32 protein-coding genes and 5 pseudogenes are annotated in these 43,585 nt (G+C 72.8%); 21 read left to right on the top strand and 16 right to left on the bottom strand.

Translation table 11 applies throughout. The annotated features are described in order from the left end of the window. Positions 1-111 precede the first annotated feature (111 nt). Complete coding sequence (locus BM536_RS15800; protein WP_245873560.1) at positions 112-2,076, bottom strand: HelD family protein; 1,965 nt, start codon at positions 2,074-2,076, stop codon at positions 112-114. A 418-nt stretch (positions 2,077-2,494) separates the two neighbouring features. On the opposite strand from BM536_RS15800, the gene BM536_RS15795 reads away from it, so the two are divergent. Next, positions 2,495-2,680 (top strand): hypothetical protein, encoded by a 186-nt coding sequence (locus tag BM536_RS15795; RefSeq protein ID WP_073497972.1) that lies wholly within the window; start codon positions 2,495-2,497, stop codon positions 2,678-2,680. Between the two features lie 85 nt (positions 2,681-2,765). Next, a complete protein-coding gene (locus BM536_RS15790; protein ID WP_143650918.1) occupies positions 2,766-3,245 on the top strand; it encodes a hypothetical protein in 480 nt (159 codons plus the stop codon). Positions 3,246-3,303: 58 nt separating this feature from the next. On the opposite strand, the gene BM536_RS15785 is transcribed toward BM536_RS15790, so the two are convergent. After that, positions 3,304-4,950: a DNA repair helicase XPB gene (locus BM536_RS15785; protein ID WP_073497969.1), complete on the bottom strand. Its 1,647-nt coding sequence runs from the start codon at positions 4,948-4,950 to the stop codon at positions 3,304-3,306. A 96-nt stretch (positions 4,951-5,046) separates the two neighbouring features. On the opposite strand from BM536_RS15785, the gene BM536_RS15780 reads away from it, so the two are divergent. Then, positions 5,047-5,562 carry an NUDIX hydrolase gene (locus tag BM536_RS15780; RefSeq protein ID WP_170109902.1) on the top strand — a complete coding sequence of 172 codons (516 nt, stop codon included), beginning with the start codon at positions 5,047-5,049 and terminating at the stop codon, positions 5,560-5,562. Here BM536_RS15780 and BM536_RS15775 read toward each other — a convergent pair. Next, positions 5,559-8,120 (bottom strand): helicase C-terminal domain-containing protein, encoded by a 2,562-nt coding sequence (locus tag BM536_RS15775; protein WP_094103051.1) that lies wholly within the window; start codon positions 8,118-8,120, stop codon positions 5,559-5,561. The genes BM536_RS15780 and BM536_RS15775 overlap by 4 nt on opposite strands. A gap of 220 nt (positions 8,121-8,340) precedes the next feature. Between BM536_RS15775 and BM536_RS15770 the strand changes: the two genes are divergently transcribed. The 3 genes from BM536_RS15770 (at position 8,341) to BM536_RS15760 (ending at position 11,775) form a co-directional block, all read left to right on the top strand. Further along, positions 8,341-9,993: a substrate-binding domain-containing protein gene (locus BM536_RS15770; RefSeq protein ID WP_073497965.1), complete on the top strand. Its 1,653-nt coding sequence runs from the start codon at positions 8,341-8,343 to the stop codon at positions 9,991-9,993. Between the two features lie 76 nt (positions 9,994-10,069). Further along, a complete protein-coding gene (locus BM536_RS15765; protein ID WP_094103050.1) occupies positions 10,070-11,044 on the top strand; it encodes a hypothetical protein in 975 nt (324 codons plus the stop codon). 95 nt (positions 11,045-11,139) lie between these two features. After that, positions 11,140-11,775 (top strand): HAD family hydrolase, encoded by a 636-nt coding sequence (locus BM536_RS15760; RefSeq protein WP_094103049.1) that lies wholly within the window; start codon positions 11,140-11,142, stop codon positions 11,773-11,775. 21 nt (positions 11,776-11,796) lie between these two features. Here BM536_RS15760 and BM536_RS15755 read toward each other — a convergent pair whose 3' ends face one another. Next, positions 11,797-12,045, bottom strand: a complete 249-nt coding sequence (locus BM536_RS15755; RefSeq protein ID WP_073497963.1) for a hypothetical protein — start codon at positions 12,043-12,045, stop codon at positions 11,797-11,799. A 164-nt stretch (positions 12,046-12,209) separates the two neighbouring features. On the opposite strand from BM536_RS15755, the gene BM536_RS43980 reads away from it, so the two are divergent. Beyond that, the gene (locus BM536_RS43980; protein ID WP_073497962.1) at positions 12,210-12,593 is read left to right on the top strand and encodes a cold-shock protein; all 384 of its coding nucleotides are present in this window, start codon (positions 12,210-12,212) and stop codon (positions 12,591-12,593) included. A gap of 20 nt (positions 12,594-12,613) precedes the next feature. On the opposite strand, the gene BM536_RS15745 is transcribed toward BM536_RS43980, so the two are convergent. From BM536_RS15745 to BM536_RS15725, 4 genes are all read right to left on the bottom strand, one after another. Then, entirely contained in the window at positions 12,614-13,465 is an 852-nt protein-coding gene (locus BM536_RS15745) for a 1,4-dihydroxy-6-naphtoate synthase (protein WP_073497976.1), read from the bottom strand. Beyond that, complete coding sequence (locus BM536_RS15740; protein ID WP_073497960.1) at positions 13,455-14,216, bottom strand: futalosine hydrolase; 762 nt, start codon at positions 14,214-14,216, stop codon at positions 13,455-13,457. Before BM536_RS15740 ends, BM536_RS15745 begins: the two co-directional genes overlap by 11 nt. Further along, on the bottom strand, positions 14,186-14,665 hold the full coding sequence (locus BM536_RS15735; protein WP_386709860.1) for a DUF2771 domain-containing protein: 480 nt from the start codon (positions 14,663-14,665) through the stop codon (positions 14,186-14,188). The genes BM536_RS15740 and BM536_RS15735 overlap by 31 nt, the downstream gene beginning before the upstream one ends. Positions 14,666-15,156: 491 nt before the next feature. Next, positions 15,157-16,590 (bottom strand): MFS transporter, encoded by a 1,434-nt coding sequence (locus BM536_RS15725; protein ID WP_073494852.1) that lies wholly within the window; start codon positions 16,588-16,590, stop codon positions 15,157-15,159. Positions 16,591-16,953: 363 nt separating this feature from the next. On the opposite strand from BM536_RS15725, the gene BM536_RS15720 reads away from it, so the two are divergent. The 3 genes and pseudogenes from BM536_RS15720 to BM536_RS15710 all read left to right on the top strand — a co-directional run bounded on the left by BM536_RS15720 (position 16,954) and on the right by BM536_RS15710 (position 22,449). Next, positions 16,954-17,880: a DUF3027 domain-containing protein gene (locus BM536_RS15720; RefSeq protein ID WP_073494854.1), complete on the top strand. Its 927-nt coding sequence runs from the start codon at positions 16,954-16,956 to the stop codon at positions 17,878-17,880. 251 nt (positions 17,881-18,131) lie between these two features. Continuing rightward, positions 18,132-21,274, top strand: a pseudogene (locus BM536_RS15715) (sacsin N-terminal ATP-binding-like domain-containing protein). A gap of 266 nt (positions 21,275-21,540) precedes the next feature. After that, a complete protein-coding gene (locus BM536_RS15710) occupies positions 21,541-22,449 on the top strand; it encodes a hypothetical protein (RefSeq protein ID WP_094103047.1) in 909 nt (302 codons plus the stop codon). Between the two features lie 106 nt (positions 22,450-22,555). On the opposite strand, the gene BM536_RS15705 is transcribed toward BM536_RS15710, so the two are convergent. Beyond that, on the bottom strand, positions 22,556-24,928 hold the full coding sequence (locus BM536_RS15705) for an HAD-IC family P-type ATPase (protein ID WP_073494860.1): 2,373 nt from the start codon (positions 24,926-24,928) through the stop codon (positions 22,556-22,558). 99 nt (positions 24,929-25,027) lie between these two features. Beyond that, positions 25,028-25,282, bottom strand: coding sequence for a DUF2530 domain-containing protein (locus BM536_RS15700; protein WP_073494862.1), 255 nt, complete (start codon positions 25,280-25,282; stop codon positions 25,028-25,030). Positions 25,283-25,433: 151 nt separating this feature from the next. Here BM536_RS15700 and BM536_RS15695 point away from each other — a divergent pair, with 151 nt between their 5' ends. Then, positions 25,434-26,885 (top strand): NCS2 family permease, encoded by a 1,452-nt coding sequence (locus BM536_RS15695; RefSeq protein ID WP_073494882.1) that lies wholly within the window; start codon positions 25,434-25,436, stop codon positions 26,883-26,885. A 36-nt stretch (positions 26,886-26,921) separates the two neighbouring features. On the opposite strand, the gene BM536_RS15690 is transcribed toward BM536_RS15695, so the two are convergent. Beyond that, positions 26,922-27,104, bottom strand: a complete 183-nt coding sequence (locus BM536_RS15690; protein WP_073494864.1) for a ribbon-helix-helix protein, CopG family — start codon at positions 27,102-27,104, stop codon at positions 26,922-26,924. 164 nt (positions 27,105-27,268) lie between these two features. On the opposite strand from BM536_RS15690, the gene BM536_RS15685 reads away from it, so the two are divergent. The 3 genes and pseudogenes from BM536_RS15685 to thpR all read left to right on the top strand — a co-directional run bounded on the left by BM536_RS15685 (position 27,269) and on the right by thpR (position 29,705). Further along, the gene (locus BM536_RS15685; protein ID WP_073494866.1) at positions 27,269-27,706 is read left to right on the top strand and encodes a MarR family winged helix-turn-helix transcriptional regulator; all 438 of its coding nucleotides are present in this window, start codon (positions 27,269-27,271) and stop codon (positions 27,704-27,706) included. Positions 27,707-27,730: 24 nt separating this feature from the next. Next, the gene (locus BM536_RS15680; protein ID WP_094103046.1) at positions 27,731-29,095 is read left to right on the top strand and encodes an MFS transporter; all 1,365 of its coding nucleotides are present in this window, start codon (positions 27,731-27,733) and stop codon (positions 29,093-29,095) included. Between the two features lie 39 nt (positions 29,096-29,134). After that, positions 29,135-29,705, top strand: a pseudogene (gene thpR / locus BM536_RS15675) (RNA 2',3'-cyclic phosphodiesterase). Between the two features lie 150 nt (positions 29,706-29,855). Here thpR and BM536_RS15670 read toward each other — a convergent pair. Then, a complete protein-coding gene (locus tag BM536_RS15670; RefSeq protein WP_073494868.1) occupies positions 29,856-30,848 on the bottom strand; it encodes an aldo/keto reductase in 993 nt (330 codons plus the stop codon). A 194-nt stretch (positions 30,849-31,042) separates the two neighbouring features. Further along, entirely contained in the window at positions 31,043-31,717 is a 675-nt protein-coding gene (locus BM536_RS15665; RefSeq protein WP_073494870.1) for an SGNH/GDSL hydrolase family protein, read from the bottom strand. Positions 31,718-31,805: 88 nt separating this feature from the next. Here BM536_RS15665 and BM536_RS15660 point away from each other — a divergent pair, with 88 nt between their 5' ends. Next, on the top strand, positions 31,806-32,780 hold the full coding sequence (locus tag BM536_RS15660) for a TolB-like translocation protein (RefSeq protein WP_094103045.1): 975 nt from the start codon (positions 31,806-31,808) through the stop codon (positions 32,778-32,780). A 30-nt stretch (positions 32,781-32,810) separates the two neighbouring features. Here the strand turns inward: BM536_RS15660 and BM536_RS15655 are convergent. Next, a pseudogene (locus BM536_RS15655) lies at positions 32,811-33,568 on the bottom strand (TetR/AcrR family transcriptional regulator). An 84-nt stretch (positions 33,569-33,652) separates the two neighbouring features. On the opposite strand from BM536_RS15655, the gene BM536_RS15650 reads away from it, so the two are divergent. Beyond that, a complete protein-coding gene (locus tag BM536_RS15650; protein WP_094103044.1) occupies positions 33,653-34,654 on the top strand; it encodes an ATP-binding cassette domain-containing protein in 1,002 nt (333 codons plus the stop codon). Then, the gene (locus BM536_RS15645; protein ID WP_073494874.1) at positions 34,651-35,484 is read left to right on the top strand and encodes an ABC transporter permease; all 834 of its coding nucleotides are present in this window, start codon (positions 34,651-34,653) and stop codon (positions 35,482-35,484) included. The genes BM536_RS15650 and BM536_RS15645 overlap by 4 nt, the downstream gene beginning before the upstream one ends. Positions 35,485-35,585: 101 nt before the next feature. On the opposite strand, the gene BM536_RS15640 is transcribed toward BM536_RS15645, so the two are convergent. Next, positions 35,586-35,891, bottom strand: a complete 306-nt coding sequence (locus BM536_RS15640; protein WP_073494876.1) for a hypothetical protein — start codon at positions 35,889-35,891, stop codon at positions 35,586-35,588. Positions 35,892-36,260: 369 nt separating this feature from the next. On the opposite strand from BM536_RS15640, the pseudogene BM536_RS15630 reads away from it, so the two are divergent. Further along, positions 36,261-36,919: pseudogene (locus tag BM536_RS15630) on the top strand (class I SAM-dependent methyltransferase). Positions 36,920-36,996: 77 nt separating this feature from the next. On the opposite strand, the gene serC reads toward BM536_RS15630, so the two are convergent. Next, positions 36,997-38,115, bottom strand: a complete 1,119-nt coding sequence (gene serC / locus BM536_RS15625; RefSeq protein ID WP_073494878.1) for a phosphoserine transaminase — start codon at positions 38,113-38,115, stop codon at positions 36,997-36,999. 139 nt (positions 38,116-38,254) lie between these two features. Between serC and BM536_RS15620 the strand changes: the two genes are divergently transcribed. The 3 genes and pseudogenes from BM536_RS15620 to BM536_RS15610 form a co-directional block, all read left to right on the top strand. Next, entirely contained in the window at positions 38,255-41,158 is a 2,904-nt protein-coding gene (locus tag BM536_RS15620; RefSeq protein WP_094103043.1) for an FAD-binding and (Fe-S)-binding domain-containing protein, read from the top strand. A gap of 117 nt (positions 41,159-41,275) precedes the next feature. Beyond that, positions 41,276-42,400, top strand: a complete 1,125-nt coding sequence (locus BM536_RS15615; protein ID WP_094103042.1) for a lipid II:glycine glycyltransferase FemX — start codon at positions 41,276-41,278, stop codon at positions 42,398-42,400. Positions 42,401-42,631: 231 nt separating this feature from the next. Then, positions 42,632-43,585, top strand: a pseudogene (locus BM536_RS15610) (EamA family transporter); the annotation flags it as partial.

The raw sequence follows: 43,585 nt of genomic DNA, 5'->3' as shown, positions 1-43,585 counted from the left end.
CGGCGGGTGTTGGACGGGGGGTGACGGGTGGGCCGCGGCGTGGGGTGGGGCGCGCGGCCCGGCGGTGAGGGGGGTGCCGCCCCGTCCCTCCCATCGCCCCGGGCGGCTGGGTCAGGTCAGTTGGGGCGGCAGGCCGGTGGCGTGTGTCACCACCAGCCCCGACACCGCACGCGTCAGCGCCACGTACAGCCGTCGCAGCCCGGTCCGTTCGTCGGGCTCCGCGTCCACCACCGCGCTCGGCTCGTCCAGGACCACGTAGTCGTACTCCAGGCCCTTGGCCAGGGAGGCGGGGACCAGGGTCAGGCGGGTTTCCCGGGTGGTCTCCTCGCCGGGGGCCAGGAAGGCGATCCCCGCCGCCGTGAGCGCCCCGGCGAGGACGGGCACACGGGCGTCGGCCGCGATGAGGCCCGTCGACCCCTCGTTGTGCAGCAACTCCTCGCAGGCGGAGATGACGTCGGCGTCCTCCGACACCGCGCGGACCTCGAAGAAGCCGGGGTTCTCGCGGACCGAGGCGACCGGTGTCAGGCCCGGTGCGATGTGGGGCAGCAGCCGGGAGGCGTAGGTGATCACGTCCGTCGGGACGCGGAAACCGGCCGTGAGTTCCTCGATCACCGCGTCGGCCTTGCCGAGGTGTGCGAGGGCCTCCTGCCAACTCCGCGTCGCCCAGGGCGTGGTGCCCTGCGCCAGGTCGCCCAGGACGGTCGCGCTGCCGGTGCTGCAGCGGCGGCCGACCGCCCGGTACTGCATGGGAGACAGATCCTGCGCCTCGTCCAGGACCACATGGCCCAGGGAGTGCGTGCGCTCCACGAGGTCGGTCGCCTCGTCGATCAGCACCGCGTCCGCGGCGGACCACCTGGCGGATTTCACCGACCGTGCCGGCCTGGCCCACAGGATCGTCTTCTGCTCGTCCCCGGTGAGGATGCCCTCCGCGTGCTCCGCGAGGAACTCCGGGTCCGTGAGCAGCCGCAGCACCAGCTTCGCCGGATCGACGGGCGGCCAGACCGCCTTCACGGCCGCCTTGACGGCGCTGTTGCGCGCCACCGCGTCCTGCACCCGGTCGTCGGGCGCCTCCCCGGCCCGCTCCATCTGCACCAGCACGGCATGCGCGACGCGCTGCGGGAGGGCGTCGCGGGCGGCGCCGTAGCGGATGTCGCGGGCGAGCAACTCGCGCACGAGACCCTCCAGTTCGTACGCCGGGACCCGCCAGCGGCGTGATCCGCGCACGACGACGACCGGCTCGGTCGGCAGGGTGACGTGGGAGTACAGCGCCCGCCGCAGCACCTCGGCCATCCGCGCGTCGCCCTTGACGACCGCCGCGGGGGCCTCGTCCGTGCCCCGCACCTCGACCTGCGCGACGAGGTCGTCGACGGTGGCCTGGCGGACCGCCAACTCGCCGAGCGCGGGCAGCACCTGCTCGATGTAGTGGAGGAAGGACCGGTTCGGCCCGATGACCAGCGTGCCGGTGCGGGCGAGCCGCTCGCGGTGGGCGTACAGCAGATACGCCACCCGGTGCAGACCGACGGCCGTCTTCCCGGTGCCGGGGCCGCCCTGGACGCACACCGAGCCGCTCAGCCCGCTGCGGACGATCTCGTCCTGCTCGGGCTGGATGGTGGCGACGATGTCCCGCATCGGGCCGACACGCGGCCGCTCGATCTCCCGCTGGAGCAGCTTGCTGGTGGTGGCCGCCTCGGCCGGGTCGGAGAGGTGCTCGTCCTCGTACGCGGTGAGGTCACCGCCGGTGTACCCGAAGCGGCGCCGGAGGCCCACGTCCATCGGGTCCTTCTTCGAGGCCCGGTAGAACGGCTGCGAGACCGGCGCGCGCCAGTCGATGACCATCGGGTCGCCGTCCTGGTCGTGGACGTGCCGGCGCCCGATGTAGAAGCGTTCCCCTTCCGCGCCCTCGGCCCGGTCGGCGCCGGGCGCGTGGAGGTAGTCCAGCCGGCCGAAGAACAGCGGGGTGTGGCTGAGGTCGGCGAGCGCCTTGATGCGGTCCCCGATCTGGCGTTCCAGGATCTGCGCGTTGACCCAGTTCGCGGTGACGTCCCTGATGTCGAGGGACTGGACGTCCTCGCGCATGGCGCGCAGCGCGGCACGGGAGGAGGCGAGGTGGGAGCGCTCACGGGAGAGCGGGTCGTCAGCGGACACGGGCGTGGACAAGGGGGTGCCTCCGGGCCTGCGGAAAGGGGTGACTGCGGGAAGCCGACCGGTTTCCGTCCGGGCGGCGGCGCTCCATGCGGAGGCGGGCAAGAGCGGAGATTCTAGAACCAGGGGGCGCCGGGAGGCCAACGGGTTTTCCCGTCCCTCGTCCTCGTTCCGCCCTCCCGCTCCTCGCTCCGTCCTCCCCTCCGGACCGCTGCCGTCCCCTAGGGGACGAGCCCCCCTGTGCCCCCCTGTCCCCGGAGGAACCGCTCCCTCTGCGGGAGGACACCCGGACCACCCGAACTGGCTCCTGAGACCGATGCCACCCTTATGTCCCCTATCGCACCATGGAGTCATGAGCGCAGCGACCTTCACCCCAGCCCCCGCCCCGGGCCGTCCGTCCGGCGCGACCTCCGTCTCCGGCACCCACCACCACCGCCTCGGCGACGCCCTGCACGCGATACGCGTCTATCTGGGCGCTGCCTTCGACGTGGTCGTCCTCGGCGAGTACGGCGAGGAGATGGGCGTCCGCCGCAGGTAGCCCACCTCGCCGACTCCCCGGCGCCCGGCCGTCCCTGCTGGGCGACCCGCCGGTCCCGCCGCGTCTGAGTACGCGCGGCGCCCGGATGAGTACCCGCGCCGATGCCCGCCCGCGCCGCCCGGCGGTTCACTCGGGGTATGACGACGCCGCGGCACGGGCCGTACTCCCAGCCGAGCCGGCCGACCCGGCCGGGCCCGCCGTACTACGGCACGCCCCCTACCCGATGCCCGGTCCCGACGACCACGACCACCGGACCTCGACCGCCCCGCTGGTCGCCACGGTGCTGCTGGCGGTCCTCGGACCCGCCGCCCTCTTCCTCGGCGGACTGTCCGTGATGGCCACCGACAGCTGCGGCACCGACTGCCCGACGGCGCTCACGACCTGGCTGTACCTGATCTACGGCACGATCGTCTTCGGCGGCGTGCTCTCGCTCGCCGCGCTCGTCACCGCCTGGTCGCTGCCCCGCAAGGTCCGTCACCGGAACCTGCGCCGCTGGGCCGCCATCGCCACCGTCGCCCCGCCGGTGCTGGTGATCGCCCTGGTGTGCACGATCCCCTCACCGTGACGGACACCTCACCGTGACGGATGACCCCCTCACGTGACGGACCCCCTCACGTGACGGGTCAGGCCTCCTCCGCCAGCAGTTCGGTCGCGTCCATGATCCGGTAGGCGTAGCCCTGTTCGGCGAGGAAGCGCTGCCGGTGGGCGGCGAAGTCCTGGTCCAGCGTGTCGCGGGCGACGACCGAGTAGAAGTGGGCCTGGTGGCCGTCCGCCTTCGGCCGCAGCACCCGTCCCAGCCGCTGGGCCTCCTCCTGGCGCGAGCCGAAGGTGCCCGAGACCTGGATGGCGACCGTCGCCTCCGGCAGGTCGATCGAGAAGTTCGCGACCTTCGACACCACCAGCACGCTGATCTCGCCCTGCCGGAACGACTCGAACAGCTTCTCCCGCTGGGCGTTGGACGTCTCGCCCTTGATGACCGGCGCGTTCAGATGCTCCCCCAGCTCGTCGAGCTGGTCGATGTACTGCCCGATGACGAGGATCTGCTGTCCGGCGAACCGGCGCACGATCGCCTCCGTCACCTTCCGCTTGGTCTCGGTGGTGGCGCAGAAGCGGTACTTCTCCTCGGCCTCGGCGGTCGCGTAGGCGAGGCGCTCGGCGTCCGTGAGGTTGACGCGGACCTCGACACAGTCCGCGGGCGCGATGTAGCCCTGCGCCTCGATCTCCTTCCACGGGGCGTCGAACCGCTTGGGCCCGATGAGGGAGAAGACGTCCGACTCGCGGCCGTCCTCGCGCACCAGCGTGGCCGTGAGACCCAGCCGCCGCCGCGCCTGGAGGTCGGCCGTGAACTTGAAGACCGGCGCCGGCAGCAGGTGCACCTCGTCGTAGACGATCAGCCCCCAGTCGCGGGAGTCGAACAGCTCCAGGTGCGGGTAGACGCCCTTCCGCCTGGTCGTCAGCACCTGGTAGGTGGCGATGGTGACGGGCCGGATCTCCTTCCGCGTCCCGCTGTACTCGCCGATCTCCTCCTCGGTCAGCGACGTCCGCTTGATCAGCTCGTGCTTCCACTGCCGGGCGGAGACGGTGTTGGTGACGAGGATCAGCGTGGTCGCCTTGGCCTGCGCCATCGACCCGGCCCCGACCAGCGTCTTCCCGGCGCCGCAGGGCAGGACCACGACCCCGGACCCGCCGTGCCAGAAGTTCTCCACGGCCTGCCTCTGGTACGGCCGCAGCGCCCAGCCGTCCTCGGCCAGCTCGATGGGATGCGCCTCGCCGTCGACGTACCCCGCGAGGTCCTCGGCCGGCCAGCCCAGCTTCAGCAGGGTCTGCTTGATCTGCCCGCGCTCGGAGGGGTGCACGGCGACCGTGTCGGGGTCGATCCGGGTCCCGACCAGCGGGGCGACCCGCTTGGACCGCAGGATCTCCTCCAGCACCGGCCGGTCCGTGGTGGTCAGCACGAGACCGTGCGCGGGATGCTTGCTGAGCGTCAGCCGTCCGTAGCGGTCCATCGTCTCGGCGATGTCCACCAGCAGCGCGTGCGGCACCGGATACCGGCTGAACTCCACCAGCGCGTCCACCACCTGCTCGGCGTCGTGACCGGCGGCGCGCGCGTTCCACAGGCCCAGCGGGGTCAGCCGGTAGGTGTGGATGTGCTCGGGCGCCCGCTCCAGTTCCGCGAACGGCGCGATGGCCCGGCGGCACGCGTCGGCCCGCTCGTGGTCGACCTCCAAGAGCAGGGTCTTGTCGGACTGGACGATGAGTGGACCATTCACGCGGGGCACCCTTTCCCTCACGGCCGTGGAACGCGGCCAAACGTCCAGTGTGCCCTACCGGCCACGACGGGGGCGGGGGTGCGCGGGGTGGCCTTCATGACAGCCACGGGTGAGCGGGTGGACCGGGTCGACGAGCGGGACCGGGCGATCGGGGTGGTGGACCGCGGTGAGGCCGTCAGCAACGGCCGGCCGCACCGCGTCGCGACCACCGTCCGCCGGGACGCGGACGGCCGGATCCTGGCGCACCGGCGGCCGGAGACCGTGTCCCGGTTCCCCCGGCCGGAGACCGTTCCCGGTTCCCCCGGCCGGTACAACCGGCTGCTCGGCGGAGGCGCCGAGGCCGGCGAGTCCTACGAGCGGGCCGCCGCCCGTGAGCCGGCCGAGGACTCGGCGCGCGGGCACCGGCGGTCCGGTTCGCGTTCACGTTCCTGCGCCGGGGAGCGATCGGCCCCGACTGGCTCTGCGTCCACGAAGCGGTCGTCACCGGCGACCTCGCCCCCGACCCGGCGGAGATCGACTGGCACGCCCGGGTCACCGGGAGCGAGCCACACCGCACTCGGCGGCCGGCCACCGATCAACCGTGTGAACAACGCTGCGGGTCAATACACCTAGGCCTCGTCGTCCGCCAGTTCCGCCACTCCCGTGATCCGGTGCAGCGGATACGTCCTGACCTCGTCCGCCGTGTGGTCGTACGCCGTCACGAAGCCGCCCTCCACCCGGACCGGGGCGATGACGCGCTGGCTGGCGGACCCCTCGGCGTTGACGTAGCCGATCCACACGGCCTCGCCGGTGAGGACGGCCGCCTGCACGGTGGCGAGGGTGTCCGCGGGGGAGGTGCGCGGGAGTGCGCCGGGCGCCTGAACCGCGCCGTCGTCGGCCGGTTTGCGGGGGGCCGTGGACGCCAGGTCACCGGCGCGGATCGCCCGGATCGCGGCCGTGAGGAGAGTGCCGTCGGGGACGGGCGGACCCTCCGGGACGGGTTCCGGGGCCGTGCGGGGCGGGCTGCGGTGGGCGTCGGCGCGGGTGATCAGGACATCGCCCTCGGCGGACTCGGCGGCCGGCGCGAACCCCATCGCGCGCAGCCCGTCGAGCAGGGCCGCCGGGTCGGCCTGGGCCGCCAGCACGGTCGGCGCGAGGCGGCGCAGCCGCAGGGCGTCGGCACGCTTGTCGGCGAGGATCTCGTTCAGCATCGCGTCGTCGTCGCAGCGGACGTACGCCGAGGCCGCGCCCACCCGGAGGTGCCCGTGCCGGCGGGCCACGTCGTCGATCAGGTACGTCAGCGGCTGCGGCACCGGCGTACGGGAGTGCTCCGCGAGGAAGGCGTGCAGGTCGGAGGCGGTACGGCCGGCGTCCAGAGCACGGCGTACGGAACCGGGTGTGAAGCGGTAGACGGTCGCCCCGCCCTTCGACTCGACGTCGGCGAGCACACCCAGTACGTCGGCGAGCGGCCGGTGCAGCGGGCCGGGCGCCACCGCCGTCAGGTCCGCCTGGAGCAGCACATGGTCCAGCGGCTCGGGCAGCAACGGCGCGAGAAGGCGTACGGCGGAGGCGGAGGCGACGGCCTGCTCGGCGGGGGAGAGCGGGCCGGGGGCGTGCGCGGGCGCGGTGTGGTGATGGAAGGGCAGCTTGTCGCCGGGGCCCTGCGGGGAGCCGGTGCCCCGGTCGGTGACCGGGCCGTGCGGGTGTGCCGCCGCGCCGATGAGGGCCCGGGCCTGGGACGACAGGGCGCCCCTGCCCGTGATGCCGAGCAGCTCCGCCTCCGACAGGGTCCAGCGGGCGAGCCGGGAGCGGAGGTCGTCGTCGCGCTGCGGGCCGCGCAGCGGGCGTTCCCAGGCCAGCCGGGCGAGCACCGACTCGGCGGTCGGCGCGGTGCCCTCCGGGAGTCCCGCCAGCAGCGCCAGCACCCGGCGGCGTACCTCCGGGGCGGCCGAGCGGTCCAGGCCCGGCCCGAGCGCGGACAGGGTCCGCTCCTTCGCGTCCCGCCCGCCGATCAGCCCCGGTGTCCGGGTCCCCGCCAGCCAGGCCTCCGCCAGCCGGACCCACTGTTCGGCGGCGGGGCGCTCCAGCCACTCGTCGAAGAACGGGGTGGCCGCGTACCGCTCGTCGGCCTCGCCGTCCGAGGCGATCAGCCCGGCGGCGTACGCCAGCTCCACCCAGAACGCGGCCATCGGCTCCGACACGTCGAGGGCGACGGCCGTCCGCTTCAGGTCCCGCTGGCTCAGCCCGCCCGCGCGCAGTACCGCGGGACCGCCCTCGTCCCAGTCCTTCAGCAGTTCCTCCACGGTCGCCAGCGCGGTGTACGCCTGCCCGGCCGCCGCCGCGTCCACGACCTGGGGCGGGCGGGTCGCGGCCGCCTCCACGGCGGGCGGCACCGGCTCGGGCGCGCGATGGGCGTGGCCGCCCCGCAGATGCAGGGCGACCTCGCGCGGCATCACGACCGTGCCGGGCGCGGTGGGCAGCAGCAGCCCCCGGTCCAGCAGCCAGCGCAGCCGGGCCGCCGGATCCGCGGTCACCTGCCCGTACGGCGGCCCCCACACCAGCCGGTCCAGGACCTCCAGGGACTCGGCGGGGGCCTCGGCGAGCAGCGCGCCCATCCTCCGCCGGTCGCCGAACAGTGAGGCCAGCGCGGTGACCGCCGAGACCGCGTCATGGGTGGACGGCAGTCCGGCCGCCGTCACGATCTCCTGGATCCGGCCCGGCGACATGCCCGCCGTGGCCTCCCGCACGGACGGGCCCAGTCCGGTCGGCGAGGGGTGCTGCGGTGACGGGGCGAGCAGCTCGCGGGCGGTGCGGACCAGCCGCAGCCGGTCGTCGTCGCCCCAGACCAGCGCCTGCTCGCGCAGCACGGCCACGGCCCCGGGGAGGGCGGCGACGACGGCCGCGTCCCGCGCGTCCCCGGCCATCAGCCCCAGCAACTCCTCGTACGCCGCCGGTTCCGCCGCCACGGCCAGCGCCTCCGCCGTCTGGAGCGTGAACCGGTCCAGGTGCTCCAGGGCGCGCACCACCGACGCCCGCGTCCCCGCACGGGTGGCGAGCTGGGTGAGGTCGGTGGGGACCGGGGTGACGAGGTCGGGGCGGGCGCGCAGGAGCGCGGCCAGGGACGCGTCGTCCCGGGCACGGAGCGCCTCCGCGAGGGAACGCGGGGCCGAGGGCTTCTCGTCGCTGCTCATCCGCTCAACGGTAGCGGGTGGCGGGCCCGGCGAGGGGCCGCCGCCGGGACCGGGAACCCGCGTGCCAGGTGCACGGCAGGCGAACGGGACGTTTCCCCGGTGACCTCGGAATGAACTTCCTCCGGCGGAACGCCGCAGCCCTGGCAGCACTCCGCCCGCACTCGTCACCCTTGGCTCCCTGTCAACCACATGGCGGCACAAGGGGATCGGGGGATCCTGGGTGGACCTGGACTTCAACGAGTGGGTCGCTGTCCTCAGCATCGCGATCCCCTCCCTCGGCTTCCTGTGGGAGTTCGCCGTCGTCGGCCGCAAACGGCTCGGCTACCGGGTGCAGATGGACACGCTGGCCGAGCACGCGACCCAGTCGCCGTACGCCGGTGTGCTGCGGGACATGCAGCTGAACGGCCACCGGCTGAAGGACCCCTCCTTCGTGCTGCTGCGCATCGAGAACGCCGGCTCCGCCCTGATCGACGACATCGACTACCTGACCCCCAGCGACGACCCCTGCGGCATCCGGGTCACCTTCCGGCGCCGCCATGTCGCGGGCCTCGTCGTCACCGAACTCAGCCAGGACGACCTGCGCGAGTCCTTCGTCCGCGAGCGCCAGGACGCGCCCGGCTTCGTCGCCGTGCCCGGCTTCGGCTTCGACAACAACGCCGAGTCCCTCACCGGCGTCATCCGGCTGCCGAAGGTCAAACTGCCCCTGCGCGCCGAGTACAAGGTGCTGGTCGTCCTCGAACGCTGGAGCGAGGACCACACCGGCGAGCCCTTCCCCCGGCCCGTCTTCCGCGGCGCCGTCGGCGCCCACCGCCGCTGGTACGACCCGCTGGCCCGGTTCGTCAGACTCTCGGTGGCCAAGACCGAGAGCCATGTCTTCGCCTCCCGCCCCGCCTGGATAGGCATCGGCCTGCTGGCGGCGGCCGTCGTCGTGCAGGGCGCCATCACCCTGCTCCTGCCCTCGGACCGGGCACCCCTGGACTGCGTCGGCGGCACCCTCCACCTCAACGGCTCCACCGCCTTCGCGCCCGCCGTCCGCGAGGCCGCCGCCCGCTACGAGGAGGCCTGCGCCGGCAAGGACGTCAGCATCCCCGTCGGCGAGGGCACCTTCGACGGCAGCGGAGCCGGACTCGCCGACCTGGAGAAGGCCGGCCAGGAGGCGGGCGTCGAGGTCGGCGAGGGCCTCGGCGACCACATCACGTTCACCGACGGCGTCGCCTCCGGCAAACACCCCCGCGCCCTCTACCGGACCGTCGCCTACTCGGTGTTCGCCCTCGTCGTCAACCGGGACGCGGGCGTCGAGAACCTCACCGTCGGCCAGATCCGCGACCTCTACGCCGGGAAGATCACCAACTGGTCGCAGCTCAACGGCGCCGACGTGCCCGTCCACCTCGTCAACCGGCACGTCGGCTCCGGCACCCGCAGCGCCCTCGTCCAGCGCGTCCTGTCCGCGAAGGAGGGCGACGACAGCCGGCCGCCACGGGCCACCGTCGACGACTGCACCGCCCTCGACGACGACACGTACGGCGTCTGCGAGGTCGGCGGCACCGAAAGCATGCTGGAGACCGTGTCCGGGACCGCCGGCGGCCTCGGCTACAGCGAGGTCACCCACGCCGAGAAGCGGGCCGAGGACGACGAGAACCTCGTCCAGATCACCATCGCCGGCCAGCAGGCCTCCCTCGACGGCGTCGAGAACGGCGACTACCCCTACTGGCAGACCGAGTTGGCCTACACCTACGGCGAACCCCCCGCCGGCTCCATCGCCGCCGCCTTCCTGACCTACCTCACCGAGCAGGGCGGCAGGGACGTCCTGCGCGAATACGGCAACCGACTCTGCTCGGAGGTGGAGAACCCCCGCGTGTGCGAGCCGTCGTGAACGCCGGGGCGGGGGCCCACCCTGCGCTAACGTCGTATCGCGGGGTATCCAAGGCACCGGCCCCGGAGGGGACTTCGTGGGTATCGAAAGCGATCAGGTCGTCTACGAGTATCTGAGCCGCGTCGGCGACGTGGCGCAGCAACGGCAGCTGTCGTCGGCCACACGCATGCGGCTCGTGTCCGAACTGCGCAACGAGATCGACCGGCGCCGTGCCAAGGCGCCCATCGACAGCCCGGCCGCCGTCCGCCGCATCCTCGACCGGCTCGGCAGCCCCGACGACATCGTCGCGGCGGCGGGCGGCACCCGTGGCGCCCCCGCCCCGCAGGCCCCGCCCGCCGCGGTGCCCGTCCAGCGGAAGCAGGAGCCGCCGCCGGACGCCGGGCGCCGCCCCAAGGGGCTGCGGCGGGTCGTGCCCCGCCCCCGGCCGCGTCCCGACGCGCCCGCGGCCCCGGACATCCCGTCGCCGCCGCACCGCGCGGGCGCGCACGAACTGGGCGACGTCGGGGAGATCCCGGACTGGTGGGGCCGCGAGGCGAGCCCGTTCGGGGTGGGGGAGGAGGTGCCGGGGTTCGTCGGCGGCGTGGAGATCGCGGACATGCTGAGGCCGCCGAGGCCTCCGGCGGCGAAGACGGAGCCGGTGGAGCTGGTGCCGGAGTCCGACGCGGAGGGGCCCGCCGCCCGTCGGCGCCGCTTCCTTCCCCCGCTGCGCGGTGGCCGCTGGAGCAACCCGCTGCTGCTCCTGGCCGCCGCCTGCCTGGTCGCGGGCGCGGTGACCGGGACGTGGATCGCGCTGTTCGTCGGCTGGGCCATCGCCTACGTGTCGCGGCGGCTGTCCGAGGGGGAGAGGAAGTGGGCGGTCTTCGTCCTCCCCGGCCTCGCGGTCACCGGGGGCCTGGTCTGGCTGTGGGGCCGCACGGCCGGCCGCTGGGGCACCCCGATCCCCGAGGGCCACATGAACGAGGCACTGGCGCAGACCTGGCCGTGGGTGCTGCGGGGGGCGGCGGTGGCCTCGGCCCTGTTCCTGGTCTGGCGGTCCCAGCGGGACAGGTAGCGGGACAGGCAGCGGGACGGTGGGCACAGGTCGCGGGGACAGGGGGCGGGCCGGGGCGGGAACGCCGTCCTCCCCCGCCTCGGCACAATGGGGACATGCTCTCCGCGCGCTCCGCCGCCCCCGTCGTCGGCTTCGATCTCGACATGACCCTCATCGACTCCCGCCCCGGCATCCACGCCACCTACGTGGAACTGGCCGCCAGGAGCGGGACGTACATCGACGCCGATCTGGTGGTGACCAGGCTGGGGCCGCCGCTGGAGGACGAGATGGCGCGGTGGTTCCCGGCGGAGCGGGTCGCGGTGATGGCGGACCTGTACCGGGAGATCTACCCGGAGTACGCCGTCACCCGCACCGCCGCGATGTCCGGCGCCCGGGAGGCGATCGAGGCCGTACAGGCGGCCGGCGGCCGGGCGATCGTGGTCACCGCGAAGTGGGAACCGAACGCCGAGCTGCACCTGACGCATCTCGGCATCGAGGCGGACGCCGTCATCGGCAACCTGTGGGCGGAGCAGAAGGCGGTGGCGCTGCGCGAGCACGGTGCGAGTGTGTACGTGGGCGACCACGTCGGGGACGTCCGCGGCGCCCGCACCGCCGGCGCGCTGTCGGTGGCCGTGCCGACGGGCCCGTGCAGCGCGGACGACCTGCGCGCGGCCGGCGCGGACGTCGTGCTGGCGGACCTGACGCACTTCCCGGCCTGGCTCACGGAGCACGTGGCCGCCGGGGCGGCCTGACCGGCGGCCACCGCCCGGCGGCTACCGCTCGCCGCGCGCCTGCCGGCGTCCGGCCGCGACGGACTGCAACACCCCCGCGCCCGCGATCAGGAATCCGACGCCCATGAGCATGCTCAGGCCGAACATGTACGTCGGAAAGGGCGTCGCGTCGAGGAACAGCGGGGCCACGGTGACCAGTGTGGCCAGGGCGCCGATGAAGAACACGATGGCACCGGCACGGATCAGTCGGTCACCGGGCGCGGCGGAATTCGTTTGGGTTTTGTCACGCACCCGACCAGGGTAGTTCCCAGCGCACAGGAACAACCGGGGGACGTCTTGTCACCCGGGCGAAGACCATTAGCCTTGGTAGCGGCGGGTCGAGGTCGACCCGCCGCGGTGTTATCAAGACCCGTTTCCCCTGCAGTTTTCCGACGAGTACGAGGACGAGGACAGACGTGCCCACCGGCAAGGTCAAGTGGTTCAACAGTGAGAAGGGCTTCGGCTTTCTCTCCCGTGACGACGGCGGTGACGTCTTCGTCCATTCCTCGGTCCTCCCCGCCGGAGTCGAGACGCTCAAGCCCGGTCAGCGCGTGGAGTTCGGCGTCGTGGCCGGACAGCGCGGTGACCAGGCGCTCTCCGTCGTGGTCCTCGACCCGACGCCCTCGGTCGCGGCTGCCCAGCGCAAGAAGCCCGACGAACTGGCCTCGATCGTCCAGGATCTGACGACCCTCCTCGAGAACATCACGCCGATGCTGGAGAAGGGCCGTTACCCCGAGAAGACCTCCGGCAAGAAGATCGCGGGCCTGCTGCGCGCGGTCGCCGACCAGTTGGACGTCTGACGCGCGGGCGTCGACCCGGCTCACGGGAAATCGAGTGACCGCGGGCCGAGGGGCGGTACCAGTCCCTCGGCCGCCGCGCGCGTGAGCAGTCCGCGTACGGCCGCGTAGCCGTCCTCGCCGAGGTCGGCCGTGAACTCGTTGACGTACAGCCCGATGTGCTGGTCGGCGACGGCCGGGTCCATTTCCTGGGCGTGTTCCATGACGTACGGGCGGGAGACCTCGGGGGCCTCCCAGGCGGCGCGCACGGAGGCGCGGATGCGGTCGGCGAGGCCGGTCAGCACCGCCGTGCCGAGGGACCGCTTCGCGATGATCGCGCCGAGCGGGATCGGCAGCCCGGTCGTGGACTCCCAGTGCTCGCCCATGTCCGCCAGCCTGTGCAGCCCGTAGTTCCGGTACGTGAAGCGCGCCTCGTGGATGACCAGGCCCGCGTCCACCTTCCCGTCCCGCACGGCCGGCATGATCTCGTGGAACGGCATGACCACGATCTCGCCGACCCCGCCGGGGAGCGTGTCGGCCGCCCAGAGCCGGAACAGCAGGTACGCCGTGGACCGCTCGCTCGGCACGGCGACGGTACGGCCGGTGAGGTCGAGCCCGGCCTCCTTGGTCAGCACCAACGGCCCGCAGCCCCGCCCCAGCGCACCTCCGCAGGGCAGCAGCGCCCACTCGTCGAGGACGTACGGCAGCACGGCGTACGACACCTTCAGCACGTCGTGCTCGCCGCGCTCGGCCATGCCGTTGGTGATGTCGATGTCCGCGAACGTCACGTCGAGCGCGGGCGCGCCGGGGACGCGGCCGTGGGCCAGGGCGTCGAAGACGAAGGTGTCGTTCGGGCAGGGGGAGTAGGCGATCCGCAACGGCTGGTCACTGGTCATGTCGGTGCTCATGTCGGTTCCAACTCTCCAGTACGGGTGCGAGCTTCCCGAACGCCGTCGTCAGGGCCTCCAGGGCCTCCCCGATGCGCCAGGCGGCGCGGTCACGGGGGCCCACCGGGTTGGAGACCGCGCGGATCTCCAGCACGGGCACGCCGTGCGCGGCGGCGGCCTCGGCGACGCCGAAGCCCTCCATGGCCTCGGCGAGGGCCCGCGGGTGGCGGGCGCGCAGTTCGGCGGCCCGTGCGGCGGTGCCGGTGACCGTGGAGACGGTCAGGACGGCGCCGGCTCGGGCACCGGTGGCGGCCACGGCCTGCCGTACGAGGGACCGCGGTGGACGGTGGGTGACGGTGCCGAAGCCCAGCTCGGTGACCGGCAGGAAGCCGTCCGCGGTCTCCGCGCCCAGGTCGGCGGCGACGATCGTGTCGGCGAGGACCACGGCGCCGACGGGCGCTTCGGGAAGGAACCCGCCGCCGATACCGGCCGAGACGACGAGGCCGTACGGCGTGCCCTCCAGGGCGGCGGCGGTGAGGGCGGCGGAGACGGACGCGGCGGCGAGGGCGGGGCCGACGCCGGCGGCGAGGAGGTCGTACGCCGTGCCGGTGCGGTGCAGCGTCACTCCCGGCAGGGGCGTCGGGCGGCCCGGCTCCGGGAACGCCCGTGCCACCGCGTCCCGTTCGGCGGGGACCGCGGTGGCCACGAGGACGCGGGCGGAGGACGTGGTCAGTCGTCCTTCTTCAGCTGGAACGACCACAGGCCGGTCGCGGCCTGGCTGTCCTTCTTGCCGTCGCCCGCCTTGATGGTGACCAGGGTCGAGTCGCCCTGGGCGCCGTACTGGGCGTTGAAGAAGACGCTGCCCGGGATGGTGCGGTAGGTCTTGCTGCTGTCCTCGGTGAGCGGCTGGCCGTTCATCAGGATCGTCCAGCGCTGGTCGGCGACGTCCGGGTCGACACCGAAGCGGACGGTCTCGTCCGGGTCGACGCTGATGGACTTGACGTCCTTGTCGGCCAGGCACTTCGCCAGCTCGGCCTGCTCGAGGACGCCGTCCTCACCGCCGCAGGTGGCCTCGGAGCTGACCGAGGAGGAGCCGACGGTGATCGTGGACAGCGGAGTCGGCTTGTCGCACGCCGACAGGACGAGCAGTCCGGCGGAAACGGCGCCGGCGGCGGCGACGGCGCGGCGGCGTCGCACAACGGATCGCATCGAGGTCATGGGGCGAAGGCTATCGGGCACGGTCAGCGGTCCCTCTACGTGGGGTGCGGCGCGACCACGGGTTACGCCACGCGGGCTCCCGCCCACAGGGCCGGGCCACCCTCGCCAGGGGCGGGCCGGCGTGCCGGTCGGGGCCGGGCGGGCCACCGTCGTCCGGGGCGGCGCCTGTATCGGGGCGGCCCCGGGCGGACGTGTTCCGGCGGGGGCGGCCACTGTGTCGGGCCGGGCCGCTGGGGCCACCTCCGCCAGGGGCGGGCCGGCCGGCGGGCCGGCCGTGCGCGGACGACCGCGCACCGGGTGCCGACTGTGTTGGTGGGGCGGGGACGGGCCCCGGCCGGACACAGCGCCTCACCGCCCCCGCCCCGCCAGGCAGCAGCCGCCCCGAACCGAAAGCCACCGGCCCGGCCCCACGGGACACCGCAGCCACCCCGTGTGCACGGTCGCCCGCGCCCACCGACACCCCACCCGGAAGCCACCCTCGGTCAGGCGACCTTCGTCCGAGGGGAGCCGCCCTGCCGGGCGGAGCCGATCAGGCTCCGGGCGGTGGTCGCCCAGCCGGTGGCGATGACCACGGCGGCCACGGAGAGCCCGAGGGAGCCGTTCAGCGGCATCAGGATGCCGATCGCGCCCCCGACCACCCAGGACATCTGCAGCATCGTCTCCGAGCGGGCGAACGCCGAGGTGCGCACCAGCTCCGGCACGTCCCGCTGGATCAGCGCGTCCAGGGACAGCTTGGACAGTGCCTGCGAGAAGCCCGCGACGGCCGCCAGGCACGCCACCAGGAACGCCCCGAAGAAGATCGCCGCCGTGATCGCCGCGCCCAGGACCACCGCGACCACGGTCACGATGATCAGTTCCGGGGCGCGTGAGCGCAGGGCCGCGCCCACGGAGGTGCCCAGCGCGTTGCCGACGCCCGCCGAGACGGCCACGATGCCCAGCGACACCGCCGCGCTCTGCCCCGTCATCGGGTGCTCGCGCAGCAGGAACGCCAGGAAGAACGTCAGGAACCCGGACAGCCAGCGCAGCGACGCGTTGGCGCCCAGGGCGTGGATGACCGCACTGCCGACCGTCCGGAGGCCGGGACGCTTGACCGGGCGGATGTGCGGGCCGTGCAGATGCTGCTCGTCGGACGCGAGCAGGGCCCGGTCCTCGCCCTTGGAGGAGTCGACCTTGGGTGGCAGGGAGAAGGACAGGAACGTACCCGCCACGAAGATCACGAAGGCGCCGTAGAGCGGAAAGCGCGGGCCGAGGAGCTGGAGGCCACCGCCCACGGGCGCGGCCAGGCCGGTGGCCAGGAGGCCGCCCAGGGTGACCCGGGAGTTGGCCTTCACCAGTGAGAAGCGTGGTGGCAGCAGACGTGGCACGACGGCGCTTCTGACCACGCCGTACGCCTTCGACGCCACCAGGACGCCGAGTGCGGCCGGATACAGCTCGATGCTGCCGGTGACGACCGCGCCGGACAGCACCAGGGCGAGCAGCGCCCGCGCGGCCATGGCGCCCGCCATCGCCGCGCGGCGGCCGTGCGGCAGCTTGTCGAGGAGGGGGCCGATGACCGGGGCGAGGAGGGTGAAGGGGGCCATCGTGATGGCGAGGTAGAGGGCCACCCGGCCGCGGGCCTCGTCGGTGGGGACCGAGAAGAACACGGTCGACGCGAGCGCGATGGTGATCATCACGTCGCCCGCGCCGTTCACGGCGTGCAGCTCGATCAGTTTGCCGAGGCCGGACTCGCCCGCGCCGTGCGCGTGCGTCGCCTTGCGGATGCCACGGGCGGTTCCGGTGAAGGGCAGGTGAAGGGCACGGCCGACCGCGCGGACGGACCCGTTCATCCGGCCCGAACCGCTCACCCGGCCCCTCCCCTTGTCGCCCTTCGCCCCACCTGTCCCGGTGGCGCCCTGGGGTGTCCTCGCGGTTGCCACTCCGCCATAGTGCCCCGAGAAACCCGTATCTAGCGTGGATACCGCACGTATGGGCGTGCGCATTCGGCTCGTGGACGGCTCGGGGCGGCTCGGGGCGGCTCGTGGACCGCCCGGAGCCGGGGTCGGCAGGGGGGACGAGTGCGCGGAAACTCGGCGCGGAGTGCCGTAGAAGCACCGTCGGTGTGGGATGAGCGGCCGCGAACAGGTAGCGTGCGTATCTCAGCCATCCCCCACAATGGATGGCACAGGTGCGCCCGAGCGCGATCGGACGCTGACGTCGACGCGGCCCACTGGTCCGCTCCGTCCGCTCCGCCGCCGGTGGCAACCGCACCCGAGTGACGGCGTAGGAGAGAAGCGATACCTGTGAGCGCAGCGACCACGCGAAGCCGCACCCCCGACCGCCTGTGCGCCGAGGCCGTCGACCTCGCCCGCGCGGCGGCAGAGGAGGCCGCCGCGCCCGGCGTGGTCGGGGAGCACGTAGGCGTCCTGTCCGAGGGTGACCGGGTGGTGACGCACTTCTTCCAGTGCAGGGAACTGGGCTACCGGGGCTGGCGCTGGGCGGTGACCGTCGCGCGGGCCTCGCGGGCGAAAACCGTGACGCTGGACGAGGTGGTGCTGCTGCCCGGTCCGGACGCGGTGCTGGCCCCCGAATGGGTCCCGTGGAGCGAGCGCCTCCGGCCCGGCGACATGGGCCCCGGCGACCTCCTTCCCACGGAAGCCGACGACCTCCGTCTGGAGCCGGGCTACACCGGCGAGGAGGTCCCGCCGCCCAACTCGCCCTTCTCGGAGGAGATGGCCGAGCTGGTCGAGGCGGAGGACGCCGAGGTCACGGCCGCCCCGCCCGCGAAGCTGCCGGCCGTCCCGGCCCGCGGGTCCATCCCCGCGGTCGCGGAGGAGCTGGGGATGCGGCGGGCGCGCGTCCTGTCGCGGTACGGCCTGCACACCGCCGCGGACCGGTGGGACGAGGCGTTCGGGGCGAAGACCCCGATGGCCCAGGCGGCGCCGGCGTCCTGCGTCAGCTGTGGCTTCCTGACGCCGATCGGTGGTTCCCTGGGGCAGGCGTTCGGGGTCTGCGCCAACGAGTTCTCGCCGGCCGACGGGCGTGTGGTGTCGCTGGCGTACGGCTGTGGGGGGCACTCGGAGGCGGCGGTCATGCCCAAGCCGCCCCGGCCCGCGCAGCCGGTGATCGACGAGAACCGGGTGGACCCCTTCCCGCTGCGGCCGGCGCCGGACTCCGGGTCCGTTCCCGCGGTGCCGGACGAGGAGTCGGCGGAGCTGGGGCACTCGTAGGGGTCGGTGGGCACTCGTAGGGGGTTGTTCGCCCCCGCCGCCCCTTCCCGTCCCGACCCTGAGGGCTGCGCCCCCAGACCCCCGCTGTCGGCCTGAACGGCCTCGTCCTCAGGCGCCGGACGGGCTGAGCCACCCGGACGCGGGGGCCAGGGGGTGGGGCTGGAGGGGGCCGGCCCCTCGTGGTGCGGAACCGGCGGAGCCGGCCGCTCGCGGTACCTTCGAGCTCACGGCGATGAGGAGAGTGAACCGACGTGAGCAAGTTCGTGCGACCGGCGGCCGAGGGGGCCGATCCGTTCGGGACAGCCCGGTTGCGGCGCGGGGTGCTGGACGCCTGGGCCACGAGTCCCGCCCGTTTCCGGGAGGACGCGAACGCCGAGGAGGATCTGGTCCTCGGCGGCTACCGTGACCGCCTGGTCGTGGAGCTGGCGCAGAACGCCGCCGACGCCGCCGCCCGCGCGGGCGCGCCCGGCCGGCTGCGCCTGACCCTGCGTGAGGGGGTCCTGGTCGCCGCGAACACGGGCGCCCCGCTGGACGCCGCGGGCGTCGAGTCGCTCTCCACCCTCCGCGCCTCCGCGAAACGCGAGGCCACCCAGGCGGCCGCACAGTCGGCGATCGGCCGCTTCGGCGTCGGTTTCGCCGCCGTCCTCGCGGTGACCGACGAGCCCGCCGTCGTCGGTCGGCACGGCGGTGTCCGCTGGTCCCTCGCGGAGGCCCGCGTGCTGGCCTCGGAGACCGCCCGGCACAGTCCGGGCCTGGGTGACGAGGTCCGCCGCCGGGAGGGCCATGTGCCGCTGCTGCGGCTGCCCTTCGCCGCCGAGGGCACGGCCCCGGAGCCCTACGACACGGCCGTCATCCTGCCCCTGCGCGACGCCGCCGCCGCCGATCTCGCGGAACGGCTGCTCACCGCCGTGGACGACGCCCTCATCCTCGCCCTGCCGGGCCTGGAGGAGGTCGTGATCGAGGTCGGGGACGCGGCGCCCCGCACCCTGCGCCGGGAGACCGACGGCGCCCTCACGGTCGTGACGGACACGCGGGAGGGGACGACCCGGTGGCGGATCGCCGCCGCGCACGGGCCGCTCACCCCCGACCTGCTCGCGGACCGGCCGGTGGAGGAGCGGCTGCGGCCCCACTGGTCGGTGACCTGGGCCGTACCGGTCGACGCGGACGGGTCCCCGGTCCGGCCCCGCACCAGCCCCGTCGTGCACGCCCCCACGCCCAGCGACGAGCCCCTCGGGGTGCCCGCGCTGCTGATCGCCTCCTTCCCCCTCGACACGACCCGGCGGCACGCGGCGCCCGGCCCGCTCACCGACCATCTGGTGCAGCGGGCGGCGGACGCGTACGCCGGGCTGCTGGCGGGCTGGCGCCCGGTGACCGCCGGGATCATCGACCTGGTGCCGGGCCCGCTGGGCAAGGGGGAGCTGGACGGCGCGCTGCGGCAGGCGATCCTGGAGCGGCTGCCGCGCACGGCGTTCCTGCCGCCCGCCGCCGAGCCGGTGGAGGGCGAGGACGAGGACGCGCTGCCCGAGGCGCTGCGGCCCCGGGACGCCGAGGTCGTCGAGGGCGCGGGCGCGGACACCGTACGGGTGCTCGCCGAGGTGTTGCAGACGCTGTTGCCCGCCGGGCTGGAGCGCCGGGTGGAGCTGCGCACGCTCGGGGTGGCGCGGGTGCCGCTGGCCGACGCGGTCGACCGGCTGGCCGGGCTGGAGAAGGACCCGCAGTGGTGGTACCGGCTCTACGAGAGCCTCGCCGGGGTGGATCCCGAGCGGCTCTCCGGGCTGCCCGTGCCCCTGGCCGACGGCCGGACGACGATCGGCCCCCGGCAGGTGCTGCTGCCGACCTCGGACGCGGCCCGTCTCGACGCCGACGTCCTCGCCCGGCTGGGCCTGAAGGTGGCCCACCCGGACGCCGCGCATCCGCTGCTGGAGAAGCTGGGCGCCCTGCCCGCGACGCCGCGAGCGGTGCTGACGACCCCGCAGGTGCGGGCGGCCGTGGCCGCGTCCCTGGACGACGACGGCGGTGCCTGGGACGACCAGGGCACCCCGGACGCCGAGGAACTGGCCGACACCGTCCTCGCTCTCGTCCGCGACGCGGGGCTGGAACCCGGAGAGGAGCCCTGGCTGGGCGCCCTCGCCCTGCCCGACGAGGAGGGGGAGCCGACGCCGGCCGGTGAACTCGTCCTGCCCGGCAGCCCGTTCGCCCAGGTCGTCCGCGAGGGCGAACTCGCCCGCGTGGACTCCGAGCTGGCCGAGAAGTGGGGCGAACAGCCCCTCGCCGCCTGCGGCGTCCTCGCGGACTTCGCGCTCGTGCGCGCCACGGACGTCGTCCTGGATCCGGACGAACTGGAGCCCCGGGAGGGCGACTTCGCCGAACCGGACGACGCCGGACTGCTGGACGCCGTGGACGTGTGGGCCGAGGACATCCTCGACCGCTTCCCGGACACGCCCGTACCGCCGGTCGCCACCGAGCTGGTCGCCGTCCGCGACCTCGACCTCGTGGACGACGACCACTGGCCCCGGGCGCTCGCCCTGCTCGCCCGGCCGCCCCTGCGCGACGCCCTCACCCAGCCGGTCCGGATCCTCCTGCCGGACGGCACCCACGAGGTCGTACGTCCCTACACCGCCTGGTGGTTGCGCGGTCACCCCGTCCTCGACGGCCGCCGCCCCGCGGGCCTGCTGGCGGCGGGCGGCGACCCCCTCCTGCACGGCCTGTACGACCAGGCGACGCGGCCGGCTTCGACGACGAGCAGGTCCTGCGCGCCCTGGGCGTACGGACCTCGGTGGCCGCCCTGCTGGACGAGCCCGGCGGCGCCGCCGAACTCCTCGACCGCCTCGCGGATCCGGACCGCCCGGTGGGTGCCGGCCAACTGCACGGGCTGTACAGCGCGTTGGCCGAGCTGGACCCGGAACAGGTGACCCTGCCGGACGAGCTGCGGGCCGTCGTCGACGGCCGGGTCGAGGTCGTGGACGCGGCCGACGCGGTCGTCGTCGACTCCCCCGACCTGCTGCCCTTCACGGAGGGCGTCCCGCTGCTCCCCGTACGGCCGACGCGGGCCGCCGGGCTGGCCGAACTGTTCCAGGTCCGCCGGCTCAGCGAGTCCGTGACGGGCGAGATCCACTCCGAGGGCACCGAGCACGAGGTCCCCGGCCCGGTACGCGTCCTCCTCGGCCCGCGCACCCCCGTCACCTACGTCGAGCACGAGGAACTCGTCGTCGACGGCGTGGAGATCGACTGGCGCCTGACCGACGACGGCGTCCTGCACGCCTCCACCCTGGAGGGCGTCGCCGCCGGCCTGGCCTGGGCGGCCGGCCAGTGGCCCCGCCGCTTCGAGGTGGCGGCCCTGATGGAGGACCCGTCCAGGACGGACGAGCTGGCACGGGACCGCTGGTTCGACTGAGGCCACGTCGTGGCCCTTCGACGACGACGTGCCCTCCGACACGACGACGTGACCCTCACGGGCCCGGGCGCACCGGATTCACCGGGGCGCCCGGGAGAGGGCCGGACCAAACACGCGGGAAATTTCCCCGACTTCGTACAACCCTTCACATCCGTCGGGCATCTCATCACATGAGCCAACAGGCTCCGTGATCATTTGGCCCTGTGTGAAGACGAGCCGTAGGGAACGACGACCGTCAGGGCCCCTTTCTCCATCGAGGGGAATGCATGCGCATCCGTGCCACCGTGGCCGCCGTCTCCGGCGCCCTGGCCCTTTCCGCGCTGGCCGTGCCTGCCGCGAACGCCGCCGACGGCGCGCCGAGCAAGGCCGACCTCTTCCAGGCCGCGCACCGCGCCGCCGCAGGCAAGACCGCGTTCACCGGTTCCACCACCGCGGCCGCTCCCTACGCCCTGGACCTCAAGTTCTCCGGCGTGAGCGTCAACAACGGCAAGCCGATCGTCGTCGGGACCACCGGCAAGGTGACGGCCCCCGTGTCCTTCCGGGTCACCCACGCCGCGGACATCGACCTCAGCGCCGAGGACTTCGAGCTGGACGTCCTGCTGTACCGCGGGGCGCTCAGCAACCCCACCAACATCCTGTGGGGCGACGACTGGCCGACCTGCACCAACGTCTCCGCGACGGTGGCCAACTGCAAGAACACCATCGACATCCGTCCGGCCGACGGTGACCTGCTGAACTCCGACGCCACCAGCTTCAAGGCGCTCGGGTACGCGTACGACTGGAACGACCAGGACCCGTACAGCGACGACAGCATCGACTGGAGCAAGGTCGGTTACGCCGAGGGCGACGCCCTGACGCTCGCCAAGCTGCAGCGCGCCTCCAAGCTCACCGTCAACGCCGCCCCGGAGCCGGTGCGCAAGGGCGCCACCATCACCGTCACCGGCAAGCTGTCCCGCGCCAACTGGGAGGACAACCAGTACCACGGTTACTCCACCCAGCCGGTGAAGCTGCAGTTCCGCAAGAAGGGCAGCAGCACCTACACCACGGTCAAGACCATCAAGACCCTGAAGACGACCGTCAAGGCGACCGCGGACGGCTACTTCCGCTACAGCTTCGCGGGCACCTCGACCACCCCGGCGGCCAACGCCACGGGCGACTACATCGACGTGCGCTGACGAACGGCGGTGACCCGCGCCTCCAGGGGCGCGGGTCACCGCCCGACCGGCCACGACGCCCCGCGGCCGGCCGGGGGACCTCAGCCTCCCCGGTACCTGCCGAGCGCTAGGCGGCCACGCGGCGGTCGACCCTCCTCCACAGGAACTCCAGGACGGCCGCCGCGACCGCCGCGACGCCCACCGCGATCCACGGCATCGTCATCCCGATCAGCTTCAGCGCGAAGAAGTCCTGGAGCCACGGCACCGCCAGCACGACCACGAAGGCCGAGCCCATGGACGCCACCAGCAGGACCCGCCACCAGGTGTAGGGCCGGGCGATGATCGCCAGCACCCACATCGAGATCAGGAACAGGGTCAGCGTCGCCGCGCTCGTCTCGGCCTCCAACGCCCCCTCGCCCGTGTAGTGGTGACGTGCGATGAGGTACGTCGTGAAGGTCGCCACGGCGGCCAGCACCCCGCCCGGGATCGAGTACCGCATCACCCGCCGCACGAAGTGGGGCCGGGCGCGCTCCTTGTTGGGGGCGAGGGCGAGGAAGAACGCCGGGACGCCGATCGTCAGCGTCGACAGCAGGGTGAGGTGGCGGGGCAGGAACGGGTACTCCACCTGCCAGCACACCACCAGCAGCGCCAGCAGCACCGAGTACACCGTCTTCACCAGGAACAGCGTGGCCACCCGCGTGATGTTGCCGATGACGCGGCGGCCCTCCGCCACCACCGACGGCAGCGTGGCGAAGCTGTTGTTCAGCAGCACGATCTGCGCGACCGCCCGCGTCGCCTCCGAGCCCGAGCCCATCGCCACGCCGATGTCCGCGTCCTTCAGCGCGAGGACGTCGTTGACGCCGTCGCCGGTCATCGCGACGGTATGCCCGCGGGACTGGAGCGCGCCGACCATGTCCCGTTTCTGCTGCGGGGTGACCCGCCCGAACACCGTGCCCTCGTCGAGCGCCGCGCCCATCGCGTCCCGCTCGGCGGGCAGGGCGCGCGCGTCGACCGTACGGCCGTCCAGGCCCAGCTTGGCGGCCACGGCGCCCACGGACACCGCGTTGTCGCCGGAGATGACCTTGGCGTGGACGTCCTGCTCGGCGAAGTAGCGCAGCGTGTCGGCCGCGTCGGGGCGCAGCCGCTGCTCCAGGACGACCAGGGCGGTGGGGCGGGCGCCGCGGGCCACCTCGGGGTCGTCCAGGTCGCGGACGGTCCGGGCGAGCAGCAGCACCCGCAGGCCCTGTTCGTTGAGCCGCTCGGTCTGGGCGAGAGCGGGGTCGTCGGCGGCGAGGAGCACGTCGGGGGCGCCGAGCAGCCACGTACTGCTCTCGCCGTCGCCCTCGGTGAAGGCGGCGCCGCTGTACCTGCGGGCGGAGGAGAAGGGCAGGGCCTCGGTGCAGCGCCAGTCCTCGGTGTCCGGGTAGGCGTCGATGATCGCCCGGAGGGAGGTGTTGGGCCGCGGGTCGGACTCGCCGAGCGCGCCGAGCACCTTGTGCACGTACCCGGAGTCGCTGTCGTCGAGGGCGTGGACCTCGGTGACGTCCATGCCGCCCTCGGTGAGGGTGCCGGTCTTGTCCAGGCAGACGGTGTCGACGCGGGCGAGGCCCTCGATGGCCGGCAGTTCCTGGACGAGGCACTGCTTGCGGCCGAGCCGGATGACGCCGATCGCGAAGGCGACGGAGGTGAGCAGGACGAGGCCCTCCGGGACCATCGGCACGATCCCGCCGACGGTCCTCGCGATCGAGTCCTTGAGGTCGTTGTCCTTGACGAACAGCTGGGTGACGACCAGGCCGGTCGCGGCCGGGACCATCATCCACGTCACGTACTTGAGGATCGTGGAGATGCCGGTGCGCAGCTCGGAGTGGACGAGGGTGAAGCGGGACGCCTCCTCGGCGAGCTGGGCGGCGTACGCCTCGCGTCCGACCTTGGTGGCCCGGAAGGCGCCGCCGCCCGCCACCACGAAGCTGCCGGACATCACCTGGTCGCCGGGGCGTTTGACGACGGGGTCCGCCTCGCCGGTGAGCAGTGACTCGTCGATTTCCAGGCTGTCGGCCTCGACGCACACCCCGTCCACGACGATCTTGTCGCCGGGCCCGATCTCGATGACGTCGTCCAGGACGAGGGAGGAGGTGCCGACCGTGACGGCGGCCCCGTCGCGCCGGACGGTGGGGCGGGCCTCGCCGATGACCGCGAGGGAGTCGAGGGTCTTCTTCGCCCGCCACTCCTGGATGATGCCGATGCCGGTGTTGGCGAGGATGACGTACCCGAAGAGGCTGTCCTGGAACGGCGCGACGACCAGCATGATCACCCAGAGGACGCCGATGATCGCGTTGAACCGGGTGAAGACGTTCGCCCGGACGATCTCGCCGACCGAGCGGCTGCTGCGGACGGGTACGTCGTTGACCTGACCGCGCGCCACGCGCTCCGCGACCTCGGCGGTGGTGAGCCCGGTCGCCGTGGGGGCCGGGGCGGTGGCGGCGGCGTCGGTATGGGTCATGGAATCGACGGTACGTGCGGACGGGGGCGTTCACCCGCCGGAGGCCCGGAAGATCCGACCTGGGGAGGACGGCTGTCGTGCCCCGGTACTACGTGCCGTCTACTCCCCCTCGGCGGCACCCCTCTTGATCGCCGCGTCGCGCCTGCGGACGTACCAGATGCCGATGAATCCGAGAGCGCCGCCCGCGAGGCAGGTCCAGAGCCACCACAGGTGGCCGTGATCGTCGAACCAGCCGTAGAAGGGCAGCTGGACGAGGAAGAGGGCGAACCAGAGGATCGTGCCGCCGGTGATGGTGGCGACCACGGGGCCCTCCAGGGGCTCCGGCGCCTCGTGCTTGGGGATCCACTTCGCCATGGGGGACAGCCTACGAGGCGATCAGGTCTACGCGCGGAGATGGTGCTCCCCGATTTATGTGTTCATACTGAAACGGTTTGCCTTTGACCACTTTCATTCGTAGGAAGCACCAAAGCGGCATGGGGGATGTCCGCCGGTGATGAGGTTCCACATGTCCACCTCGGCCCCCGCCAAGGTTCCCGTGCCCGGCGAACCGGGCGGCACGCCCGCGCACGGCGCGCTCGACCGCTTCTTCCGCATCTCCGAGCGGGGCAGCACGCTGCCCCGGGAGATCAGGGGCGGCTTCGCCACCTTCTTCGCGATGGCCTACATCATCGTGCTGAACCCGATCATCCTGGGCAGCGCGAAGGACATGTACGGGCACCAGCTCGACAACGGCCAGCTCGTCACCGCCACCTGCGTCACGGCCGCGTTCACGACGCTGCTGATGGGCGTCATCGGCAACGTGCCGATCGCGCTGGCCGCCGGTCTGGGCGTGAACTCCGTCGTCGCGCTCCAGCTCGCCCCCCGGATGGCGTGGCCGGACGCGATGGGCATGGTCGTCCTCGCGGGCCTCGTGGTCATGCTGCTGGTGGCGACCGGTCTGCGCGAGCGCGTCATGAACGCCGTGCCCTTCGGCCTGCGCAAGGCCATCAGCATCGGTATCGGCCTGTTCATCATGCTGATCGGCCTCGTGGACTCCGGCTTCGTCACCCGTATCCCGGACGTCGCCCAGACCACCGTCCCGCTCCAGCTCGGCGGCGACGGTCACCTCAACGGCTGGCCGGTTCTCGTCTTCGTCCTCGGCGCGCTGCTGACGCTCGCCCTGATCGTCCGCAAGGTGCCCGGCGCGATCCTCATCTCGATCGTCGCGACGACCGTCCTCGCGCTGGTCATCAACGCCGTCGCCACCGTGCCGTCCTGGGGTCTGACCACCCCGGAGTGGCCCGGCAACCCCGTCGCCACCCCGGACTTCGGCCTCATCGGCGAGTTCAGCCTCTTCGGCGGCTTCGGCAAGGTCGGCGTACTGACCGGCGTCCTCTTCGTCTTCACCGTGCTGCTGTCGTGCTTCTTCGACGCGATGGGCACGATCATGGGCGTCAGCGACGAGGCCAAGCTGACCGACGCGCAGGGCCAGATGCCCGGCATCAACAAGGTCCTCTTCGTCGACGGCCTCGCCGTCGCCGCCGGTGGCGCCGGCTCCGCCTCCGCCACCACCGCCTTCGTGGAGTCCACGGCCGGCGTCGGCGAGGGCGCCCGCACCGGCTTCGCGAACCTCGTCACCGGCGGTCTCTTCACCGTGGCGCTGTTCCTGACCCCGGTCGCCACGATGGTCCCGTCCCAGGCGGCCACCCCGGCCCTGCTCGCGGTCGGCTTCCTGATCCTGGCCGGTTCCGTCAGGGAGATCGACTGGGCCGATCACACGATCGCGATCCCGGCCTTCGTCACGATGGTGATGATGCCGTTCACCTACTCGATCACCAACGGCATCGGCATGGGCTTCATCACCTTCGCGGTCCTGCGCCTGGCGGCCGGACGCGGCCGGGAGGTCCCGGTCCCGATGTACGTGGTCTCGGCAGTGTTCGCCTTCTACTACCTGATGCCGGCCCTGGGTCTGACCTGAGCCGCGCCCTCTCTCACCTGAGCCGCGTCACGCGGCTCAGGTGAGGCCGTAGAACTTCTCCGTCTCCTCGACCGCGGTCTGGAACCGTTCGTCGAAGTCATCGCGAATGAGCGTCTGGACGACATAGTCCTGGACGCTCATTCCTCGTTTGGCGGCATGGTGCCGGAGCCGCTCCAGCAGTTCGTGGTCCATCCGCAGGCTGAGCACGTCGGTCCCCATGGCTACGAGGGTCGCGGCACGGTCCGGGGCGGCGGGTGGCCTTCCGCGCCCGCACCACCCGTATGAGTGATATTCGGGGGATGTGGCGGTTGAGTGGCGTGCGTCACGGGAAGCGAGCGCTCCCCGGGTGGTCCTTAGTTAGGGTAATGAGTTATTCTAAATACATGCCGGATCTTACGCATGGCGACGACGCTGCCGCCGTGAACTCCCTGCGCTCCGCCGTGATGCGGTTGTCCCGTCGGCTCAAGCACCAGCGTGTCGACGAGTCACTGAGCCCCACCGAGATGTCGGTGCTGGGCACCCTTTCCCTGTGCGGCAGCGCCACCCCCGGTGAGCTGGCCCGCAAGGAACACGTACAGCCGCCGTCGATGACCCGCATCGTGGCGCTCCTGGAGGCCAAGGGACTGGTCCGGCTGGAGCCTCATCCCGAGGACCGCCGCCAGAAGGTCGTCACGAAGACCGAGCGGGCCGAGGCCATGCTCGCGGAGAGCCGCGCCAAGCGGAACGCCTTCCTGGCCACCCTGGTCGACGGTCTCGACGAGGACGAGTGGGCGAAGCTGCGTGCCGCCGCCCCCGTCCTGGAGAAGCTCGCACACCTGTAAGCACTTCCCGAGGAGGCGACCCTTTTGAGTACGGGACCCGGAGCAGACTCCGCCCCCGCACCGACCACCCACGACTCTCCTCCGGGCCCGCCCGGGGGCACCCGCAGGTCCTCGATGTTCAGCTCCCTGAAGGTCAGGAACTACCGCCTGTTCTTCGCCGGCCAGGTCGTCTCCAACATCGGCACCTGGATGCAGCGCATCGCCCAGGACTGGCTCGTGCTCAGCCTCACCGGCTCCGCCACCGCCGTCGGTATCACGACGGCCCTGCAGTTCCTGCCGATGCTCCTGTTCGGCCTCTACGGCGGTGTCCTGGTCGACCGCCTGCCCAAGCGCCGCACCCTCGTCTTCACCCAGGTGGCCATGGCCGTCACCGGGGTCGCGCTCGCGCTGCTCACCCTCTCCGGTCACGTCGAGGTCTGGCACGTCTACGTCGCCGCCTTCGCCGTCGGACTCGCGACCGTCCTGGACAACCCGGCCCGCCAGTCCTTCGTCTCCGAGATGGTCGGCCCGGACCAGCTGCAGAACGCGGTCAGCCTCAACTCCGCCAACTTCCAGTCCGCACGGCTCGTCGGCCCCGCCGTCGCGGGCCTGATGATCACGGGAGTGGGCACCGGCTGGGCGTTCCTCGCCAACGGCCTCTCCTTCGTCGCGCCCATCGCCGGACTGCTGCTGATGCGCGGCCGCGAACTGCACGCCGTCCAGCGCGCCCCGCGCGGCAAGGGCCAGCTGCGGGAGGGCCTGCACTACGTCGCCGGACGCCCGGACCTGATCTGGCCGATCGTCCTGGTCGGCTTCATCGGCACCTTCGGCTTCAACTTCCCCGTCTACCTCACCGCCTTCGCCGACGACGTCTTCCACGCGGGCGCGGGCTCCTACAGCCTCTTCAACACCCTGATGGCGGTCGGCTCCCTGGTCGGGGCGCTCCTCGCGGCCCGCCGCGGGACCTCCCGGATGCGGGTGCTGATCGCGGCGGCCGTGGCGTTCGGCATGGTGGAGCTGGTCGCCGCGGCGGCCCCCTCGCTGTGGCTGTTCGCCCTGCTCATGGTGCCGATCGGCATGTTCGGCATGACGGTCAACGTGACCGCGAACACCACCATCCAGATGGGCACCGACCCGGCCATGCGTGGCCGCGTCATGGCCCTCTACATGATGGTCTTCCTCGGCGGCTCCCCGGTCGGCGCACCGATCGCCGGCTGGATCACCGACGCGTACGGCGTCCGGGCGGGCCTCGCGGCGGGCGGCGCCGTCTCCGCGCTCGCGGCGGCGGTCGTCGGCCTGGTCCTGGCCCGCGTCGGCGGCCTGCGCCTCGCGGTCGGCTGGCACCACGGCCGCCCGACCCTGCGGTTCGTACCGAGGGAACGGCGCAAGGAACTGGCGCCGGCGGCATGACTCACGTCGGGGGGCGGTGACGGAAGGCACACTGGCCCCATGAGACTCTTCGCCGCCGTGCTGCCCCCGCAGGACGTGACCTGCGAACTCGCCGCCGAGGTCGCCGCGTTGAGGAAACTGCCCGGCGCGGACAGCTGCGCTGGACCGGCAGTCCGGGCTGGCACCTCACCCTCGCCTTCTACGGCGAGGTCGACGAGGAGGCCGTACCGGAGCTGTCGGCACGGCTGGAGCGGGCCGCCCGGCGCACCGCGCCCTTCGCGCTGGCGCTGCGCGGCGGCGGCCAGTTCGGGCACGGGCGGCCCTGTGGGCCGGGGTGGCGGGCGGGGTGGCGGAACTGCGGCTGCTCGCCGACCGGGCGGAGGCCGCGGGCCGCAGAGCGGGCCTGGACCTGGGGGAGCACCGCCGCTACAAGGCCCACCTGACCGTGGCCCGCAGCCGCGAGGCCCTCGACACCCGTCCGTACGTGGAGTCGCTGCACGCCTTCGCCGGCCGCGAGTGGACCGTACGGCAGCTGACACTCGTGCGCAGCGACCTGCCGAGGTCCGGGGTGCCGGGGGAGCAGCCGCACTATGAGCCGGTCGGCCACTGGGCACTCGGCGGGGCCGGTTAGGCTCGAAGGGTGGACCCGAAGACCCGGAACCGGATCATGGCCGGTGCGCTCGTACTGATGTTCGTTCTGGTGGCGGTGGCGGCGGCGCTCGGTAGGTGACCGAACGCGGCCGCACACCGCTGCCCCACGACCCTGCCGCAGGCTCCCCGCCTACCAGGCGAAGGCCTCCGGGGACGGACCCGGGCCGGGGAACACCTCGTCGAGGCCCGCCAGCAGCTCCTCGCCCAGCTCCAGCTCGACCGCGCGCACGGCGGAGACGAGCTGCTCGGCCGTGCGCGGGCCGACGATCGGGCCGGTCACGCCGGGCCGGGTGAGCAGCCAGGCCAGGGCGACCTCGCCGGGCTCCAGACCGTGCTTCTCCAGCAGGTCCTCGTACGCCTGGATCTGCGCGCGGGAGGAGGCGTTCGCCAGGGTGTCGGCGGCCCGGCCGCTCGCCCGGCGCCCGCCCTCGACCTCCTTCTTGATGACCCCGCCCAGCAGCCCGCCGTGCAGCGGCGACCAGGGGATGACCCCGAGGCCGTACTCCTGCGCGGCCGGGATGACCTCCATCTCGGCGCGCCGCTCGGCCAGGTTGTAGAGGCACTGCTCGCTGACGAGGCCGATGGTGCCGCCGCGCCGGGCGGCGATCTCGTTGGCCTGGGCGATCTTGTAGCCGGGGAAGTTGCTGGACCCGACGTAGAGGATCTTGCCCTGCTGCACGAGCACGTCGATGGCCTGCCAGATCTCCTCGAAGGGAGTGTTCCGGTCGACGTGGTGGAACTGGTAGACGTCGATGTGGTCGGTCCGGAGCCGCTTCAGCGACGCGTCCACCGCCCGCCGGATGTTCAGCGCGGACAGCTTGTCGTGGTTGGGCCAGGCGTCGTCGGAGGCGGCCATGTTCGCGTACATCTTGGTGGCGAGCACGACCTTGTCGCGCCGCTCGCCGCCCTGCGCGAACCAGTTGCCGATGATCTCCTCGGTACGGCCCTTGTTCTCACCCCAGCCGTACACGTTCGCGGTGTCGAAGAAGTTGATCCCCGCGTCCAGCGCCGCGTCCATGATGGTGTGGCTGGTGGCTTCGTCTGTCTGCGGTCCGAAGTTCATGGTCCCGAGGACCAGTCGGCTGACCTTGAGTCCGGTGCGTCCCAGCTGCGTGTACTTCATGGAGCACAAGCCAACGGCTTCGAGTGCGCTCGATGCAAGGGCGGGCGGTCGGTCACGGGGGAACGTGTCGGTGGCGGGGACGAGGTCGACGACGGTTCCCGTCAGGTCGACGGCACCGCCGAGGTCGACTCTCGTGGTGACCAGGGCACGGGGCGGTGCGCGGACGCCGGAAGGCGCACGCGGGACGCAGGGTCTCAGCCCTCGTACGCCCCGCCCAGCCCCCACCCCTGGTGCAGCGCCTCCGCGAAGGCGCGGGCCAGTCGGTGTTCGCCGTTGGCGTTCGGGTGGGTGCCGTCGTAGGTGTCGCCGTCGATGTCCCAGGCTTCCGGGATCGAGGCGAGGAGGAGGGGGGAGGGCGGCGCGTCGAGGTCGGCGGCCGTCTTCGCCAGGAGTTCGTTGAAGCGGACGACCTGGGCGCCGAAGGGCTCGTCGGTCGCGGCGCGGATGTTGGGGATCACCGGCAGGAGGACCATGCCGATCCGGGGGTTCGCCGCCCGTGCCTGTTCCACGAAGGCGCGTACGTTCCCCGCGGTCTGTTCGGCGTCGGTGTAGAAGCCGAGGTCGATCAGGCCGAGCGAGACCAGCAGGATGTCCGCCCGGCACTCGCGGACCGCGTCGCCGACGAGCGGCGCCATGTGCAGCCAGCCCTCGCCCCAGCCTGCCAGGTGGTGCCGGGGGAAGTCGGGGTCGGCGTACGCGTTCGAGGTGGGGGCGTCCGCGGCCTTGTCGTACAGCGTCTCGCGGGGGCCGACGAGTGTGACCGGGCCGCCGTACGTCGCGCACAGGTGCCGCCACATGCGGTGACGCCAGGTGAACTCGCCCGAGCTGCCGATCGTCATCGAGTCGCCGACGGGCATGATCCTGAGCATCCGCTCATCATGAGGGATGGGAGTGGCGCGTGGGGTGTGAGCCGGGCCACGAGCCCGGAACAGGTGTGCGGGATGGCAGTCTTGGGGCATGCGCCGACCGTTCGCCCTCCTTGCCGGGGCCCTGCTCGTGGGTGCGCTCGCCGCGCCCGCCTCCGCCGCCGACGGCGGCCGGAGCTTCACCATCGAGGACCCGAGGATCACCGAGTCCAGCGGTCTGGCCGCCTCCCGCCAGCACCCCGGCATCTACTGGACGCACAACGACAGCGACGACGGCCCCTACCTCTACGCCGTCGACGGCTCCACCGGAAAGACGGTCGCCCGCCTCACCCTCACCGGCATCGGCACCCCGCGCGACGTCGAGGCGATCTCCATCGGCCCCGGCAACCGGATCTACGTCGGTGACATCGGCGACAACCTCGGCGGCACCTGGCCGTACGTGTGGATCTACGAGTTGCCCGAGCCGAAGAAGCTGGCGAACGCGACCGTGCGCGCCACGCAGTACGTCGTCACGTACTCCGACGGCGCCCGTGACGCCGAGTCGCTGTTCGTCCACCCCAGGACGGGGCGCGTGTACATCATCGACAAGAAGGAGGACGGCGGCCACCTGTACGAGGCTCCGGCCAAGCTGTCCGCCTCCGGGAAGAACGTCTTCCGGCCCGTCGCCCCCATCGAGCTGTGGGCCACCGACGCCGCCCTCTCCCCGGACGGCGAACGCCTCGCCGTACGCGGCTACTTCGGCGGCATCGACTACGACTGGAACGGCGGCGTCCCCGAGCGGCTGGGCCGCCTCGACGTGCCGTTGCAGCGCCAGGGCGAGTCCGTCACCTTCTCCGCCGACGGCTCGAAGCTGATGTACGGCACCGAGGGCGCCGGGAGCGATGTGCAGGCGGAGGACGCGCCGGGCGACGGGGCGGCCGGGTCACCGTCCGGCGGGGGGAGTTCGGCGGGCTCCGACGAGGGCGGGGACGCGGGGGCGAGCGGCAGTGTGAAGGTGGGCGCGGTCGCGGTGGTGGTCGTCTGTCTGGGCCTGTTCGGCCTCGGCCGGCTGCGCCGGAGGCGCTGAGCCTGCTCCGGCCGGCCTGCTGGGCCTGCCTCAGCCGGCCTTGCCCTGACGCCGTTCGACCAGGACCTCCAGTCCGTCCAGGATGCGCTCCAGCCCGAAACCGAAGTGGTCGAAGGCGGGACTGAAGGTGTCCTCGGACAGGGAGGCCATGACGGGGTAGTTGCCACTGGTCATGGCCTTCTCCAGGACCGGCGCCTGTGCCGCCCAGAACTGGGCGTCCGTCAGGCCCGACCGGCGCTCCGCCTCCTCCTGGTAGACCTGCGTGCGCGCGGCCCCGACGACGTAACCGTCGATCATCATGATCACCGAGAGCAGTTCCGGGTCGGACAGGCCCATGGGCCTGATGCGGGCGAGCACCTTCTCCATGCCGTCCAGGGCGCTCGGGCCGAGGACCGGGCGGGACTGGTTGACCTCCAGCAGCCAGGTGTGGCGGCGGTAGAGGGCGAGGGTCCCGTGCGCCGTCGCCTCCAGGGCGGAGCGCCAGCCGTCGTCGCCGAGCGGCTCGGGGCTGGGGCGCTGGACGCGGTCCAGCATGAGGTCGAGCAGTTCGGCCTTGCCGGGGACGTAGCGGTAGAGGGACATCGCGCCCGCCCCCAACTCCGTGGCGATCCGGCGCATCGACAGTGCGTCGAGTCCCTCCCGGTCGGCGATCCCGACGGCGGTCTCCACGATCCGCTCCAGCGTCAGCCCCGGCCGGGACCCCGGCTCGGCCGTTTGCCGGTGTCCCACAGCAGGTCGAGGGTGCGTCCGATGTCGCCGCTGCCGCTGGTCTCCGTGCCGCTCGTCATGCGTGCAGCTTAGTTCCGTCCCGATAACTGGGTACGGCGTACGCGCAATCGGGTACGGTGTACTCAGTTATCGGAAGGGGAGACATGACGGACGGATACGCCGTGCGCGCCGAGGGACTCCGGAAGCGGTACGGCGACAAACTCGCACTCGACGGCTTCGACCTGGCCGTCCGGGAGGGCACCGTGCACGGCCTGCTCGGGCCGAACGGCGCCGGCAAGACCACCGCCGTACGCATCCTGGCCACGCTGCTCCGGCTGGACGGCGGCCGGGCGACCGTGGCCGGGCTGGACGTGGCCCGGCAGCCGCGCGAGGTACGCGCGCGGATCGGGCTCACCGGGCAGTACGCGGCCGTGGACGAGGTGCTCACCGGTAGGCAGAACCTGGAGATGTTCGGCAGGCTCTTCCATCTCGGCGGGAAGCGGGCGCGGCTGCGGGCCGCCGAACTGCTGGAGCGCTTCGATCTGACCGAAGCCGCCGACAAGGGCGTCGGCAAGTACAGCGGCGGCATGCGGCGCCGGCTCGACCTCGCCGCCTCGATGATCCTCGCCCCGGCCGTCCTCTATCTCGACGAGCCGACGACGGGCCTGGACCCGCGCGGCCGGGGCGAGGTGTGGGAGGCCGTGCGGACGCTGGTCGCGGGCGGCACGACCGTGCTGCTGACCACGCAGTATCTGGAGGAGGCCGACCGGCTGGCGGCCCGCGTCACCGTCATCGACCAGGGACGGGCCATCGCCGACGACACCCCGGACGGTCTGAAGAGCCGGGTCGGGGGCGACCGGATCGAGGTCGTGGTCGCCGAGCGGTCCGACGTCCCGCGTGCGGTGCAGGTCGTCGCCCGTGTCGCCGACGGCGAACCCGAGGTCCAGGAGACCGAGTTGCGGGTGCATGCGCCCGTGACCGACCGGGTGGCGGCTCTCACCGAGGTGGCCCGCACCCTGCAGGACGACGGGGTCCGGGTCGAGGACATCGGACTGCGCAGGCCGAGTCTCGACGACGTGTTCCTGCGCCTGACCGGACACCGCACGGATGGCGCGGACCGTACGGACCCCGCGGAGCTGTCCCGGAAGAGGGAGGCCGCCGTATGAGCGCTGTCGATCCGGGCGTGGCGGACACCCGCGGCCGTACGCACGGCCGCGTCTACTGGCTGCTCGCCGACTGCTGGAACATCGTCCGCCGCGGCCTGACCGCCTACCAGCGCCAACCCGTGATGATCGCCTGGCAGTTGGGCTTCCCCATCCTCTCCGTCCTGCTCTACGGCTATGTCTTCGGCAGCGCCATGCGGGTGCCCGGAGACGGGGACTACCGGGACTTCCTGATGCCGGGCATGTTCGTGATGACGATGGCGTTCGGCTTCATCAACACGGCGACGATCGTCGTCTACGACTCCACCAAGGGCGTCATCGACCGGTTCCGCTCCATGCCGATGGCCTCCTCCGCGGTGGTCGCCGGGCGCGGGGTGACCGATCTGATCGTGGCCTGCGCGGAGCTGGCGATCATGATGCTCACCGCGTTCGCCATGGGGTGGCGTCCGGACGGGGGTTGGGGCTTCCTGGCCGCCTTCGGTCTGCTGCTGTGGCTGCGGTTCGCGCTGATCTGGATCGGCGTCTGGCTCGGCCTGATCGTGCCCAACCCGGAAGCGGCCGGCGGCTTGTTCGCGGTGGCCTTCCCTCTCACGATGATCTCCAGCATCTTCGTCGCGCCCGGACTCATGCCCGACTGGCTGGGCCACGTGGCCGCGTGGAACCCGGTCTCCTCCACGGCCGCGGCCACCCGTGAGCTGTTCGGTACCTCGGTCGGCGGCGGTGACTCATGGGTCGAGCAGCACGCGCTGCTGATGGCCGGGGTGTGGCCGGTGGTGCTGACGGCGATCTTCCTGCCGCTGGCGGTTCGGAGGTTCCAGAAGCTCAGTGGGTGACGTCACGCGGTCCCCGAGCAGCACGGTGGACGCCTTTCCCTGACGCTCCGGACTGCCCGCCCGCCCGCTCGACCGGACCGGCGTGCGTCCCGCCGGCGGGATCAACGCCCCATCTGGCGGGCGCAGTTGCGGACGTACGTCCGCACCACCTCGTCGCCGGTCTGCCAGGACGGCGGCGCGGGTGGGGGCGGGGCCTGCCAGCAGGCTTCGTCGTGGGGGAAGGGCAGGTAGCGGCCGGTGGCGCGGGAGCGCCTGGACCAGCGGCGCCAGCGGGCGTCGTGGGGGCTCGGGAGCCGCCAGACGTAGGGGTCGGGTGCGCGGACCTCCTGCGCGAGGCCGGCCATCGGCGGTTCGCAGTGGGGTCGGGTGAGCAGGCGGACGACGGCCTCATGAAGCAGCCGGAGCATGGGACCTCTCCGGTGCGTCTGCCTCCACCGGCAGGAACCGGGCCCACACACATTTCGTGTACGGCTCCTGCCGGCACCCCCAGGCATCGGCCGGCGCCGCGACCAGCGCGAGTCCGATGCTCTCAGCGTGTTCCACACCCGCAGGCATTCATCGAGCGTCGCCGCGACGGCCTGTGCCTGCGCACCGCGGACTTCCTGAAGTCCATCGGCTTCACCATCGACGAGGAGCTGTGGGCCATCGACGGCACGAACTGCTCGCCTTGCGACAACAAGGTCCCCGACAGCCATTGAACCGCCTGGCGTCGATCCCTGCCTGCACTCCCTCCGAGGGCAGGGTGGCCGCCCTTCACCGCGAAGGGAACACGTTCTGTGCCCGTTCCACACGACATCCCCGCTGAGACCGAACTATGGGATGCCTACGCCGAGTCCGCTTCAAGGACGACGCCGAGCCGGTGTTCCGGTGGACGCAGTACGCCGGGCACGGCCCTGGTCCGGAACTGCTCGGTGCCCCGCGCAGCGTGCTGGAGATCGGTTGCGGAACTGGCCGCGCCCTCGCCCACCTTGCCCTGCGCGGCATCACCGCACACGGCGTCGACCTTTCCCCGGTCATGGTGAGGAAGAGCACCGAGCGGTGGGCCGGCACCGGCGCCGTCTTCGCTTGTGGCGAGGTCCTGGAGTGGCTGGCCGCCTCCGGCGAGACGTACGACGCCGTCTGCTCGATCTTCGGTGCCGCATGGTTCACCGACCCGGGCCGCCTCTTTCCGCTCGTGCGGGCGCGGCTCAACCCGGGCGGGGTGTTCGTTTTTTCGCAGCCTCCGGCCATCCCCGGCGCGTACGGTCCGCAAGGCATGTACAAGGGCGGCTTCGCCGGCAGGTCTATGTTCACCTACCGCTACAGCTACCGCCCAGCCGTTTGGGAGCGCCTGCTGACGCGGGCCGGGTTCGCTTCGGCCGATGCACAGGTGCTCGACGCTCCGGCGCCCGGCCACATCGGCACCCTGATCGTCCGGGCCGTCACGGCACGTTGAGTCTTCGTCGCCCCTGTACGGCTAAGGGCGCCCAGTGTGGCTTACACCGGGCGCCCTTCGCTGTCGTGCGGGAGCTGCTACAGCTGCTCGATGACGTAGTCGACGCACTTCGTGAGGGCCTCGACGTCCGCCGGGTCGATCGCCGGGAACATGGCGACGCGGAGCTGGTTGCGGCCGAGCTTGCGGTAGGGCTCGGTGTCGACGATGCCGTTGGCGCGCAGGACCTTGGCGACGGCCGCCGCGTCCACCTCGTCGGTGAAGTCGATCGTGCCGATGACCTGGGAGCGCTTGGCGGGGTCCGACACGAACGGGGCCGCGTGCTTGGACTCCTCGGCCCAGCCGTACAGGCGGGTCGACGAGTCCTTGGTGCGGGCCGTCGACCAGTCGAGGCCGCCCTGGCCGTTGATCCACTCCAGCTGCTGGTTCAGCAGGAAGAGCGTGGAGAGCGCCGGCGTGTTGTACGTCTGGTTCTTGCGGGAGTTGTCGATCGCCGTGGGGAGGCTGAAGAACTCCGGGACGTGGCGGCCGGACGCGTGGACGCGCTCCGCGCGCTCGATCGCGGCCGGGGAGAACACGCCGATCCACAGGCCGCCGTCGGAGGCGAAGGACTTCTGCGGGGCGAAGTAGTAGACGTCGGTCTCGGCGATGTCGACCGGCAGGCCGCCCGCGCCCGACGTCGCGTCGACCAGGACGAGCGCGCCCTCGTCGGCGCCCGCCACCCGCTTGATCGGGGCGGCGACACCGGTCGAGGTCTCGTTGTGCGTGAAGGCGTACACGTCGACGCCCGCCTCGGCCTCCGGGTCGGGGTGCGTGCCCGGGTCGGAGGAGATGACCGTCGGCTCGGCCAGCCACGGCGCCAGCTTGGCGGCCTTGGCGAACTTGGAGCTGAACTCGCCGAAGGTGAGGTGCTGCGACTTGTTCTCGATCAGGCCGTGCGTCGCGATGTCCCAGAAGGCGGTGGAGCCGCCGTTGCCGAGGATCACCTCGTAGCCCTCGGGGAGCTGGAACAGCTGGGAGATGCCCTCACGCACCTGGCCGACCAGGTTCTTGACCGGGGCCTGTCGGTGGGAGGTGCCGAGGAGCGACGTGCCGGTGGCGGCCAGGGCGTCCAGCGCCTCCACCCGCACCTTGGAGGGGCCCGCGCCGAATCGACCGTCGGCGGGCTTGATGTCAGCAGGAATCCGGATCTCAGCCACGGGGGGAGCGTATCCGGTGGAGAAACGTGCTCGAAACGTCGTCCGTCCGATGAGACGCCGTTCGGGGGGCGGATGCGGGACGAGGACGGCGAGTGGGCGTCCCGTGTCGGACGGCCGTACGAGCTGGTTTGCTTGACCCATGTCGGATCTTGAGGCCGAGCTGCGCGGGGCCGTCCGGGGCGATGTCGGTTTCGATGTCACCTCGCGGGCCCTCGTCACCATGGACGCGTCCAACTACCGGCGGGTCCCCTTGGGGGTCGTCGCCCCTCGCGACGCCGACGACGTGGCCGCCGTGTTGGCAGTCTGCCGGGCGCACGGGGTGCCGGTCGTGCCCCGCGGCGGGGGGACGTCGATCGCGGGACAGGCCACCGGTACGGGTGTCGTTTTGGACTTCACGCGGTACATGAACCGGCTGGTCACGCTGGATCCCGCCGCCCGGACGGCCGTCGTGCAGCCGGGGCTGGTGCTCGACCGGCTCCAGGAGGCAGCCGCCCCGCACGGGCTCCGCTTCGGACCCGATCCGTCCACGCACAGCCGCTGCACGCTCGGCGGGATGATCGGCAACAACTCCTGCGGCTCGCACTCGGTCGCCTGGGGGACGACGGCGGACAGTGTGCGCGAGCTGGACGTCGTCACCGCGCGCGGGGAGCGGCTGCGGCTCGGGCGGGGGTGGGCCGGCGCGCCCGACGGGCTGCGGGCACTGGTGGAGGGTGAGCGGGCGCGGCTGCGCACCGGGTTCCCCGAGCTGCCCCGCCGTATCTCCGGATACGCCCTGGACGCCCTGCTGCCCGAGAAGGGCGCCGACGTCGCCCGGTCGTTCTGCGGCTCGGAGGGCACCCTGGGTGTGCTCACGGAGGCGGTGGTCGATCTCGTCGAGGCGCCACGCGCGCGTGCGCTCGCCGTGCTCGGGTACGCCGACGAGTGCGCCGCCGCCGAAGCCGCGGTGGGGCTGCTGCCGTACAGGCCGCTGACGGTCGAGGGGATGGCCGCCGACCTGGTGCGTTCGGTGGCGGGGCTGCCGCGCGGCGTGGCGTGGCTGTTCGTGGAGACGGGCGGGGACTCGGCCGGTGAGGCACGCGCGCGTGCGGAGGCGATCGTGCGGGCGGCCGACGCCGTGGACGCGCGCGTGGTGACGGACGGCGCCGGGCAGCGCGCCCTGTGGCGCATCCGCGAGGACGCCAGCGGTACGGCCACCCGGATGCCGGACGGCACCGAGGCCTGGCCCGGCTGGGAGGACTGCGCGGTGCCGCCCGCCCGGCTCGGCGCGTATCTGCGGGACTTCCGCGCCCTGCTGACCGCGCACGGCCTGCGCGGCGCGCCGTACGGGCACTTCGGGGACGGCTGCATCCACGTCCGCATCGACTTCGACCTGCTCACCGAGGCGGGCGTCGGCCGCTTCCGTCGCTTCTCGGAGGAACTGGCCGACCTGGTCGTCGCGCACGGCGGTTCGCTGTCCGGGGAGCACGGCGACGGGCAGGCCCGCGCCGAACTGCTGCCGCGGATGTACGGCGACGAGATGGTCGCCCTCTTCGAGCGCGCGAAAGCCGTCTGGGACCCCGACGACCTCCTCAACCCCGGGATGCTGGTCCGCCCCGCCCCCCTCGACTCCGGCCTGCGCTTCGCCGTCCTGCCCCGCGAACCCGTCGACGTGGCCTTCGGCTACCCCGGTGACGGCGGCGACTTCACGGCCGCCGTCCGCCGCTGCGTGGGCGTCGCCAAATGCCGTACGACGACGGCGTCCGGGCCCGCCGTCATGTGCCCCTCCTACCGGGCCACGGGCGAGGAACGGCACTCCACGCGCGGTCGTGCCCGCCTGCTGCACGAGATGCTCGCCGGTGAGGTGGTCACCGACGGCTGGCGGTCGGAGGAGGTGCGCGAGGCGCTCGACCTCTGCCTCTCCTGCAAGGGCTGCCGCTCGGACTGCCCGGTCGAGGTCGACATGGCCACGTACAAGGCGGAGTTCCTCCACCACCACTACGCGGGCCGCCGCCGCCCCGCCGCCCACTACAGCATGGGCCGCCTGCCGGTCTGGCTGCGCTGGGTGAGCCGTACGCGCACGGCATCGCTCGCCAACGCGCTGGCGGGGGTGCGGCCATTGGCGTGGGTCGCGAAACGGGTGGGCGGGATCGCCGCGCAGCGGGGCATTCCGCGGCTGGCCCGGGAGACGTTCAGCGGGTGGTGGCGGGGCCGGGGGCCGGGGGGTGGCTCCGGTGACCTCGTCGTCCTGTGGCCCGACACCTTCACCGAACACCTCTCGCCCTCCGTCGGACGGGCCGCCGTACGGGTACTGGAGGCGGCCGGGCTGCGCGTGGCGCTGCCGCCCACCCTCCGGATGCGGGGGCGGCCGGTCGGGGACGGGCGGTCCAGGAGCGCGGCGGCGCTGCTGACGGCCCGGCGCGGACGGGTCTGCTGCGGGCTGACGTACGTCTCCACGGGGCAGCTCGACCACGCGCGCGTGGTGCTGCGCCGCACCCTCGGCCTGATGGAACCGGTGCTGGAGACGGACGCGCCGGTCGTCGTGCTGGAGCCGAGCTGTGCCGCCGCCCTGCGCGGCGACCTGCCCGAACTGCTGCACGACGACCCGCGCGCGGCCCGTCTCGCGGCCCGCGTCCTCACCTTCGCGGAGACCCTGGAACGGCACGCCCCGGGCTGGCGCCCGCCCCGGCTCGACCGTCCCGCCGTCGGCCAGACCCACTGCCACCAGCACGCCGTCCTCGGCGACACGGCCGACCGCCGGCTGCGCGAGGCTGCCGGGCTCGACGGCGAACTGAGCGGCGGCTGCTGCGGCCTCGCGGGCAACTTCGGCTTCGAGAAAGGACACTTCGAGGTGTCGGCGGCTTGCGCGGAGGAGCGGCTGCTGCCGTCGGTTCGCGAGGCGGACCCGTCCGCGGTCGTCCTCGCGGACGGCTTCTCCTGCCGGACCCAGCTCGAACAACTCGCGGGCGTGCGGGGGCGGCACCTCGCGGAGGTGCTGGCGGAGGGACTCGCGGACGGGCCGACCGACGGGCGCGGGGCCGACGCCGGACCACCGCCGGCTCGCTAGGACGCCGACCCGGCACGCGCGCGTGGCGGACACGCGGGCGCGCCGGGCGTTCGGTCCTCGGGACGGGTGCGGCCGACTCCTACGCTGGCCGGACCGTCATCCGAAGGAGCCCCGCGCATGAGCCTGCGTGTCCAGACGATCACCCGTGACGCGCACCTGGCGTTCGTCGCGGCGCGTCCCTCCGTCAGCCACATGCAGATCCCCGCGTGGGGGGACGTGAAGCCGGACTGGCGGGCGGAGAGCCTCGGCTGGTTCGACGAGCGGGGGGCGCTCGTGGGGGCGGGACTGGTGCTGCTGCGGCCGCTGCCGAGGCTGAAGCGGTACCTGGCGTATCTGCCCGAGGGGCCGGTCGTCGACTGGTTCGCGGCGGACCTCGTCGAGCGCTGGCTGAAGCCGATGCTCGCCCACCTCAGGGCGCGGGGCGCGTTCTCCGTGAAGATGGGCCCGCCCGTCGTCGTACGCCGCTGGAGTGCCGACGCCGTGAAGGCCGCGATCGCCGATCCGGGCGCCCGGCGGCTGCGGGACACCGCACCCACCTCCACCGAACCGCGCGCCCTCGACCTCGCCGAACGGCTGCGCGGCGCCGGCTGGCGGCAGGCCGAGCCGGGCGGCGAGGACGGCTTCGCGGCCGGACAGCCGCGGTACGTCTTCCAGGTCCCGTACGCCGGGCGGTCGCTGGAGGAGATCCAGGGCGGCCTCAACCAGCAGTGGCGGCGCAACATCAAGAAGGCGGAGAAGGCGGGCGTCAAGGTCGTCCGCGGCGACCAGACGGACCTGGCGGCCTTCTACGGCCTCTACGTCGAGACCGCCGAACGGGACCGTTTCATCCCCCGGCCCCTGGCCTACTTCCGGCGCATGTGGACCGCGCTCAACGCCGAACACCCCGACCGGATGCGGCTCTACCTCGCCCACCACGACGGCGAGGTCCTGGCCGCGGCCACCATGCTCACCGTCGGCGAACACGTCTGGTACTCCTACGGCGCCTCCACCAGCCGCCGACGCGAGGTCCAGCCCAACAACGCCATGCAGTGGCGCATGATGTCCGACGCCCACGGACTCGGCGCCGCCGTCTACGACCTGCGCGGCATCACTGACACCCTGGAGGACGGTGACCACCTCCTCGGCCTCCTCCGCTTCAAGGTCGGCACGGGCGGCGAGGCGGCGGAGTACCTCGGCGAGTGGGACTTCCCGCTGAACCGGGTGCTCCATCGGGCGCTCGACCTGTACCTGGCACGCCGCTGAGGCCGACGGTGTCTGACGGGATCTGACGGTGTCTGACGGGATCTCTACCTGGCACGCCGCTGGGGCTGACGGGATCTGTCCCTGGCACGCCGCTGGGGCTGACGGGATCTGTCCCTGGCACGCCGCCGAGGCCGACGGGCGGGGCCCTTGCACCTGGCTCCGCCGGACAGTGGCGAATTCGCTTCACACTCCTGACCTAGTCCATTACCCTGGACTTCACAGTACATCGTGATGCACGCCACGCATGCCTGGCACCGAGCCCACCGAACCCCTGGACCGCCCGTGAGCACCCCCGAAACCGCCGCGCCGACCCGGCAGCCCGCCACCTCGGCCGGTACGGCCCCTGCCCCCGCCCCCGGCCGGTGGGGCGCACTCGGGCCCGTCGGGCTGGTGCTCGCGGGAGGTGTGTCCGTCCAGTTCGGCGGCGCGCTCGCGGTGACCCTGATGCCGCGGGCCGGCGCGCTGGGCGTCGTGGCGCTGCGGCTGCTGGTCGCGGCCGTCGTCCTGCTCGTCGTCTGCCGGCCCAGGCTGCGCGGGTACTCCCGCGCCGACTGGGGCACGGTTGTCGTCTTCGGCATCACCATGGCCGCGATGAACGGCCTCTTCTACCAGGCCGTCGACCGCATCCCCCTGGGGACCGCGGTCACCCTGGAGGTCCTCGGCCCGCTCGCCCTCTCCGTCCTGGTCTCGCGGCGTGCCCTGAACCTCGTGTGGGCCGGGCTCGCGCTCGCCGGCGTGTTCCTGCTCGGTGGCGGGGTCGGTGACCTGGACCCACTGGGCGCGGCGTTCGCGCTGACGGCGGGCGCGATGTGGGCGGCGTACATCGTCTTCAGTGGCCGCACCGGCCGCCGCTTCCCGCAGGCGGACGGGCTCGCGCTGGCGATGGCGGTGGGCGCGGTGCTGTTCCTGCCGCTGGGCGTCGTCGAGTCGGGCACGAAGCTCCTCGACCCGGTGACGCTCGGTCTGGGCGCGGCGGTGGCGATCCTGTCCTCCGTCCTGCCCTACACCCTCGAACTCCTCGCCCTGCGCCGCCTGCCCGCCTCCACCTTCGCGATCATGATGAGCCTCGAACCGGCCCTCGCGGCGGCGGCCGGCTTCCTCATCCTCGACCAGACCCTGTCCACCATGGAGGCGCGGCGATCGCCCTGGTCATCGCCGCAAGCATGGGCGCGGTACGGACCCAGG

Source organism: Streptomyces phaeoluteigriseus, from assembly GCF_001896135.2.
GTDB lineage: Bacteria > Actinomycetota > Actinomycetes > Streptomycetales > Streptomycetaceae > Streptomyces > Streptomyces phaeoluteigriseus.
Note: the sequence above shows the minus strand (reverse complement) of the source record. Positions and strands in the feature narration are given on the sequence as shown.

Bases quoted from the DNA above. Each gene is read 5' to 3' on its own strand.
- BM536_RS15735 (WP_386709860.1), bottom strand. From the start codon at position 14,665: ATGCGATCCGTTGTGCGACGCCGCCGCGCCGTCGCCGCCGCCGGCGCC.
- BM536_RS15760 (WP_094103049.1), top strand. From the start codon at position 11,140: ATGCTCTCCGCGCGCTCCGCCGCCCCCGTCGTCGGCTTCGATCTCGAC.
- BM536_RS15650 (WP_094103044.1), top strand. From the start codon at position 33,653: ATGACGGACGGATACGCCGTGCGCGCCGAGGGACTCCGGAAGCGGTAC.
- BM536_RS15665 (WP_073494870.1), bottom strand. From the start codon at position 31,717: ATGCTCAGGATCATGCCCGTCGGCGACTCGATGACGATCGGCAGCTCG.
- BM536_RS15690 (WP_073494864.1), bottom strand. From the start codon at position 27,104: ATGGGGACCGACGTGCTCAGCCTGCGGATGGACCACGAACTGCTGGAG.
- BM536_RS15685 (WP_073494866.1), top strand. From the start codon at position 27,269: ATGCCGGATCTTACGCATGGCGACGACGCTGCCGCCGTGAACTCCCTG.
- BM536_RS15775 (WP_094103051.1), bottom strand. From the start codon at position 8,120: ATGAGCAGCGACGAGAAGCCCTCGGCCCCGCGTTCCCTCGCGGAGGCG.
- BM536_RS15800 (WP_245873560.1), bottom strand. From the start codon at position 2,076: ATGCGCGAGGACGTCCAGTCCCTCGACATCAGGGACGTCACCGCGAAC.
- BM536_RS15640 (WP_073494876.1), bottom strand. From the start codon at position 35,891: ATGCTCCGGCTGCTTCATGAGGCCGTCGTCCGCCTGCTCACCCGACCC.
- BM536_RS15705 (WP_073494860.1), bottom strand. From the start codon at position 24,928: ATGACCCATACCGACGCCGCCGCCACCGCCCCGGCCCCCACGGCGACC.
- BM536_RS15620 (WP_094103043.1), top strand. From the start codon at position 38,255: ATGTCGGATCTTGAGGCCGAGCTGCGCGGGGCCGTCCGGGGCGATGTC.
- BM536_RS15695 (WP_073494882.1), top strand. From the start codon at position 25,434: ATGTCCACCTCGGCCCCCGCCAAGGTTCCCGTGCCCGGCGAACCGGGC.
- BM536_RS15710 (WP_094103047.1), top strand. From the start codon at position 21,541: ATGCGCATCCGTGCCACCGTGGCCGCCGTCTCCGGCGCCCTGGCCCTT.
- BM536_RS15780 (WP_170109902.1), top strand. From the start codon at position 5,047: ATGACAGCCACGGGTGAGCGGGTGGACCGGGTCGACGAGCGGGACCGG.
- BM536_RS15670 (WP_073494868.1), bottom strand. From the start codon at position 30,848: ATGAAGTACACGCAGCTGGGACGCACCGGACTCAAGGTCAGCCGACTG.
- BM536_RS15795 (WP_073497972.1), top strand. From the start codon at position 2,495: ATGAGCGCAGCGACCTTCACCCCAGCCCCCGCCCCGGGCCGTCCGTCC.
- BM536_RS15615 (WP_094103042.1), top strand. From the start codon at position 41,276: ATGAGCCTGCGTGTCCAGACGATCACCCGTGACGCGCACCTGGCGTTC.
- BM536_RS15745 (WP_073497976.1), bottom strand. From the start codon at position 13,465: ATGACCAGTGACCAGCCGTTGCGGATCGCCTACTCCCCCTGCCCGAAC.
- BM536_RS15645 (WP_073494874.1), top strand. From the start codon at position 34,651: ATGAGCGCTGTCGATCCGGGCGTGGCGGACACCCGCGGCCGTACGCAC.
- BM536_RS15660 (WP_094103045.1), top strand. From the start codon at position 31,806: ATGCGCCGACCGTTCGCCCTCCTTGCCGGGGCCCTGCTCGTGGGTGCG.
- BM536_RS15790 (WP_143650918.1), top strand. From the start codon at position 2,766: ATGAGTACCCGCGCCGATGCCCGCCCGCGCCGCCCGGCGGTTCACTCG.
- BM536_RS15700 (WP_073494862.1), bottom strand. From the start codon at position 25,282: ATGGCGAAGTGGATCCCCAAGCACGAGGCGCCGGAGCCCCTGGAGGGC.